Here is a 57,671-nt window from a genome sequence, read left to right as displayed (position 1 = left end):
GCCCTGATCCGCTCGGCCTCCGCCTTGATGCCCTCGGCCTCCGCGACCAGCGAGGCCTTCTTCTGCTCGGCCTCCTTGAGGAGCGCCTCCGCCTTGCGGACCGCGGCGATACGGACCTTGCTCGCCTCCGAACTCGCCTCGGAGACCAGCTCCTTCGCCTTCTCCTCGGCCTCGGCGCGCTGCTCCGTCGCGGCCGCCACCAGCTTGTCGACCCGCTCGCCCGCCGTCTTCATCTGCTCGGCGCTCTCACGGCGTGCCCGCTCGTGCAGCTCCTCGACCTCGCCCTCGACCCGGCTCCGCAGCTCCTCGGCCCGGTCCCTTATGGCCGTCGCGTCGCCGCGCGCCCCGACGAGGAGCTCGTCCGCGTCCGTACGGGCCTTCTCCACCAGGGAGTTGCCCTCGACGGTCGCCTCGGCGACGATCCGCTCGGCCTCCTTGCGGGCCGCGCCGACCATCGTGTCCGCCTGCGACTCGGCCTCGGTGGTGGCGCGCAGCGCCTCCTCCTGGGCCTTCGCGATGAGCTGGTCCGCCTGCTCGGCCGCGTCCGAACGCTTCCGGGCGCCGGCCTCCCGCGCCTCGTCGAGCGTGCGGTCCGCCTCCGCGCGGGCCTCCGACCGCATCTGCTCGGCAGCCGCCTCGGCGTCCGCCCTCAGCCGCTCCGACTCGGCGCGGATCCGCTCGGCGTCCCGCTGCGCGGAACCCACCGTCGACTCCGCCTCGGCGCGCGCGTCCGCCGTGACCGCGTCGGCGAGCTCGCCCGCCTCCCGGGTGACGCGCTCGGCCTCGGCGTTCGCCTCGCGGGTGACCCGGTCCGCCTCCGCGTTCGCCTCGCGCGTGAGCCGCTCGGCCTCCGAGGTCGCCTTCGCCAGGAGCGCGTCGGCCTGCTCCGCGGCGTCCGAGCGGCGCTTGTCGGCCGCCTCGCGGGCCTCGTCGAGGACCCGCTCGCCGTCGGCGAGAGCCGCGGCCCGCAGGGCCTGTGCGTGCGCCTCCCCGTCGATCTTGACCTGCTCGGCCTCCGTACGCAGGCGGTGGGCGTCCTGCTCGGTGCTCTCCATGAGCTCGACCGCCTCGGCGGTGAGCCGCTCCGCCCGGGCGTTCGCCTCGCGCGTGAGCCGCTCGGCCTCCGAGGTCGCCTTCGCGAGGAGCGCGTCGGCCTGCTCGGCGGCGTCCGAGCGGCGCTTGTCCGCGGCCCCGCGGGCCTCGTCGAGCACCTGCTCGGCTTCCGCGAGCGCCGCCGTCCGCAGCGCCTCCGCGTGCGCCTCGCCCTCGGCCCTGACCTGCTCGGCCTCGGAGCGCAGGCGCTGGGCGTCCTGCTCGGCGGTCTCCATGAGCTCGACCGCCTCGGCGGTGAGCAGCTCGGCCTGACCCGTCGCCTCCGCGAGCAGCGCGTCGGCCTGCTCGGCGGCGTCCGAACGGCGCTTGTCCGCGGCCTTGCGGGCCTCGTCCAGGACCCGCTCCGCCTCGGCGGCGATCCGCTCCGCCTCCGTACGCGCCTCACCGACCACCGACTCGGCGCGCTCGGCGGCCTCCGAACGGATCCGGTTCGCGTCCTCCCGGGCGTCCGCCCGGGTCCGGGCCGCGTCCTGCTCGGCCGCGGCGAGCGAATCCGTCACCTCGGTCCGCACCCGCTGCGCGTACTCGGCGGTGTCCGACCGCAGCTTCTCCGACTCGGCGATCGCGTCCGTGACCGTCCGCTCGGCCAACGCCTTCGCGGCCTCCGTCTCCTCGTGGGCCCGCGCCCGGACCCGGCCGGCGTCCTCGGTCGCCCGCTCCCGCTCCTCGTGCGCGTCGGCGCGGACCCGGTCCGCCTCCTCCTGCGCCTCGGTGCGCGTCCGCTCGGCCGCGTGCTCGGCGGCGCTGCGCAGCCCGGCGATCTCCTCCTCGGCCTGCTCGCGCAGACCCGCCACCGAGTCCCGGACCTCCTGCGCGGCTCGCGAGGCCGCGGTGACCATCTCGGTCGCCCGCGCGTCCGCCTCCTCGACCAGGCGCTGCGCCTCGACCTGCGCGTCCTCGACCCGCTTGCGGGCGGCGGCGAGCAGCTCCTCCGACTGCGCGCGGGCGTGCTCGCGCTCCCGGCCCGCCTCGGAACGGGCCGACTCCAGCGTCTCCTCGGCCTCCCGGCGGCGCCGGACGGCCTCCTCCTGCGCGGCGGCGAGGGCTTCGGCGGCCTCGGTCGCGACCCGCTCGGCCGCGGCGGCGGCCTCGGCCCGCACCCGGTCCGCGGTCTCCTGGGCCTCCGACCGCAGTCGCTCGGCCTCCTCGGCGGCCTCCGTGCGCAGCCGTACCGCCGCGCTCTCCGCCTCCGTACGCGTGGTCGAGGCGTCCGACGCGGCCTCGGCGCGCAGCCGCTCGGCCTCCTGCTCGGCCTGTTCCTGGAAGGAACGGATCCGCTCGGCGGCCTCGGCGCGCAGCCGCTCCGTCTCCTCGGCGGCCTCGCGGCGGATCCGCTCGCCCTCGGCCCGCGCGTCGGTCAGCTCCTCGCCCGCGGCCGCCACCTTCGCCTCGGCGTCGGTGTGCAGCCGGGTCAGCTCCTCGGCGGCCTCCGCCCGGCGGGCCTCGGCGGCCCGCTCGGCGTCCGCGCGCAGCGCGGCCGCGGCCTTCTCGGCCGCGTCCTTGACCGACTCGGCCTGCTCCTCGGCCTCGGCGCGCAGCCGCTCGGCCTCCGCGCGGGTGCGCTCCAGGGTCTCCTCGGCCTGGGCCCGGAGCGTCTGGGCGCGCTCCATGGCCTCCGACTTGACCCGCTCGCTCTCGGCACCGGCCTTGGTGCGCAGCCCGTCGGCGTCCGCGCGGGCCTTGGTGAGCAGCTCCTCGGCGGTCCTCGCGGCCTCCTCGATCTGCTGGACGGCCTCACGGCGCGCCTCGCCGCGGATCCGCTCGCCCTCGTCGACGGCCTCGGCGCGCAGCTGCTCGGCCTCGCCGCGCAGCCGGCGCGCCTCCTCCTGGAGCTCGACCGTCTTGGCGCGGTACTCCTTGGTGTCGTCCTTCGCCGAGCCGAGCAGCTCGTCGGCCTGCTCCTCGGCCTGGGCGCGCAGGCGGTCGACCTCGGTCTCGGCCTCGCGGCGGATCCGCTCGGCCGCCTCCGAGGCCTTGCGGGTGGTCTCCCGGGCGTCCTCGGACGCCTTGGTGAGGATCTCCTCGGCGTTGCGCGCGGCCTTGGCGAGCGCGGCGGCGGAGTCCTCGGCCGCGGCCGTACGGGCCTTCTCCGACGCCTCGGCGACGAGCTTCTCCGCCTCGGCGGTGGCCTCGCGCAGCTTCTCCTCGGCCTCGGCCTTGAGGGCTTCGGCGTCCTTGGTGGCCTCGCCGACGAGCCGGGCGATCTCCGTCTTCGCGGTGCGGGTGCGCTGCTCGTTGACCGTCTCGGCGGAGGCGAGCTGCCTGGCCGCGGCCTCCTTGGCCTCCGCGAGGGCCTTCTCGGCCTCGGCGCGGGCCAGGCGGAGCTTCTCCTCGGCCTCCTGCATGCGCTGCTCGGCGGCGCGGGAGAGCTCGGTGGCCTGACGGCGGGCCTGGTCGGTCTCGGCGGTGGTGGTCGAGCGGAGCTGCTCGGCGTGGCTGGTGGCCTCCTGCGCCTGGCTGGAGGCGGCGCTCAGGAGCCGCTCGGCGTCCTTGCGGGCGCGCAGCAGAATGGCTTCGGCTTCGGCACGGGCCGACTCGGCCTCGGCGCCGACCCTGCGGCTGGTCTCCTCGGCGAGCCGGGTGGCCTCGGCGCGGGCGGCGGCGAGCGACTGCTCGGCCTCCGCGCGGGACTCCTCCATCAGCCGGCGGGCCTGGGCCTCCGTACGGGCGCGGAGCTGCTCGGCCCAGGCGACGTTCTCGTTGACGTGCGCCTCGACGGTCTGCCGGCGCTCGTTGAGTTCCTGGTCCAGCTGCTGGCGCCGCTGCACGGCCTCGTTGTGCAGCTCGGCCTGGAGCCGGGCCTGGTGCTCGGCGTGCTCCTGGAGGATCCGCTGCGTCTGGGCCCGGGCCTCGCGCAGCTCGCGCTCGGCGTCCTGGCGCAGCTGCTCGGCCTGGGCCTGCGCGTTCCGCAGCAGCTGCTCGGCCTGGTAGCCGATGTCGGCGCTGTCGTACGCGGGCCTGGACGCGATGGTGCGGCGCGCCTCGTGGAGCTTGGCGCGCAACACCTCGACCTGGTATCCGAGGTCCTCGGCGTGCTGGACGGCCTTCTCGCGCTCGGTCTTCAGCCGGTCCATCTCGGCTTCGAACCTGGCGAGATGGTCGTCTTCAGCTCGGTGGCTCTCCTGGCGTTCGTAGCCCCGCACTGCGCGGTCCATCCGTCCCCTGGTCGCAACACTCCAACGAGCACGCCCTCACGGCCGAGGACGGACCCCCGGGGGATCGTGACAGATCGGACGACCCCGACATCCCGACTTCGGTGCCGCACGGAGCGGCCCCGACCGGCCCCGGCCCGGAGTCGCCCACTCTACCGGGCCAGGAATCCGGAGGTCAGTGCTCCGCTGAGGAGTGGTCAGCGGACGGGGCCGCGGAGGTGACCAGTTCCGTGAGCACCCCGTGGCAGTCCTTGGGGTGGAGGAAGGTGATCCGGGAGCCCATGGAGCCGATCCGCGGCTCGTCGTAGAGGACCCGCACACCCTTGCCCCGGATGGCATCCGCGTCCCCGTCGACGTCCGCGGTCCCGAAGGCGATGTGGTGCACGCCCTCGCCGTTCTTGGCGAGCCACTTGCCCACCGCCGAGTCCTCCCGGGTCGGCTCCAGGAGCTGGAGGTACGAGGCTCCGCCGTCCGAGGTGTCGTTGATCTTCAGCATGGCCTCGCGGACGCCCTGCTCCTCGTTGACCTCGGAGTGGAAGACCTCGAAACCGTACGTCGCACGGTAGAACTCGACAGTCCGGTCCAGGTCGAAACAGGCGATCCCGATGTGGTCGATTCGCGTCAGCATGCCTCCAGTGCAACGCCGGGAAGGTGGTTACGCAACGTGCGCGCCGTCACACCGGCTGCCCGGTGACCGGGTGCGGCGCCGCTCAGTACATTGGCGGTAAACCCTCGTTCACTCCTCATCCCTAGGGGCCGTGCCTCATGTCTGGAACGACCGGTACCACCTCAGTGATCGTCGCGGGAGCCCGCACGCCCATGGGTCGCCTGCTCGGCTCGCTCAAGTCCTTCTCGGGCGCGGAGCTCGGCGGCTTCGCCATCAAGGCCGCCCTCGACCGGGCCGGCATCGGCGGCGACCAGGTCCAGTACGTGATCATGGGCCAGGTGCTCCAGGGCGGCGCCGGGCAGATCCCCGCACGCCAGGCCGCCGTCAAGGCCGGCATCCCCATGAACGTCCCCGCCCTCACCATCAACAAGGTGTGTCTGTCGGGCCTCGACGCCATCGCCCTCGCCGACCAGCTGATCCGCGCCGGCGAGTTCGACGTCGTCGTCGCCGGCGGCCAGGAGTCGATGAGCAACGCCCCGCACCTGCTCCCGAAGTCCCGCGAGGGCTTCAAGTACGGCGCCGTCGAGATGCTCGACTCCATGGCGTACGACGGCCTCACCGACTCCTTCGAGGGCGTCGCCATGGGCGAGTCCACCGAGAAGCACAACACCCGCCTGGGCATCAAGCGCCCCGAGCAGGACGAGATCGCCGCCCTCTCGCACCAGCGCGCCGCCGCCGCCCAGAAGAACGGCATCTTCGAGGCGGAGATCACCCCCGTCGAGATCCCGCAGCGCAAGGGCGACCCGGTGATCTTCGCCAAGGACGAGGGCATCCGCGCGGAGACCACCGCCGACTCGCTCGGCAAGCTCCGCCCCGCCTTCACCAAGGACGGCACGATCACGGCCGGCACCTCCTCGCAGATCTCCGACGGCGCCGCCGCCGTCGTCGTCATGAGCAAGGCCAAGGCCGAGGAGCTCGGTCTCGAGTGGATCGCCGAGATCGGTGCCCACGGCAACGTGGCGGGCCCCGACAACTCGCTCCAGTCGCAGCCGTCCAACGCCATCCGGCACGCCCTGAAGAAGGACGGCCTGACCGTCGACGACCTCGACCTCATCGAGATCAACGAGGCCTTCGCCGCCGTCGCCGTCCAGTCGATGAAGGACCTCGGTGTCACCCCCGAGAAGGTGAACGTCAACGGCGGCGCCATCGCCCTCGGCCACCCCATCGGCATGTCCGGCGCCCGCGTGGTGCTCCACCTGGCCCTGGAGCTCAAGCGGCGCGGCGGCGGCGTCGGCGCGGCCGCCCTGTGCGGTGGCGGCGGCCAGGGCGACGCGCTGATCGTGCGCGTCCCCGGCAACGGCAAGTAAGCACCCGGTCAGGCAAGGAGCAGCGCAGATGGTGGACGTCCCCGAACTCGTCGCCCAGGCACGGGAGGGCCGGCCGCGGGCCGTGGCCCGGCTCATCTCCCTCGTCGAGGGGGCGTCCCCCCAGCTGCGCGAGGTGATGGCGGCCCTCGCGCCGCTCACCGGCGGCGCGTACGTGGTGGGTCTGACGGGCTCGCCCGGTGTCGGCAAGTCCACGTCGACGTCCGCGCTCGTCTCCGCCTACCGGCGGGCCGGCAGGCGGGTCGGCGTCCTGGCCGTCGACCCGTCGTCGCCGTTCAGCGGGGGAGCGCTCCTCGGCGACCGGGTCCGGATGTCGGAGCACGCCTCCGACCCCGGCGTCTACATCCGCTCCATGGCGACCCGGGGCCATCTGGGCGGGCTCGCCTGGTCCGCCCCGCAGGCCATCCGCGTCCTGGACGCGGCCGGCTGCGAGGTGATCCTCGTGGAGACCGTCGGCGTCGGGCAGTCCGAGGTGGAGATCGCCTCCCAGGCCGACACCTCGGTCGTGCTCCTCGCCCCGGGCATGGGCGACGGGATCCAGGCCGCCAAGGCGGGCATCCTGGAGATCGGCGACGTGTACGTGGTCAACAAGGCCGACCGGGACGGCGCGGACGCCACCGCCCGCGAGCTCAACCACATGCTGGGCCTCGGCGAGGCGCGGGGCCCGGGCGACTGGCGGCCGCCGATCGTCAAGACGGTCGCCGCGCGCGGCGAGGGCGTCGACGAGGTCGTGGAGGCCCTGGAGAAGCACCGTGCCTGGATGGAGGAGCACGGCGTCCTCGCGGAGCGCCGTCGCTCCCGTGCCGCGCGCGAGGTCGAGACCATCGCGGTCACGGCCCTGCGGGAGAGGATCGGCGACCTGCACGGCGACCGGCGCCTGGACGCGCTGGCGGAACGGATCGTGGCGGGCGACCTCGACCCGTACGCGGCCTCCGACGAGCTGGTCGCGAGCCTGACGGGCAGCTGAGCACGTACGCGTGAGGGCCTCCCCGGATCGACGGGGAGGCCCTCACGCGTACGCGGCTACGGCTTGCCGCGTCGTCCGCGCAGTTGTTCCGCGACCGGCTTCAGGGACTCGTGGAGGTCGCCGAGGGCCTCTGTGCCGATCTGGTCGATGAAGTGCTTGCGCACCGACTCGACGTGGTGCGGGGCGACCTTGCGCATGGTCTCCATGCCGTCGTCGGTGAGGACGGCGTACAGCCCGCGGCGGTCGGACTCGCAGTTCTCCCGCCGGACGAGCCCGGCGGTCTCCATGCGGGTGATCTGGTGCGAGAGCCGGCTCTTCGACTGGAGGGTGGCCGCGGCCAGATCGCTCATGCGCAGCCGCCGCTCCGCCGACTCCGAGAGGTTCACCAGGATCTCGTAGTCGTTCATCGTCAGACCGAAGGGCTGGAGGTCCTTCTCCAGCTGGTACGTCAGCATTCTCTGGACGTCCAGGAAGGTGCGCCAGGCGCACTGCTCGCCGTCGGTGAGCCACGGGGTGGCGATCTCGGTCTCCATGTATGGATTCTACCTAAGAAGTTGAATGCTTGACGAAATCTGGGAGCGCGCGTTCGATGGCGTCACCCTCCGCAGACTACCGCTCACAGCCCGAAACGACGCTGGAGGTCCCCCAGCTGGCCGGGAAGACGCGGTGCGGAACCCGGCGCCGCCTGGCCGGAACCGTGCCCCCCGTGCCCACCCGGGACGCCCGCCTGCGCCGGCGGCCCGCCGATCGCGCGGTCCGCCATCAGCATCTCCGTCGACTGGAGCAGCACCGTGCCCGCGCCCACGAACTCGAACTGGTGCTCCTCGCCCGAGGTGCCGCCGAGGCCCGTCAGGGCCCGTACGCCGCCCATCACGCCCGTCATGTAGCCGTGGTCGTAGTGGTGGCACGGCGACGGGCAGTCCGCCCAGCCCACCAGGGCCTGCGGGTCCACCCGCATCGGCGGCTCCATGAAGACCACCGGACCGTTCGACGCGGCCACGAACTTGCCCGTGCCGATCAGCGTCACGAAGCCCGGCACGATCGACTGCTTCAGGGCCAGCGTCGGCTGGTAGGCGAGCAGGTTGCCCGAACGGATCGTCAGGTTGCCCTGGTCCAGGTCGAACGAGTTCACGTCGAACGCCCGGTCCGCGAGCAGCATCTTCCCGCTGCCCTCCGCGACCACCCAGTCGCTCGCGTGCAGCGGAGAGTGGAAGGACGTGCGGACCAGCCGGTCGAGCCGCCCGAGCCCGATGCCGTTGAACTCGATCCGCCCGTAGTAGGCGATCATCTTGCCCTTCTGCAGGAACCACTGGGAGCCCTTGAGCTCCACGCAGAAGGTGTACGGGTTCACGTTGTCGTCCGACGGCAGGGTCGCCGGGTCATGGATCACCGGGGTGCTCACAGCTTCTCCTCCGAGGCCTGGACGTACACCGCGCCGCTGCCGCTCAGCTCCAGCTGGAACGCCTCGCCCGAGCCGCGCCCCATCATGTCCCGCCAGCCGAGCGCGGTGGAGAGCTTGTTCCGTACGTCCCCGTGATGGGCCACGTACGCCTGCGGGTCCACGTGGACCGGGCGGCCCGGCGTGATCGGCAGCTGGATGACCCCGCCGTGCGCCATCACGGCCACCGCGCCGTGGCCCTTGAGCGTGGTGGTGAAAAGGCCCTGGCCGGTGACCTGGCCGCGGACCATGCCCATGACCCCGCCCTGCGAGCCCATGAACATCGTGCCCTGCTCCAGGGTGCCGTCGAAGGCGAGCAGCCGGTCGGCCTCCACGTACAGGGTGTCGCCCGTCAGGCCGATCACCTGGATGTGATGGCCGCCGTGCCCGAACATCACCGTGCCGTTGCCCTCGACGGTCATGAGCGGCGTCGCCTCGCCGGCCACCCGGCGGCCGATCATCGACATCAGGCCGCCCTGACCGCCCGCCGTGTTCGGCGTGAAAGTGACGTCACCGCGGTACGCGAGCATCGCGCCGCGCTGGCTGAACATCCGCTGCCCCGGGATGACGGTCGCCTCGACCATCTTGGAGTTGATCTCGCGGAACGGCATCAGTCCTCCTCGTTCTCCCCCGGAGCCTCCGGCCCGGGGGCGCCCCCGTCTCCGCCCGCGCGGCGCAGAGGTGCGTCCATCGTCGTGGTCTGCGGCCCGGCGGCCGCGCGTGCGACGCTCACACGTCCCCCCCGACCGTGTTCCGCTCGCTCGGCTGGACGTACACGAGGCCGTCCCCCTCGAAGCGGATCTGGAAGGCCTCACCGCCGCCCTCGCCCGTGAAGGTGCGGAAGGTCACACCCGACTGGAAGTGCTGCTGGAGGTTGCCCTGGTGCGCGATGTACGCCCCGGGGTCGACCTGGAGCGGGTACTGCGGGGTCACCCGCAGCACCACCGCCGGGCCGTCGGACATGATCGCCGCCTGGCCCGTGCCCTCGACCGTGGTCGTGAACAGGCCGTTGCCGGTGGCCCCGCCGCGCAGGCCGGTGAAGGTCGTGCCCGTGCGGAGCCCCGCGTCGGTGCAGAGCAGATTGCTCGCCTCGACCCAGAGCTTGTCGCCGTGCAGGCCGACGAGGTTGATCTCGGAGGCCCGGTCGGCGAACCAGCAGGTCCCCTGGCCGCGTACCTCCATCACCTCCATCTGCTCTCCGGTGAGCCGGCGGGTCACCATGCCGCGCAGACCCTCACCGCCGCCACTCATCTTCTTGAACGCCATCTGGCCGTCGTAGGCGACCATCGAGCCGTTCTTCGCCTTCACGGCGTCGCCCGTCATGGAGACGGCGAGCACCTTGCTGCCCTGGAGTCGGAACGTTGCCACCCGACGACGGTACTGGGGACCCGGATAAAGAGACAGCAAAGTCGGCGTGCACAATGGACGGGCCCTTGTGCATCCGTTCACAAGATCTAACGAAGGTGACCCCCTCCGTGGACATCAAAACCGCTTCATCCCTCCACCGGCTCCGTCTCGTCTCCGCGCCGGAGGCCGTCTCGTTCCTGCTCCTGCTGGTCTGCTCGGTGCTCAAGCGGACGACGGACTTCAACGCGGTGCCGGTCATGGGCGCGGTCCACGGCGTGCTGTTCGTCCTCTACGTCCTGTTCTGGCTGGACGCCTGGAACCGCACCAAGTGGAGCCTCGGCACGGCGGCCCTGTACTTCGTCCTCTCGGTGCTGCCCTTCGGCGGCTTCTACGCCGAGCGGAAGCTGAAGCGCGAGGCCGAGGCCGCGGTCCTCGCCTCCCGCGCCCGCGCGCAGAGCGCCGAGGGTGCGGTGCAGGCGTGATCGTCGCGTTCTCGGTCACCCCGCTGGGCGTGGGGGAGGAGGTCGGCGAATACGTCGCCGACGCCGTACGGGTCGTCCGCGAGTCCGGCCTGCCGAACCGTACCGACGCGATGTTCACCTCCGTCGAGGGGGAGTGGGACGAGGTCATGGACGTGGTGAAGCGGGCCGTCGCCGCCGTGGAGGCGCGGGCGCCCCGGGTCTCCGTGGTCCTCAAGGCCGACATCCGCCCCGGCGTCACGGACGGTCTGACCTCCAAGGTCGAGACGGTGGAGCGTCACCTCGGCTGACGCCGTCCTCTCCGCGACGCGAAGCCCCCGGTCCTGGTCAAGGTCCGGGGGCTTCTTGTCGCCCTACAGTTGAGCGACTGCTCAAAATCGGCTAACTTCAGCCGCGGGGCAGTCTTGAGCGGTCGCTCAAGATGCCGGATGAGCTGGGAGAACACCCATGGGTCTCTACATCGAGACACGGGTCCACGCGGACCTGGAGACGCTCTGGGAACGCACGCAGGAGCCCGACCGCCACCAGCGGTGGGACCTGCGCTTCACGGAGATCGCCTACCTGCCGCGTGCCGAGGGCGAGCCTCAGCACTTCCGGTACGCGACCCGCGTCCTGCCCTTCCTGGTCGTCGCCGGGACCGGTGTCTCCGCGGGGGAGCGCCACCGGGCCGGCGGCGACCGGGTCTCCGCCCTCCGCTTCTCCTCGGGGCATCCGCTCTCGCTCCTCGCCGAGGGCAGTGGCTACTGGCGGTACGTGCCCACCGACGACGGGGTCCGCTTCCTCACCGGCTACGACTACCGCCCCCGTTGGGGCCACCTCGGACGCGTCGCCGACCGGGCGCTCTTCCGGCCCCTCATGGGATGGGCCACCGCCTGGTCCTTCGACCGGCTGCGGCTCTGGTGCGAGCGGGGCGTCACCCCGGAGCGCTCCCGGGACCGCTGGCTCCTCGAAGCCGCCGCCCGGCTGCTGCTGGTGGCCGTGCCGTCCGCCCTGGCCCTCCTGCCGCTGGGTGCGCCGGCGCTCGCCGCCGTACCCCTCACCGTCCTCGGGCTCGCCGCCGCCGTCCTCGTGCCGCCCTCGTCGCGGACCCCCGCGGCCCGGCGCTGTCTGCGCACCCCGCCCGCCCGCACCCGGGAGCCACGGCTCCTCGCCACCCTGGGGCAGCCGTGACGTCGATCTTCCGCACCGCCATGGGTGACGCCGCCTTCGAGCGGCTGCACCCGGAGCTCCAGCGGCGCTTCTCGGTGGGACTCGCGAGCGGGGAGCTGTGCGTCGGGCGGGGTGTCATGGACCGTGTCTGGCACGGCCGCGCGTTCGTGAAGCCGTTCCTCGCGGTGGGCGGGCTGCGGAACATCCTGCTGCCCCGCGCCGGCCGGGACGTCCCCTTCGTCATCGAGAACGTGCCGTACGCCGACTCGTACGGCCGGGAGACCGTCACCTTCGTCCGGACCTTCGCGCTCCCCGGCGGGCCCCGGCGCTTCGACGCCACCATGGTCCACAGTCCGGAGCGTGGCTGCGTCCTCGACTACCTGGGGACCCACCAGCACCTCGCCAGTGATCTGCACCTCTCCGCGGAGCCCGACGGCTCACTCCTCCTCGTCTCCGGCGAACACCGCTTGCGGGAGGGTCCGTTGGACGTGCGCGTGCCGGAACTGCTGGGAGGCCGGGCCGAGGTGCGTGAGTCCTTCGACGAGCGGACCGGCCGCTTCCGCATCAACGTACGGGTGGTCAACCGCTACTTCGGGCCGCTGTTCGGGTACGAGGGGTCCTTCACCGCCGCATACGCGGACGTACGATCCCACGGGGTGCGCGCGGGGTTGCGCCCGGTGCGCGAGGAGGTACGGGCGTGAGCGGGACGACCGCGGACGGCGCGAACGAGCGGGACGCGAGGGGCCGGGGCGCCCGGAGTCAGGACGGCCGCGGTCAGGACGGCCGGGGCCGGGAGGTCCGAGGTCAGGACGTCCGGAGTCAGGAGACCCGGGAGAAGCTGCTCGAAGGCGCCCTGCGCACGCTCGTCGAGCAGGGCATCGCCAAGGCCTCCGCCCGCACCATCGCGGCGACGGCCGGCGTCAACCAGGCGCTCGTCTTCTACCACTTCGGATCCGTGGACGAGCTGCTCGCCGCCGCCTGCCGGCACGGCGCCGAGCTGCGGGTCGCCCGGCACCGCGAGCGGCTCCGCGCCGTCGGCAGTCTCGGGGAGCTGCTGGCCTTCGGGCGCGAGCTGCACGTGGAGGAGCGGGAGGCCGGACACGTCGACTTCCTCGGGCAGCTCCTCGCCGGTGCGCGGGCGCACCCCCGGCTCGCCCCGGCCACCGCCGCCGGGCTCGACCTGTGGATCGCCGAGATCGAGCAGGTGCTCGCCCGGGTCCTCGTGGGGAGCCCGCTCGCCGGTGTCGCGGACCCCGCCGGGCTCGCCCGCGCGGTCGCCGCCTCGTTCGTCGGGCTCGAACTGTACGAGGGTGTCGACCCGGCCGGTGCGGAGGTGGCTTTCGCCGCCCTCGAACAGCTCGGGGCGCTGATGGCGGCCGTCGAGGAGCTGAACCCGGTCGCCCGGAAGGCCGTCACGTACGCGCTTCGGCGGCAGGGCGCTCGTACCCCGTAAAAACCCTCACTCGGACGACTCCAGTCGACACGCCGATCGATGTCCCCTTTTGTTGGGGTATCGACCCGTTCGACAGCTGGAGGCACCGTGCGGCCGGGAGGCTACGACTACGACACCTACAGCCGACTCGCCGGTCCGCTCACCGAGCCTGATCCGGCGGCGTACACGGTGCAGTACCGCAGTCTGCTCGCGAACGAGCCGCACCGCATACGGGCCGTCCTGCTCATGAGCCTCGCGCCGCTCCTCTCGGCGCTGCTCCTCGCCTACCTCGTCTGGCCCAGTCACTGGACCGTCCGCGAGGGCGGCGCCCGCTGGCTCGTCCACCTCGACACCGTGATGCTCGTGTCGATCGGCCTCATCTGCTTCTTCATGCTGGTGAACGTCACGTCGATCGCCCACGCCACCATGGTCGCCCGTGACCCGATACCCGTGTACGCCGAGCCGGGCACCCGCGTCGCGTTCCTCACCACGTACGTCCCGGGCAAGGAACCGCTCTCCATGGTCCGCGGCACCCTCGAAGGCGCCATGAGGCTGCGGCACGTGGGAAAGCTCGACGTCTGGCTCCTCGACGAGGGCGACGGCGACGAGGCCAAGGCGCTCTGCGCCGAACTGGGCGTACGTCACTTCACCCGCGCCGGCATCCCCGAGTGGAACCGGGAGAAGGGCGTGCACAAGGCGAAGACCAAGCACGGCAACTACAACGCCTGGCTCGCCATGCACGGCGACGAGTACGACTACTTCGCCTCCGTCGACACCGACCACGTCCCGCTCCCCAACTTCCTGGAGCGGATGCTCGGCTACTTCCGCGACCCCGACATCGCCTTCGTCGTCGGACCGCAGGTCTACGGCAACTACACCGGCCTCGTCACCAAGGCCGCCGAGTCGCAGCAGTTCCTCTTCCACGCCCTCATCCAGCGCGCCGGCAACCGCTACCGCGCGCCCATGTTCGTCGGCACGAACAACGTCGTCCGGATCTCCGCCCTCAAGCAGATAGGCGGCCTGTACGACTCGATCACCGAGGACATGGCCACCGGCTTCGAGCTGCACCGCAGGAAGAACCCGCGCACCGGCCGTCACTGGCGCTCCGTCTACACCCCCGACGTCCTCGCGGTCGGTGAGGGCCCCGCCTCCTGGACCGACTTCTTCACCCAGCAGCTGCGCTGGTCCCGAGGCACGTACGAGACGATCGTCAAGCAGTACTGGAAGGCACCCTTCCGCACCCCTCCGGGCCGCTTCCTCAACTACACCCTGATGCTCGTCTACTACCCGATGACGGCCTTCAACTGGCTCCTGGGCATCCTCAGCTGCGCCCTCTACCTCTGGTTCGGTGCCTCCGGCACCCAGGTCTCCACCTCGGTGTGGCTGATGATCTACAGCGACGCCGTCGCCCTCCAGATCGGCCTCTACCTCTGGAACCGGCGGCACAACGTCTCCCCGCACGAACCCGAGGGCTCCGGCGGCCTCGCGGGCATGGCGATGTCCGCGCTCTCCGCGCCCGTCTACCTCATGTCGCTGGGGTCGGCGGTCCTGCGCACCCGGGGCCGCTTCGTCGTCACCCCCAAGGGCGGCGCGGCCAGCCCCGACCGCCTCGTCACCTTCCGCATCCACCTCTTCTGGGCGGTGGTCCTCGCCGCCTCGCTCGCCGCGTCCGTGCACTTCGGCCACACCCACGCCGCCATGCGCACCTGGGCCGCGCTCGCCCTCGTCATCGCCCTGGCCCCGGTCTGCGTCTGGGCCTTCACGACCGTCAGGGAGCGGCGCGTCCTGCGCGTCCGTGAGCGCGCCCGCGCCCGCGCCCGTGCCCGCGGTCTCGCCGACGCCCGCGAAGGGGTCGGGGTCCGCGCCGCCGCCACCATCCCGAGCACCACCCCCGCCGCCCCGGCCCCCACGACGACCGGAGGGAACTGAGCCATGGCCTACCGGCCGTCCCAGAAGTTCAAGAAGACCCTGCTCGGCAGCGGCGCGGTCGTCGTCCTCGCGGCGCTCAACGCCCCCGCCGCCGTCTCCTTCGCCGAGGAGAAGTACCACGCGTACAAGATCGCCCAGCCCGGCTACAAGCGGGTCTTCGGCTCCTGGACGCCGGTGGACGTCCCCGCCCCGTACAGCGTCAACGCCATCCACGCGGCGCTGCTGCACACCGGCAAGGTGCTGCTGATCGCCGGCTCGGGAAACAGCCAGAAGAACTTCGACGCGGGCACGTTCGAGACCGTCCTGTGGGACCCGGTGAAGAACACCTTCAAGAAGATCCCGACCCCCGAGGACTTCTTCTGCGCCGGTCACACCCAGCTCCCCGACGGGCGGCTGCTCGTCGCCGGCGGCACCGCCCGCTACGAGATCCTCAACGGCGAGGTCAAGAAGGCCGGCGGCGGCATGCGGGTCAAGAACGAGAGCCCCGACAAGGCGGTGACCCTGAGGAAGGGCACCGTCTTCCGCTCCCCGTCCGGGGTCGAGTACGTCTCCAAGTTCGACGTCACCGTCCCCAAGGCGAAGCGCGAGTTCGAGATCTCGTACTTCAAGAGCGGCCAGATGAAACCCTGGCAGACGAAGATCACCGCCGCGGAGGCCCGGGTCTTCGTCGAGGCGCGGAAGGAGGGCCCGCAGGCCCTCACCACCGAGGCCGCGCAGTACGAGGTCGTCGGCCTCAAGGGCGAGGCCGCCGACAACGTCTACGGCCTCGCGCAGAAGCTCACCACCGAGAAGCAGGACTTCCAGGGCATCAAGAGCGCCTACGAGTTCGACCCGAAGGCCGAGAAGTACATCCCGGTCGCCCCCATGAAGGACGCCCGCTGGTACCCCACCCTGGTCACCCTCCAGGACGGCAAGGTCCTCGCCGTGTCCGGCCTCAACGACGTCGGCGACGTCGTCCCCGGCGACAACGAGATCTACGACCCCACCACCAAGAAGTGGTCCGAGGGGCCCTTCCGCTACTTCCCCACCTACCCGTCCCTCTTCCTCACCAAGGGCGGCAAGCTGCTCTACAGCGGCTCCAACGCCGGTTACGGCCCGGCGGAGAAGGGCCGCGAACCGGGCCTGTGGGACCTGAAGAAGAACTCCTTCACCAAGCTCGGCGGGCTCACCGACGCCGACCAGCTGGAGACCTCGGCCTCCCTGATGCTGCCCCCCGTCCAGAACCAGAAGGTCATGGTCCTCGGCGGCGGCGGGGTCGGCGAGTCGTCCAAGTCCACCGCCCGCACCTCCATCATCGACCTCTCCAAGGACAGCCCCGTCTTCACCGACGGGCCGGCGCTCCCGCAGGGCACCCGCTACCTCAGCAGCGTCCTGCTGCCCGACGACACGGTCTTCACCACCGGCGGCTCCGAGGACTACCGCGGCCGCAGCGGCAGCGACATCCTCAAGGCGCAGTTCTACGACCCGAGGTCCAACGCCTTCGCCGAGGCCGCCGAACCCACCGTCGGCCGCAACTACCACTCCGAGGCGCTGCTGCTCCCCGACGGCCGGGTCGCGACCTTCGGCTCCGACCCGCTCTTCGACGACAAGGACAACACCAAGCTCGGCACCTTCGAACAGCGCATCGAGGTCTTCACCCCGCCCTACCTCCACAAGGCGGGTGACGACCGGCCCGTCCTCGGCGAGGGCTCGCGGGAACTCGACCAGAACGGCCGCGCCACCTTCAAGACCAAGGACGCGGGCCGGATCACCGAGGCCCGGCTGATGCGGCCCAGTGCCGTCACCCACACCACGGACGTCGAACAGCGCTCCGTCGAACTGGGCCTGACGAAGGGCAGGGACGGGACGACCGTCACCGTCGACGTACCGCGGGACCGGACCCTCGTCCCGCCCGGCTGGTACATGCTCTTCGTCACCGACGCGAACGGCATCCCGTCCGAGGCCAAGTGGATCCAGGTGGACTGAGGACCGGGCGCGAGGCCCCTAGGCCTTCGCCCTGCGTGCCAGGCCCAGGGCGTAGTCCGGCCACCAGGTCCCGGCCGCCGGGCCGCCCCGGCACTGGCCGTCCGAGTCTCCGGGACGCTTGATCCACAGGTACGCGTCGACCAGCGCGTCCCCGGTCCGGTCCGTCGGCGGCACGCCCAGGGACCGGCCCGGCGGATTGCACCAGGCCTCCTCCCGGTCGCCCGGGAGGGGGCCCGCGCCGTTGCGGCTGGTGTCGACGGTGAAGTGGGTGCCGCCGAGCAGCCCCGAGAGCGAGGCACCGAAGTCCCGTACCGTCTCGTTCCGCTGGAAGTTCGAGACGTTGAGCGCGAAACCGTCCGCCCGGGTGACACCCGCCCGGCGCAGCGGCTCCACCAGCTTGCCCGGGTCGTCGATCCAGGCCGGATTGCCCGCGTCCAGGTAGACCCGGGTGCGCGGCTGTCGCTTGAGCCGCTCGACGGCGCCGGCGAGCAGCTCGTACCGCTCGTCGTGGTACTGGGGCGGAGTGCAGCCGTCCACGATGTGCGGCACCGCGTCCGGCTCCAGGACGACGATCGCGGAGGCCTCGCCGATCGCGCCGGCGAAGGAGTCGATCCAGGTCCGGTAGGCCTGCGCGTCGCGCGCGCCGCCCGCCGAGTACATCCCGCAGTCGCGGTGCGGGATGTTGTACGCGACGAAGACGGCGGTACGGTCCTCCGCCGCCGCGCCCCGGACCGCCCGGGTGATCTCCGGTACGGGATCGTCGCCGGCCGGCCAGTCCGCGACCGGCCGGTCCGCGATCCGCTTCAGGATGCGGGCGTCCTCGGTCCTGCCCTGCGCCTCGTACCGGCGGACCTGCTGGGCCGCGTCGCTCTCCGGGTCGACCCAGAACGGTGAGCCGCTCGCGGGGGTCGCGGACCCACCGCGCGGGGACGGCGGGCCGACGGGCCCCTTCCGGGGCTCGTCCTCACCGCACCCGGCCAGGAGCAGCGCGGAGACGAGGGCCAGGGCGGCGGCGGTGACGGTGCGGCGGGACATCCGGCCCCCAGGGTCGGGTACGGAAACGGGAGGGAAGGGTACTTCCTGTGCCATTCCGGGTCATCGTGACACGGGGGTCAGCCGCTTCCGGACTGCGACACCGCGAGGCCCGACCGAAAGGCGAGACGGGGCTGACCGCCATATGACCAGTCGGTAAGGTCGACGCGTGCCGAAGCCGCTCAGTCTCCCCTTCGACCCCATCGCCCGAGCCGACGAGCTCTGGCAGAAGCGCTGGGGCCCGGTCCCCTCGATGGCCGCGATCACCTCGATCATGCGCGCCCACCAGATCCTCCTCGCGGAGGTCGACGCCGTCGTCAAGCCGTACGGGCTGACCTTCGCGCGGTACGAGGCCCTGGTACTGCTCACCTTCTCGAAGGCGGGCGAGCTGCCGATGTCGAAGATCGGCGAGCGGCTGATGGTCCACCCCACCTCGGTGACGAACACGGTGGACCGCCTCGTGAAGTCCGGCCTGGTCGCCAAGCGCCCCAACCCGAACGACGGCCGCGGCACCCTCGCGACCATCACGGAGAAGGGCCGCGAGGTCGTCGAGGCGGCGACCCGGGACCTGATGGGAATGGACTTCGGGCTCGGGGCGTACGACGCGGAGGAGTGCGGCGAGATCTTCGCGATGCTGCGCCCGCTCCGGGTGAGCGCGCGGGATTTCGACGAGAGCTGACCCGGGCGAGGATCGCCCGGAACGTGCCGTTACGCTCGACGGCATGAAATCCAGTGTGCTGACCCGTTACCGCGTCATGGCGTACGTGACCGCCGTCATGCTGCTCGTGCTGTGCGCCTGCATGGTCTTCAAGTACGGGTTCGACATGGGCGAGGACGTGACCTTCGCGGTCTCCCAGGCCCACGGTGTCCTCTACATCATCTATCTGGTCTTCGCCTTCGACCTGGGCTCCAAGGCCAAGTGGTCGTTCGGCAAGCTCCTGTGGGTGCTGGTGAGCGGCACGATCCCGTTCGCCGCGTTCTTCGTCGAACGCCGGATCGCCGCGGAGACGCTTCCGCTGGTCAGCGGCTCGCGACCGGCTCCGGCCAAGGCGTAACCCGACCCCCGCACGGATGTGCGGGGGGTTTGCCATCGACATTTACTAGGACGTCCTAGTAAATTCGAGGTATGGACGCTGACGCCATCGAGGAAGGCCGCCGTCGCTGGCAGGCCCGTTACGACAAGGCCCGCAAGCGGGACGCCGACTTCACCACGCTCTCCGGCGACGCCGTCGAGCCCGTCTACGGGCCCCGCCCCGGCGACACCTACGAGGGGTTCGAGCGCATCGGCTGGCCCGGCGAGTACCCCTTCACCCGAGGACTCCACCCCACCGGCTACCGGGGCCGGACCTGGACCATCCGCCAGTTCGCCGGCTTCGGCAACGCCGAGCAGACCAACGAGCGGTACAAGATGATCCTGGCCGCCGGCGGCGGCGGCCTCTCCGTCGCCTTCGACATGCCCACCCTCATGGGCCGCGACTCCGACGACCCCCGCTCCCTCGGCGAGGTCGGCCACTGCGGGGTCGCCATCGACTCCGCCGCCGACATGGAGGTCCTCTTCCAGGACATCCCGCTCGGCGACGTCACCACCTCGATGACGATCTCCGGCCCCGCCGTGCCCGTCTTCTGCATGTACCTGGTCGCCGCCGAGCGCCAGGGCGTCGACCCGGCCGTGCTCAACGGCACGCTCCAGACCGACATCTTCAAGGAGTACATCGCGCAGAAGGAGTGGCTCTTCGAGCCCGAGCCCCACCTGCGCCTCATCGGCGACCTCATGGAGCACTGCGCGCAGGGCATCCCCGCGTACAAGCCGCTCTCCGTCTCCGGCTACCACATCCGCGAGGCCGGAGCGACGGCCGCGCAGGAGCTCGCGTACACCCTCGCGGACGGCTTCGGCTACGTCGAGCTGGGCCTCAGCCGAGGCCTCGACGTCGACGTCTTCGCCCCCGGCCTCTCCTTCTTCTTCGACGCGCACCTCGACTTCTTCGAGGAGATCGCCAAGTTCCGCGCCGCCCGCCGCATCTGGGCCCGTTGGATGAAGGAGGTCTACGGCGCCAGGACCGACAAGGCGCAGTGGCTCCGCTTCCACACCCAGACCGCCGGCGTCTCCCTCACCGCCCAGCAGCCCTACAACAACGTCGTACGCACCGCCGTCGAGGCCCTCTCCGCCGTCCTCGGCGGCACCAACTCCCTCCACACCAACGCCCTCGACGAGACCCTCGCCCTCCCCAGCGAGCAGGCCGCCGAGATCGCCCTGCGCACCCAGCAGGTACTCATGGAGGAGACCGGCGTCGCCAACGTCGCCGACCCCCTGGGCGGCTCCTGGTACGTCGAGCAGCTCACCGACCGCATCGAGGCCGACGCCGAGAAGATCTTCGACCAGATCAAGGAGCGCGGCCGCCGCGCCCACCCGGACGGGCAGCACCCGATCGGCCCGATCACCTCCGGCATCCTGCGCGGCATCGAGGACGGCTGGTTCACCGGCGAGATCGCCGAGTCCGCCTTCCAGTACCAGCGGTCCCTGGAGAAGGGCGACAAGCGGGTCGTCGGCGTCAACGTCCACCACGGCTCCGTCACCGGCGACCTGGAGATCCTGCGGGTCAGCCACGAGGTCGAGCGGGACCAGGTCCGCGCCCTCGGCGAGCGCAGGGCCCGCCGCGACGACGCCCAGGTCCGTGCCGCGCTCGACGCGATGCTCGCCGCCGCCAAGGACGGCTCGAACATGATCGCCCCCATGCTGGACGCCGTCCGCGCCGAGGCCACGCTCGGCGAGATCTGCGACGCCCTCCGCGACGAGTGGGGCGTCTACACGGAACCGCCGGGCTTCTGACGGTCACACCTGACGGATTCAGGGGCGGTACGGGAACTCCCGTACCGCCCCTGACCCGTACTCCGACCGCCCTCAGTCCGCCACCGCGCCGAGCCCGCCCACGAGGAGCGCGGAGAGGCGCGCCACCCACTCCTCGTCCACCGGCTCCGCGCTCACCAGCGCACGGTGCACCACCGCCCCCGCGATCACGTCGAAGATCAGGTCGTCGAGGGCGTCCACCACGGCGGGATCGCGGTCCGCCGGAAGCTCACCGCGCCGCTGCGCCCGCATCCGGCCCTCCAGGACCAGCCGCTTCTGCCGGTCGACGATCGAGGCGCGTATCCGCTCCCGCAGCGGTTCGTCGCGGGTCGACTCGGCCACCACCGCCATCAGGGCAGTCTTGGTCTCGGGGCGTTCGAGGAGGGCGGCGAACTGCAGGACGACATGCCCGATGTCGGCCCGGAGGGAACCCAGGTCGGGCAGTTCGAGTTCGTCGAAGAGGACGGCGACGGCGTCCACCACCAGCTCGTTCTTGTTGGCCCAGCGGCGGTAGAGGGTCGTCTTCGCGACCTTGGCGCGGCCGGCGACGTCCCCCATCGTGAGCTTGGCCCAGCCCAGCTCCACCAGAGCCGCGCGGGTCGCCTCCAGGATGGCCGTGTCGGCCTCGGGGGAGCGGGGACGCCCCGTACGGCTGCTGCGGGGGCTGGTGCGGCTACACATGGCAGTCGACCATACCCGCCGGTAGGTACGGCGCCAGAGGCCCCGCGTGTGAGGCAGTTCACCGCCCGGATCCGGTCCGCGCCCTCCCCGTCGTCCGGCCAGGACAGTTACGCTACGACCTGTAGCGAAAGGCATCGAGCGGCCTGAGCGACAACCACGGCACCGGGTGGGGACCCGGTGCGAACCGAAGACGAAGGACCGTGCCGCCCCACGGCTCGCACACCGGCGGGAGGCGTGCGGACGGCACGGTTCAGCCATGGCTTAACGGTTACGTGCGCGGAAGGGGGAGGATGTACGCATGCAGCCCCGAAACATGTCCATGAGCGGCGTCGTCGATCTCGCCGCGGTGAAGGCGGCCGGAGAGGCCAAGGCGAAGGCGGAACAGGCGCGCGCCGAAGCCGCCCGGCAGGGCGGATCCGCGGCGGTGTCGCCGTCCGCCCTGGTGATCGACGTCGACGAGGCGGGCTTCGAGCGCGATGTGCTCCAGCGCTCCGCCGAGGTCCCGGTCGTCCTCGACTTCTGGGCCGAGTGGTGCGAGCCGTGCAAGCAGCTCGGCCCCCTCCTCGAGCGGCTCGCCGTCGAGTACAACGGGCGCGTCCTGCTCGCCAAGATCGATGTCGACGCCAACCAGATGCTGATGCAGCAGTTCGGCATCCAGGGAATTCCGGCCGTTTTCGCGGTGGTCGCCGGCCAGGCGTTGCCGCTCTTCCAGGGCGCGGTGCCCGAGGCCCAGATCCGCGAGACCCTCGACCAGCTGATCCAGATCGGTGAGGAGCGCTTCGGCCTCACCGGCATCGCCGTCGACGCGGGCGCCCCCGAGGGCGGTACGGAGGCCGTACTTCCGGTCGGCCCGTACGACTCGCTCCTCGAAGCGGCCCTGTCCGCGCTCGACGCGGGCGACCTGCCCGGCGCGATCCAGGCGTACAAGAACGTGCTGGCCGACGACCCGGCCCACCCGGAGGCCCAGCTCGGTCTGGCCCAGGCCGAGCTGCTCGCACGGGTGCAGGACCTGGACCCGACCGCCGTCCGGAGGAACGCCGCGGAGAACCCGGCGGACGTCACCGCGCAGATCGCCGCCGCCGACCTCGATCTGGTGGGCGGTCACGTGCAGGACGCCTTCGGGCGCCTCGTGGAGACCGTGCGCCGCACGGCGGGCGAGGACCGGGACGCGGCGCGGCTGCGGCTCCTGGAACTGTTCGAGGTGATCGGCGCCGACGACCCGAGGGTCACGGCCGCGCGCCAGGCCTTGGCGCGCGTCCTGTTCTGAGGTCTTTTCGGCCCTCCCCGGGGCGCCGGATCGCCTGACGATTTGGCAACACAGTGACAAAAGGCGGCCGCGCTTTACCAAATCTTGGTAATCGCGGCCGCTGTTACTTGCAGTAAATCGAACCTGGTCTTCTGTCCGCATTCATGCGGTGATCTCCGGATATTCCGGCCCATTCGAACGCACCCTCCGTACCCGTTCGGCCCCGTCCCGACACGGCCCGGTTATCCACCCGTTACTAGCCAGTAATGAACCCCCTTGTGCCACGGCGCGGAATGGACCACGATCGGCGACGCTCGGTCCGAACCGCACCGCCCGGCAACCAACCGGGGTCGCGGCGAGGGTCCCCACCGGGTGGACCGGCGCTCCGGCACCGGTCCTGGACAGGGGGGTTCCCGCTCTCACCGAACGGGGCCTGTCCAATCAGGCCGCGTTCGACAACGCGGCCCATGGTTGTCGCTCGGGGGTGATCGCCGGTGATTCGGACGCGCGTCGCGCCGCCGTATGCCTCGGCGCTCTCCTTCCCGAGGACGTAGCTCTTCTCCCATCCCAGGACGGGCCCCGGGCCCTTCCGGAGATGTACGTCCGAGAAGGAGGAATTCTCATGAAGTCCCAGGTACGTGGCGGAACCAGATGGAAGCGGTTCGCCGTCGTCATGGTCCCGAGCGTGGCCGCGACGGCCGCGATCGGTGTGGGTCTGGCCCAGGGGGCGCTCGCCGCGTCCTTCAGCATCTCCGGCCAGGAGTTCAAGGTTAAGGCGAAGAGCCTCGTCGGCGAAGACTTCGTCCAGTACGGCAGCGTCAACGGCGGCAAGGACCTCGAGGGCAAGGACTTCGCGGCCCCGGTCGCCGTTTCGGGCTTCTCGAAGGCCTGGATCACCGACATGTGCCAGTCGGTCGTGACGCCGAAGGTGCCGTTCGTCGGTGACGTCACGCTCCGGCTCACCGCCGGTACCGGCAAGGAGAAGGTCTACGCGGAGGACATCTACCTCGATGTCTCCCAGCTCAAGACCAACGCCGAGTTCAGGAACATCGACATCGGCGTCGCGGCCGGTGCGCTCAACGCGGGGCCTGACGGCAAGCCCGTCAAGGGCAAGCCGGGCATTCAGCCCAACACCAAGGCGAACCCGTACGGCTTCGGTCAGCGCGCCGAGGAGGCGGTGCTGAACGACGTCGAGCAGAAGGCGTGGGCGACCACCGCCGCCACCTTCAAGCTCCCGAACCTCAACCTGTCCCTCCACAGGGGCACGTCCGAGGAGTGCTTCAAGGACTGACCGGGTCCGGAGGGCGCGGGCCGTCCCAACCGGCCCCGCCCGTCCCGGCCGTCAGCACCATCTTCTTCACCTTTTTCAGCAACACCGCTTCCAGGGAGCTGTTTCCATGAGCGCCGAGATCCCCGCCTCCCGCGAAGTCCTCAAGGAGAACCGGTTCACGGTCTGGCGGCAGACCAGGCCCTTCTGGGCGGGGCTGTTCACCGTCATCGGCGGCGTACCGATCGCCTATCTCCCGTACGGGGACTTTCGGCTCGGCAACGCCACGCTCGCCATGCAGACGACCGCCGGAGCCGGCGCGCTGATCATCGGCGTACTGCTCATCACCCTCGGACTGACGATGTGGTTCCAGCCCATCGTCCGCGTCTTCGCGGGAGTCGCATCGATCATCCTCGCGCTCGTCTCCATCCCCGTGTCCAACTTCGGCGGTCTGGTCATCGGGTTCCTCTTCTCCCTCATCGGCGGCGCCATGTCCGTCGCCTGGGCGCCAGCGGCCCCCGTCGAGGAGACCGCCGACGCACAGCACGACGGTGTGCCGGAGGCGTCCGACGAGACCGAGGCCCCGTGGGCCGCCGGCGTGCCGGAGCAGCGCGAGGCGGAGCACCACGCGACCGAAACGACGATCGACGCCAACGGCGGGAGGAACAGTGCGGGGTGACGAGACTCAGTCGGCGCTCGCGAAGGGTGGCCCGCGGCACGCGGCCCCGCGCAAGTCGCTGCTGAACAGGATCCAGGGCCCCGCGGGCAAGGCGATGGCGCTGGCCGCCATGCCGACCGCGGTGTTCGTGGGCATGGGCCTCACGCCCAAGATCGCCCTCGCCGACGACAAGGACCTCCCCTTCGCGCCCGGCCCCTGCGTGACCCGCTCGGACGAGCCGACGCCGGAGGCCACGGAGACGGCGAAACCGACGGAGAGCGCGAAGCCCACCCCCTCGGCGACCGCGACGGCCACACCGACGGCCACCGCCACCGCCACCCCGAGCGGCACCGCCGGTGCCACCGCCACCCCGACGTCGACCGCGACCGGGCAGGCGACGACCCGGCAGACACAGGAGCGGGCGAAGGCCACCGCCTCGGCGACACCCACCGCGACGCCGACGGCCACGCCCACGCCGACGCCCACGAAGTCGGTGAACCCGCTGGACCCGCTGGGCGTGGGTGACGCGCTCAAGGACCTGTTCGACGGCCCGGACCCGAAGCCGACGGTCACGCCCACGGCTGCGGCCCCGACGACCGAGGCCCCGGCCGAGCCGGCGGCGGACCCCGACGTGCCGGAGGCGACCATCGCGCCGAAGCCGACGGCCACCGCTCCGACGGCGACCACCGACCCGGCCGCCGAGGCGACGAAGGCCGCGATCGAGAAGGCCGCCGAGAAGGCGGGCGTGAAGGTCGAGGAGCTGCCGGAGAGCGCCAAGGGCCTCGACGCCAAGAAGGACGAGGACATACCCGACGGGGCGAAGCCCCGCTTCCCGTGCCCGGAGCGCGACGACGCGGCACTCGCGGCGGCCGACCTGGAGCCGGGGATCCCGCTGCTCCCGGACGAGCCGTGGCGCCTGGAGAGCACGAAGCTCACGCTGAGCGGTCTGAAGTACCACGGCATCGTCGAGGTGAAGACCTACAGCGGCACGATCAAGAAGGTCCTGAAGTTCACCGCGACCTCGATCGGCATCAGGGACCTGCACCAGCTGACGGTCCACTCCGAGGGCCGCACGGGCCACGTCCGCTCCGAGAAGGGCAGGACGTCGACGATCACCGAGGGCACGGTGACCATGTACACGGAGGAGCTGAAGGGCAACCTCATCGGGATCATCCCGATCACCTTCAGCCCGGAGTCCCCGCCCCCGCTGGACCTTCCGGAGGTCTTCTTCACCCACGTGAAGCTCAAGCAGGCGGGCCAGTTCGGCGGCACCCTCAGGGTCCCGGGCCTCCGCAACACGGTCGAGCCCGGCTGACCGCGTATCACTTCCCGCATCCCGGAGGGAGCCGTACGCGACGAAGCCCCCGTCCGCGCCGGACGGGGGCTTCGGCATGCGTCGGCAGGCGCGTCAGGCGCGCTCGCCGCCGCCCAGGTGGTGGACGCGGACCATGTTCGTCGTGCCCGGGACGCCGGGGGGCGAGCCGGCCGTGATGACCATGGTGTCGCCCTCGTTGTAGCGCTGGAGCTTCAGGAGTTCGGCGTCCACGATGTCGACCATCGCGTCCGTGGTCTCCACGAACGGGACGAGGTAGGACTCGACGCCCCAGCTCAGGGTGAGCTGGTTGCGGGTGTTCTCGTCCGTCGTGAAGGCGAGGATCTGCTGCTGCGTCCGGTAGCGGGAGAGGCGGCGGGCCGTGTCGCCGGACTGGGTGAAGGCGACCAGCGCCTTGCCGCCGAGGAAGTCGGCGATCTCGCAGGCCGCGCGGGCGACGGAGCCGCCCTGGGTGCGCGGCTTCTTGCCGGGGACCAGGGGCTGGAGGCCCTTGGAGAGCAGCTCCTCCTCGGCCGCGGTGACGATCTTCGACATCGTCTTGACGGTCTCGATCGGGTACGCGCCGACCGAGGACTCGGCCGACAGCATGACCGCGTCCGCACCGTCGAGGATCGCGTTGGCGACGTCGCTCGCCTCGGCGCGCGTCGGACGCGAGTTGGTGATCATCGACTCCATCATCTGGGTCGCGACGATGACCGGCTTGGCGTTGCGGCGGCAGAGCTCCACGAGGCGCTTCTGCACCATCGGGACCTTCTCCAGCGGGTACTCGACGGCGAGGTCGCCACGGGCCACCATGACCGCGTCGAAGGCGGCGACGACGGCCTCCATGTTCTCGACGGCCTGCGGCTTCTCGACCTTGGCGATGACGGGGACCCGGCGGCCCTCCTCGTCCATGACCTTGTGGACGTCCTTGACGTCGTCGGCGTCGCGGACGAAGGAGAGGGCGACCATGTCGCAGCCCATCCGCAGGGCGAAGCGGAGGTCGTCGACGTCCTTCTCCGACAGCGCGGGGACGTTCACCGCCGCGCCGGGCAGGTTGATGCCCTTGTGGTCGGAGATGACACCGCCCTCGACGACGATGGTCTTGACCCGGGGGCCCTCGACCTCGACGACCCGCAGCTCGACGTTGCCGTCGTTGATGAGGATCTGGTCGCCCTTGGAGACGTCGCCGGGCAGACCCTTGTAGGTGGTGCCGCAGACCGACTTGTCGCCGGGGACGTCCTCGGTGGTGATGGTGAACTCGTCACCGCGCACCAGCTCGACGGGGCCCTCGGCGAAGGTCTCGAGGCGGATCTTGGGGCCCTGGAGGTCGGCGAGGACGCCGACGGCGCGTCCGGTGTCGGCGGAGACCTGCCGGACGCGGTCGTACCGCTCCTGGTGCTCGGCCTGGGATCCGTGGCTGAAGTTGAATCGGGCCACGTTCATGCCAGCCTCGATGAGAGCCTTCAGCTGCTCATACGAGTCGACGGCGGGGCCCAGCGTGCAGACGATTTTGGAACGGCGCATGAGGCGGATCCTATCGGTTTGTTTCACTGCGGAATATTCCGTCTGGCGGAAAGTACAAATGGGCGCGGGGCCGCTCAGGCGTTCACTCGTTCGAGCCCGCCGTGCGCTGAACGAGCGCGTGACTCTGGCGCGCGATCTCCAGCTCCTCGTCCGTCGGTACCACGGCCACCGCCACCCGCGCGTACTCCGGCGAGATCAGCCGTGCCTCGTCGGACCGCACGGAGTTGAGGCCCGTGTCCACCGCGAGACCCAGCTCCTCCAGGCCCGCGATCGCAGCCTCCCGCACCGGGGCCGCGTTCTCGCCCACCCCCGCCGTGAACGCCACCGCGTCCACCCGGCCGAGCACCGCGTAGTACGCGCCGATGTACTTCTTCAGCCGGTGGACGTAGACGTCGAAGGCGAGCGCCGCCCGCTCGTCGCCCTCGTCGATCCGGCGCCGGATCTCCCGCATGTCGTTGTCGCCGCAGAGCCCCACCAGACCGGACCTCTTGTTGAGGAGTACGTCGATCTCGTCCGTCGACATGCCCGCCACCCGCTGCAGGTGGAAGGTGACCGCCGGGTCGATGTCGCCCGAGCGGGTGCCCATGACCAGGCCCTCCAGCGGGGTCAGGCCCATCGAGGTGTCCACGCACCGGCCGCCCCGCACCGCCGACGCCGAGGCGCCGTTGCCCAGGTGCAGCACGATCACGTTCACCTCCTCCGGCTCCCTGCCGAGCAGCCGCGCCGTCTCCCGCGAGACGTACGCGTGCGAGGTGCCGTGGAAGCCGTACCGCCGGATCCGGTACGCGTCGGCGGTCTCCACGTCGATCGCGTACCGCGCCGCCGACTCCGGCATCGTGGTGTGGAAGGCCGTGTCGAAGACCGCGACCTGGGGCAGGTCGGGACGGAGCGCCGTCGCCGTCCTGATGCCCGTGAGGTTCGCCGGGTTGTGCAACGGCGCCACCGGCACGAGCCGCTCGATCTCCGCCAGCACCTCGTCGTCGATCACCGTCGGCTCGGTGAACCGCAGCCCGCCGTGCACCACCCGGTGGCCGATCGCCGCGAGCTCGGGGGAGTCCAGGCCGAGACCGTCCGCCGCCAGCTCCGCCGCGACCGCCTTCAGCGCGGCCGCGTGGTCGGGGATCGGGCCGCTCCTCTCCCGCTTGACGCCCCCGCCGTCCTGGAGCGGGGTGTGCACGAGCCGCGAGGTCTCCTCGCCGATGCGCTCCACCAGCCCCTGGGCGAGCCGGCTGTCGTCGCGCATGTCGAGCAGCTGGTACTTCACCGAGGAGGAGCCCGAGTTCAGGACCAGGACGCGGGTCGGAGCGGACGCCGACGCGTCGGGGGAGCCGGCGGGGACGGGGGTGGGGGCGGTCATGCGGGGAGCTCCTGACCCTGGGCGGGGACCTGGGACTGGATCGCCGTGATGGCGACCGTGTTGACGATGTCGCTGACGAGCGCGCCCCGCGAGAGGTCGTTCACGGGCTTGCGCAGACCCTGGAGCACTGGACCGACGGCCACGGCGCCGGCCGAACGCTGCACGGCCTTGTAGGTGTTGTTGCCGGTGTTGAGGTCCGGGAAGATCAGGACCGTCGCCTGCCCCGCCACCTCCGAGTCCGGAAGCTTCGTCGCCGCCACGGAGGGCTCCACGGCCGCGTCGTACTGGATCGGGCCCTCGATCCGCAGCTCCGGGTGCGCCTCGCGGACCAGCTTCGTCGCCTCCCGCACCTTGTCGACGTCCGCGCCGGAGCCCGACGTGCCCGTCGAGTACGACAGCATCGCGATCCGTGGATCGACGCCGAAGCGGGCCGCCGTGGCCGCCGACTGGACGGCGATGTCCGCGAGCTGCGCCGCGTCCGGGTCCGGGTTCACCGCGCAGTCGCCGTACACCAGGACCTTGTCGGCGAGGCACATGAAGAAGACCGAGGAGACGATCGAGGCTCCCGGCTTCGTCTTGATGATCTCGAAGGCGGGGCGGATCGTCGCGGCCGTCGAGTGCACGGAACCCGAGACCATGCCGTCGGCGAGACCCTCCTGCACCATCAGGGTGCCGAAGTAGTTGACGTCCGAGACGACGTCGTACGCCAGCTCGACGGTGACGCCCTTGTGGGCGCGCAGCGCCGCGTACTTCTCCGCGAAGGAGTCCCGCAGCTCCGAGGTCTGGGGGTCGATCAGCTGGGTGCCGGCCAGGTCCACGCTCAGGTCGGCGGCCTTCTTGCGGATGGTCTCGACGTCGCCGAGCAGCGTCAGATCGCAGACGTCACGGCGCAGCAGCACGTCGGCGGCGCGCAGCACCCGCTCCTCGGTGCCCTCCGGGAGCACCACCCGGCGCCGGTCGGCGCGCGCCTGCTCGATCAGCTCGTGCTCGAACATCATCGGGGTGACCCGGCCGCTGCGGGCGACCGAGATCCGCTTGAGGAGGTCGGCCGTGTCCACGTGCCGCTCGAACAGGCCGATCGCCGTCTCCGCCTTGCGGGGGGTGGCGGCGTTCAGCTTGCCTTCGAGGGCGAAGAGTTCGGCGGCGGTCGGGAAGCTGTTGCCCGGTACGGAGATGACCGGGGTGCCCGGCGCGAGACGGGCCGCCAGCGTCAGGACCTCCTCGCCCGGCCGCTCGTCGAGGGTGAGGAGCACACCGGCGATCGGCGGGGTCCCGGCCGAGTGCGCGGCGAGCGCCCCGACGACCAGGTCGGCCCGGTCCCCGGGGGTGACGACCAGACAGCCGGGCGTCAGCGCGTGGAGGAAGTTCGGCAGCATCGCGCCGCCGAAGACGAAGTCGAGGGCGTCCCGGGCGAGGCCCGCGTCGTCACCGAGGACGACGGAGGCCCCGAGCGCGTGGGTGATCTGGGAGACGGTGGGCGCGGCGAGCGCCGGCTCGTCCGGCAGGACGTAACAGGGCACGGGCACCCGGGCGGTGAGCCGCTCGGCGATGGCCCCGCGGTCCTCGCTCGCCACCCGGTTGACGACCATGGCGAGGACGTCGCAGCCGAGTCCGTCGTACGCCCGGAAGGCGTTGCGGGCCTCGGCCCGTACGGACTCCGCCGGCTGGCCCTTGCCGCCGACGACCGGGATGACGGAGGCGCCGAACTCGTTGGCGAGCCGGGCGTTGAGCGCGAGCTCGTCGGGGAGCTGGGTGGCGGCGAAGTCGGTGCCGAGGACGAGGACGACCTCGTAGGCGCGGGCGACGGCGTGGAAGCGGTCGACGAGCCGGGAGACCAGCTCGTCGGTGCCCCGCTCGGCCTGGAGCGCGGCCGCCTCGTGGTAGTCCATGCCGTAGACCGTCGAGGCGTCCTGCGAGAGCCGGTACCGGGCACGCAGCAGGTCGAAGAGCCGGTCGGGGCCGTCGTGCACCAGCGGCCGGAACACCCCCACCCGGTCCACCTGGCGGGTGAGGAGCTCCATGACTCCCAGCTCGACGACCTGGCGGCCGTCTCCGCGGTCGATCCCGGTCACGTACACGCTGCGCGTCACGCCGTGGTCTCCTGTCCAGTCCTGTGGAACCCGGGGTGCGACCGCCGGTCCCCTGCCTGTCAATCCACTGCCCTCAGAAAGCCCCGATAGGGCCGCATCACCCCCTTGACAATACCCCCGCCAATGGTTACGTCGCCCGCCGGACGAAGGGCCCGGAAGCCCGCGACGAAAGGCCTCCGCGGTGCCCGCCGAAGGGACGCGCGGAACGGCGGCGAGCACGCCCGTCAGGTCCGGCGTGTGAGAATTGTCGTGGCTCACACGGACCGCGACCGAGCAGGAGACACAGCACGATGCGCATCGGAGTCCTCACCGCAGGCGGAGACTGCCCCGGCCTGAACGCAGTGATCCGGTCGGTCGTGCACCGGGCGCTCACCGGTCACGGCGACGAAGTCATCGGCTTCGAGGACGGGTTCAAGGGCCTCCTCGACGGCCACTACCGCCCCCTCGACCTGAACGCCGTCAGCGGCATCCTGGCCCGCGGCGGCACCATCCTCGGCTCGGCCCGCCTGGAGCGCAACCGGCTGGCCGAGGCCGCCGAGTCCGCCCCCGACCTGGCCCGCGAGTACGGCATCGACGTCCTCATCCCGATCGGCGGCGAGGGCACCCTGACCGCCGCCCGGATGCTGTCCGACGCCGGCATGCCCGTCGTCGGCGTCCCGAAGACGATCGACAACGACATCTCCTCCACGGACCGCACCTTCGGCTTCGACACCGCCGTCGGCGTCGCCACCGAGGCCATGGACCGGCTCAAGACCACCGCCGAGTCCCACCAGCGGGTGATGGTCGTCGAGGTGATGGGCCGCCACGCCGGCTGGATCGCCCTGGAGTCCGGCATGGCCGGCGGCGCGCACGGCATCTGCCTCCCCGAGCGGCCCTTCCACATCGACGACCTCGTGAAGATGGTCGAGGAGCGCTTCGCCCGCGGCAAGAAGTTCGCCGTCATCTGCGTCGCCGAGGGCGCCCATCCGACCGAGGGCTCGATGGAGTACCAGAAGGGCGAGATCGACCAGTTCGGTCACGAGCGCTTCCAGGGCATCGGCAACCAGCTCGCCGTCGAGCTGGAGCGGCGCCTCGGCAAGGAGGCCCGTCCGGTCATCCTCGGCCACGTCCAGCGCGGCGGTACGCCGACGCCGTACGACCGGGTGCTCGCCACCCGCTTCGGCTGGCACGCGGTGGAGGCCGCGCACCGCGGCGAGTTCGGCCGGATGACGGCCCTGCGGGGCACGGGCATCGAGATGGTGCCGCTGGCCGAGGCCGTGACCCGCCTGAAGACGGTCCCGGCGGACCGCATCCGCGAGGCGGAGTCGGTCTTCTAGGGCCCTGGCCCCCGGACACGCCCGAGTGGCCCCGACCGTCCCCCGTGGACGGTCGGGGCCACCGCGCTGTGCCCGGCATCACCCCCGTGCATGCCGGGTCTCCACTCTTGAGCCGGAGCGCGAGATCCACAAGGCTGGGGCCCGTCCCGGACATGTCCCCACCCTGTCCGGCGGAAGGGAAGGCGCGCATGGCACCGGGGGAGCACATCCCTGACCCGCGGGGGGCGAGGACCCCCGCCGAGTTCCTCGCGCGCCTCCAGGCACTCAAGGACTGGTCCGGTCTGACCTACCGCGAGCTCACGGCGCGGGCGGAGGCACACGGGGACGTCCTGCCCCGGTCCACCGTGGCGAACATGCTGGCCCGCCCCACCCTGCCCCGCGAGGAGCTGCTGCTCTCCTTCGTCCGCGCCTGCGGGGTCGATCCGGCCGGGGCGGAGGACTGGCGGACGGTACGGCGGGAACTCGCGCGCCGGGGGACGTACGCGCCGGTGGCGGAGGACCCGGCGGCCGACCGGCCGCGCCCGCCCGCCGGCCCCGCGGACGACTCCGCTCCTCCGGACCCGTCCGCCGGCCCCGCGGACGACGCCACCTCGCCCCGCCCACACGACCCGCCCGCGGGCCCTTCGGACGCCTCCGCCCCACCGCCCGCCTGGCCCAGCGCCGCGGCGCCGCCCGCCGCGCGGCCCGGGGCCTCGTCCCGGATACGGCGGGCCCTCGTCGCGACCGTCGCGGTGGCCGGGCTCGTGCTCGCCGGCGCCAGCGTCGTCGCCGTCCTCCGGGACGGCGCCACCGGTCCCGCCGGGCCGCCGCCCCGTACGCCCACGGCTCCCGCCGCCCCGGTCGCCGGGGACGTACGGATCCGGGTGGTCGGCAGCGACTTCTGTCTCGGGGAGCGGCGGGGCGTCCGTACCGGCCAGGTCCATCAGGTGCCGTGCGCCGAGGCGGGCTTCCCGCTGTACTCGCTCGCGCCGGTGGGCGCCGGCCGGTGGAGGATCGTCTCGCACCACCCCGACTTCGGCCCCGGCTGCTCCGGCATACCCTCCGGCGGCCGGATACCCGACGCCGCGTACGAGGACTCCGAGTGCGGGGACCCGAGCCGGGTCGAGGCCTTCGCCCTGGAGCCGTACGGCACTCCCCTACGGGGCCACCGGATCGTCCCGGTCGGCTCGGCGACGCCCGGCAGCTGCGTGACCGTCGTCGGTGACCGCACGGCCGCCTGGGCGCGGCTCGCCCAGGCCCCCTGCGCGCCGGACGCCACGGGCCAGCTCTTCGCTTTCGAACGCCGGCCCTAGGGCGCTTCCACCAGCCGGGCCCTGAGCGTCGCCACCACCGTCGGATCGAGGCCGACGTGGCCGGTGACGTACGCCCCCACCGAGCCGTACCGCGCGCGCAGGTCCGCGAGGAACAGCCGGATGACGTCGGCCGGCGCCCGGCCGTAGCCGGGCCAGCGCAGCTCGCGGCCCGGGTGCGTCGCCCGCCAGTCGGCGACCAGCCGTTCGGTGGCCAGTTCGGTGAGCGCGAAGTCCGCGTGGATGTCCTCGTCGGGGACCCCGACGAGCGCCAGGACGAGGGCCGCGAGCAGTCCCGTACGGTCCTTCCCCGAGGCGCAGTGGAAGACGAGCGGTCCGTCGGCCGCGGCGATGAGTTCCAGGGCCGTACGCAGTTCCGCCGCGCCGTCCTCGGCGACCTCGGCGAACCGGTCGGCGAGGTAGCGCCAGGGGTCGAGGTCCGGGTCGATCTCCGCCTGCTCGTAGGGGCGGTGCTCGATGGACAGGTTGTGCCAGGAGACGTCCTCGGTCTCCGGCAGGCGGCCCTTCGCGGCGATCTCCCACGGGTAGCGCAGGTCGATCACCGTCCGCACGCGCAGTGCGCGGAAACGGGCGAGGTCGGCGGGGTCGGCGTCCGCCAGCTTGGCGAGGGAGTCGGAGCGGTAGAGGGTCTCCCACCGCACGGTTCCGCCGTCGGCGGTCCGATAGCCGCCCAGATCACGGAAGTTGTGGAGTCGTTCGAAGGGCACGTGTCGTCTCACGGGCGCCAATCTACGGCCCCGCGGTCACTGCTCCACGGCCGCCCAGAAGTGCCCGGTGATCCCGTCGAGGTACGCGCGCCCCTCGTCGCCCGTCGCCCCCGACGCGCCCCAGCTGCTGGTCGCCGCCATCCGGGCGTGGTACTCCGCGTGCAGCCGCTGCAGGGCGGACTCCAGGGACCGCTTGGGCAGCGGCAGCATCTTCACCGCCGGTTTCACATACGCCTGCCAGCGGGTCGTGGCGGCGTCGCGGAGCAGCTCGGCGAGGCGTTCGTCGCCTCCGGTCGCGGTGATCAGGGCGCGCGGGCCGAGGCCGAGGACCTCCGCGAGGGCGGCCGTCTGGCGTTCGGTCCCGCGCCAGCGGCCCTCGTCCTCCATCCGCTGGTACGCGTGGGCGGAGACGCCCACCAGCCGGGCCAGCTCCTCGACGGCGAGGCCGCGCGCGAGCCGGTGCTCACGCAGGCTGGTGGCGGTGGCGATCAGGTCGGCGGTGGAGCACCACAGGACGCCGGCGAGGGCTGTGAGCTCCTGTTCGCCGGGGGCGGCCCGCCCGCGTTCCCAGGCGACGACGGTGTCGGGGTCGACGAAGAGTCCGTACTGCGCGCGCAGGCCGTACGCGACATGACCGGGGGCCATGCCGAGGCCCTCGCGCAGTCGGCGGGCGGCCAGGGCGTCGAAGGGTGGTGAGGGTTGGTGCACCAGGCCACGGTAGGTGCGGAGGGTGACGGTTGGATACGGTGCGTTCCCCCAACGTACGAGGTCGTAGGAACGTGGGAACCCGCTGGTAACCCAGCGCGATGATCAAGGGAACGTCAGTGACCGCGCGCCGGGCCGTCCAGCCAGCGGTACTGGAGCTCCGGGCGCCCGATCTGTCCGTACTGCGGGGCGCGGACGGCCCTGCCCGCGGTCACCAGGTGCTCCAGGTAGCGGCGGGCGGTGATCCGCGAGATCCCGACCGCCGTGCCCGCCTCGGCGGCGGTGAGCCCGGCCGGGGTGGCCCGGAGGGTACGGGTGACGGCCTCCAGGGTCGGAGCGCTCAGACCCTTGGGGAGGGTGGCCGGGTGCGGGGCCCGGAGCGTGGCGAGTGCCCGGTCCACCTCGTCCTGCCCGGAGGCCTCGCCGGCCGCCGCCCGGAACTCGGCGTACCGGGCGAGGCGGTCCCGGAGGGTCGCGAAGGCGAAGGGCTTCAGGACGTACTGGACGACTCCCAGGGACACGCCCTCGCGGACGATCGTGAGGTCGCGGGCGGAGGTCACGGCGATGACGTCGGCACAGTGCCCGGCGGCGCGCAGCGCGCGCAGCAGCTGCAGGCCGTGGCCGTCGGGCAGGTAGAGGTCGAGCAGGATCAGGTCGACCGGCGTCCGGTCGAGCACCCGCACGGCGGCGGCCCGCGAGTGGGCGACCCCGACGACGGTGAAGCCCTCGACCCGCCCGGCGTACAGCGCGTGCGCGTCGGCGGCGACGGGATCGTCCTCGACGACGAGCACCCGCAGAGTCGGCGGCGCGGTCACGCGGACACCTCGGTTCCGGGGGCGGTACGGCCCGCCCCGCCGTCCGCCGCCCCGGGGACGGGGCGTGCCGCCCCGCCGTCCGCCGCCCTGGGGCGGGGGGTGGTGGCGGGGCCCGCGAGGAGGGGTGCGCCCAAGAGGTCACGACCTCCGGGGGCCGGCGCAACGGCGTCCGCGGCGATGCCGGGACCGTCCGGACCCGCGCCCCGCCCCCGTCCCGGCAGTGGCAGGCGGATCGTGAACTCCGCGCCGCCCTCCTCCGCGTCCGTGAGGTTCAGCGTGCCCGAGGCGCGGGTGACCGCCTGGCAGACCAGGGCCAGGCCGATGCCCCGCCCGGGGCCGCGGGTGGACCAGCCGCGCCCCAGGACCGCGTCCCGGTCGGCCGGGCGGACGCCGGGTCCGCTGTCGCCGACCCGGAGCAGCAGCTCGCCGTCGCCCGCGCGGGCCGCGACCGTGACCGTCACGCGCGCGTGCGGGGTCCCGCCGGCCGCCTCCACCGCGTTGTCGATGAGGTTGCCCAGGATCGTCACCAGGTCCCGGGCCGGCAGCGCCGCCGGTACGAGTCCGTCGTCGATGCCGCTGTCCTCGGTGAGGACCAGTTCCACACCCCGCTCGTTGGCCTGCGCGGCCTTGCCGAGCAGCAGCGCGGCGAGCACCGGCTCACCGACCGCGTCCACGACCCGGTCGGTGAGCGCCTGGGCCAGCTCCAGCTCCGCCGTCGCGAACTCCACCGCCTCGGCCACCCGCCCCAGTTCGATGAGTGACACGACCGTGTGCAGCCGGTTCGCCGCCTCGTGGGCCTGTGACCTGAGTGCCTCCGTGAAGCCGCGTTCGGAGTCCAACTCTCCCGAGAGCGACTGGAGTTCCGTACGGTCCCGCAGCGTGACGACCGTGCCGCGCCGCTCCCCGCCCACCACCGGCCGGGTGTTGACCACGAGGACCCGGTCCGTCGTCAGGTGCGTCTCGTCGACGCGCGGCTCGGCGGACAGCAGCGCGCCCGTCAGCGGCGCGGGGAGTCCGAGTTCGGCCGCGGGCCGGCCGACGACCCCGTCGTCGAGGCCGAGCAGCTCCCGCGCCCCGTCGTTGATGAGGGCGATCCGCCGCCGCCCGTCGAGCATCACGAGCCCCTCGCGGACCGCGTGCAGCGCGGCCTCGTGGTAGTCGTGCATCCGGCTCAGCTCCGTCGCGTTCATGCCGTGCGTATGGCGGCGCAGCCGCGCGTTGACCACGTACGTCCCGGCCCCGCCGAGCGCGAGCGCCGCGCCCGCCATGCCGAGCAGCGCGGTGACCTGCTCCCGTACCTGTTCGCTGATCTCGTCGATCGTGATGCCCGCGCTGACCAGGGCGACGACCCTGCCGTCGTCGAAGACGGGCGCCACCGTCCGTACGGAGGGGCCGAGCACCCCCAGGTGGGTCTCGGAGTACGTCCGGCCCGCCGCCGCCTCCTCGATGTGACCGAGGTACGTCCGGCCGATCTGCGCGGGCTCGGGGTGGGTCCAGCGGGTGCCGTCCGGGGCCATGATCACCACGAACGCCACGCCCGCGTGACGGCGCAGGGACTCGGCGTACGGCTGGAGCACCGCCGTCGGGTCGGCCGAGCGGACCGCCGTGACCACGGACGGGGAGTCGGCGACGGCCGCGGCGGTCGCGGTGGCCTGGCGCCGGGCGGTCTCCTCGGCCTGCGCCAGGTCCGTCACGTACGCGAAGACCGCGCACCCCGCCACGACGACGGCCACGAGCACGACCTGCATCGCGAAGAGCTGGCCGGCCAGGCTGCGGGGGTGGGGGAGGGGGAGACGCATGCGGGTAAGTGTGCACGGCGGAATGTGCGGCGGCGCGACGCGTTCCCGAATCGTTCCCTTCCCGGCCGGTCCGGCCTTTCACCGCCTGCCGGGGGCCCGGCGTCGTTTCGGTCGTGAACGAAACGTACGCAACCGTGACCCGGGTCACAGGCTGATGGATAGTCGCGGAGGTCCACCGGGACGTGGACATCCATCAGCGCGAGGAGGACCCCGTGGCCGCACGTCGGGACCGGACCCACTATCTGTATCTGGCCGTCATCGGTGCCGTGCTGCTCGGCATCGCGGTCGGCTTCCTGGCGCCCGGCGTCGCCGTCGAGCTCAAGCCGCTGGGCACCGGCTTCGTCAATCTGATCAAGATGATGATCTCGCCGATCATCTTCTGCACGATCGTGCTCGGCGTCGGCTCGGTCCGGAAGGCCGCGAAGGTCGGTGCCGTCGGCGGCCTCGCCCTCGGCTACTTCATGGTCATGTCGACCGTCGCCCTCGCGATCGGCCTGCTCGTCGGCAACCTCCTGGAGCCCGGATCCGGCCTCCACCTCACCAAGGAGCTGGCCGAGGCGGGCGCCAAGCAGGCCGAGGGCGCGAGCGAGTCCACGTCCGACTTCCTGCTCGGCGTCATCCCGACGACCCTGGTCTCCGCCTTCACCGAGGGCGAGGTCCTCCAGACCCTCCTCGTCGCGCTCCTCGCCGGTTTCGCGCTCCAGGCCATGGGTGCGGCCGGAGAACCGGTTCTGCGCGGGATCGGGCACATCCAGCGGCTCGTCTTCCGCATCCTCGGCATGATCATGTGGGTCGCCCCCGTCGGCGCGTTCGGCGCGATCGCGGCCGTCGTCGGCGCGACCGGCGCGGCCGCGCTCAAGTCGCTCGCCGTCATCATGATCGGTTTCTACCTGACCTGCGCGATCTTCGTCTTCGTCGTGCTCGGCGCGCTCCTCAGGCTGGTCGCGGGGATCAACATCTGGTCCCTCCTGAGGTACCTGGGCCGCGAGTTCCTGCTGATCCTCTCGACGTCGTCCTCGGAGTCCGCGCTTCCCCGGCTGATCGCGAAGATGGAGCACCTCGGTGTCAGCAAGCCGGTCGTCGGCATCACCGTGCCGACCGGCTACTCCTTCAACCTCGACGGCACCGCGATCTATCTGACGATGGCCTCGCTGTTCGTCGCCGAGGCGATGGGCGACCCGCTCTCGGTGGGCGAGCAGATCTCCCTTCTCGTCTTCATGATCATCGCTTCGAAGGGGGCCGCGGGTGTCACCGGCGCCGGTCTCGCGACCCTCGCGGGTGGCCTCCAGTCGCACCGGCCCGAGCTGGTCGACGGAGTGGGCCTGATCGTCGGCATCGACCGCTTCATGAGCGAGGCCCGCGCCCTCACCAACTTCGCGGGCAACGCCGTCGCGACGGTGCTGGTCGGCACCTGGACGAAGGAGATCGACCGGGCGCGGGTCTCCGAGGTCCTCGCCGGCCGGGTCCCCTTCGACGAGCAGACCCTCGTCGACGACCACGCCCCGGCCCCCGTCCCGGACCAGCGAGCCGAGGACGGCGAGGAGAAGGCCCGCGCGGGCGTCTGACACCCGGGGCCCTACCGGACCACGAGCCCGAGCCCCCTGGCCCCGCACCACGCACCCCAAACCCCGAGTCCCGGGCCTTGAGCCGGATCCGGGCCTCGGGAGAAGGGCGACCCCCGCAAGGGGGTCGCCCTTCTCGCGTTCGACGACCCCCGGTTGCGGATCGTGATCCGGTGCCCGGATTTCCGCAGAAGGGCGATCAGCGCTTTCCGGCATAGCGGTTCCCGCCGATGACCAGCACGTCCGCCCATTCCCCCTCCCTCGCGCCACGGTTCAAGTGTGACGTTGATCCGCCGCCGTCCGAAGGGGGAGCTTGGGAGTCCCGGGCCGCCGCACCGAAGCGTCCCGCCACCGTCGAAACCTCGGCGGCCGCTTCCGCCCCGTCGAGCCACCGGCCCCCCGGCCCCTTGCCCTGACGTCGGCGTCAAGGCCTACGGTCGGGGACATGCGCATCGGAGAGCTGGCCGAGCGGGCCGGGACCACCACGCGGACTCTGCGGTACTACGAGTCCCGGGGGCTGCTGACCGCCCGCCGCACGGAACAGGGGTACCGCACCTACGACGAGGACGACCTGCGGCTCCTCCAGCAGATCAGGACCCTTCAGGACTTCGGGTTCGAGCTGGAGGAGACACGGCCGTTCGTCGACTGCCTCCGCGCGGGGCACCCGGCGGGGGACTCCTGTCCCGCGTCGATCGCCGTCTACCGGCGGAAGGTCGCCGAGCTCGACGGGCTGATCGCGCAGCTCCGGGCGGTACGCGCCCAGGTGGGCGCCCAGCTGCTGCGGGCCGAGGCGGAGCTGCCGCACGGCCCGGAGCCCCGCTGCGCACACGACGCAGGGACCGAGACGTAGGGGTGACGGAGATGACGACGTCCACACGAGGCGTGACCGAGGTGACGGACGCGGACTTCGCGGCGGAGGTGCTGGGATCGGAGCTGCCGGTCCTGGTGAAGTTCACCGCGCAGTGGTGCGGGCCGTGCCGGCAGCTGAAGCCGGTGCTCGCCGCGATCGCGGCCGAGGAGGCGGGGCGGCTGCGGATCGTCGAGATCGACGTGGACCGCAACCCGGAGACGACGATGCGGTACGGGGTGCTCGCGACCCCGACGATGCTGGTGTTCCGGTCGGGGGAGCCGGTGAAGTCGATCGTCGGCGCCCGCCCGAAGCGCCGCCTCCTGGAGGACCTGGAGGACGTCCTGCCCTAGGTCCTGTCCGGAAAGGCCCGGAAGCGTGTCCGTCCGGCAGGGCATACGGAAATACCCCGACTAGAATTGACAGTCGGGGTATTTCCTCGCGTATATTGATGAATTCCGTGCCCGGAAAGAACACAGGCACAGGGAAGTTCAATAAACGCACTGTATCGCGCCGGGAGTCGAATTGTCAACTGAGGAATTGCGGAACGAGCAGCAATTCATCACCGCTCTCCACACCCGCCTCGACGACCTCAGGGACGAGGCCGAGGCCGCCGTCCAGCGGGCGCTGCGCACCCCCGGGGTCGGCGGTAACCAGGGCCGGCTCGAACGGGACGTCATGGTCGCCGAACAGTCCGGGCTGCTCGCCGCGTTCAATGCGGGGGAGAGCGGGCTCTGCTTCGGACGTCTGGTCTTCAAGGACGGGCGTGACCACCACATCGGCCGGCTCGGCATCCGCGAGGACGACCCGAACCGCACCCCGCTCGTCGTCGACTGGCGCGCCGAGGTCGCCCGCCCCTTCTACCTCGCCACCGGGTACGAGCCGATGGGCCTCTCCCGCCGCCGCCACATCAGCACCCGCGGCCGCACCGTGACCGCCCTCCACGACGAGGTGCTCGACCTCGCGGACACCACCCGCACCGGCTACGAGAGCCGCGACGCCGACGAGGTGCTGCTCGCCTCCCTCGACGCCGCACGCACCGGCCGTATGCACGACATCGTGCAGACCATCCAGGCCGAACAGGACGCCATCATCCGCTCCCCGCACCGGGGGGTCCTCGTCGTCGAGGGCGGCCCCGGCACCGGCAAGACGGCCGTGGCCCTGCACCGAGCCGCGTACCTCCTCTACGCGCACCGCGAGCAGCTGGCCAAGCGGGCGGTCCTCATCGTCGGACCCAACCCGGCCTTCCTCGGCTACATCGGCAACGTCCTGCCCTCCCTCGGGGAGACCGGCGTCCTCCTCGCCACCCCCGCGGAGCTCTTCCCCGGCGTCCGCGCCACCGGCACCGACACCCCCCGCGCCGCCGCCGTCAAGGGCTCCGCCGCCATGGCCGAGGCACTCGCCGCGGCCGTACGCGACCGGCAGCAGGTCCCCGAGCGCGGCGAACCGCTCATCGTCCCGCACGAGGACGGCGACCTGGTCATCGACTGGGACATGGCCCTGGAGGCGCGCCACAAGGCCCGCGAGACCGCCCTCCCGCACAACCTCGCCCGCCCCTACTTCGTCTTCCGGATCCTGGACGCGCTCGCCGAGCAGCTCGCCGACCGCATCGGCGCCGACCCCTACGGCGGCCCCAACTTCCTCGGCCCCGACGACATCGCCCTGCTCGCCAAGGGCATCGCGTCGAACCCGGACGTGTACGCGGCGGTCGACACCCTGTGGCCCGCGCTCACCCCGCAGGAGTTCCTCGCCGACTACCTGACCGGGCCCACCCACCTCCCCGAGGCGGAGGCCGCCGTGATCCGGCGCGACGGCGGGCCCTGGACCCCGGCCGACGTGCCGCTGCTCGACGAGGCCGCCGAACTCCTCGGCGAGGACGACTCGGCGGCCCGCGCCGCCGAGGAGGCGGAGCGGCAGAAGCAGATCCAGTACGCGCAGGGCGTCCTCGACGTCTCCTTCGCCTCGCGCACCTACGAGTTCGAGGACAAGGAGGAGCAGGACAAGGACGCCTCCGAGGTCCTCTCGGCGCACGACATCATCGACGCCGAACGCTTCGCCGAGCGCCACGAGGAGACCGACCACCGCACCGCCGCCGAACGCGCGGCCGCCGACCGCACGTGGGCGTTCGGGCACATCATCGTCGACGAGGCCCAGGAGCTCTCCGCGATGGCCTGGCGGCTCCTCATGCGCCGCAGCCCGAACCGCTCGATGACCTTGGTCGGCGACCCCGCCCAGACCGGCGACCCGGCGGGCGTCGGCACCTGGGAGCGGATCCTCGCGCCGTACGTGGACGACCGCTGGGAGCTCGTCCGGCTGGGCGTCAACTACCGTACGCCCGCCGAGATCATGGCCGTCGCGGCCGAGGTGCGGCGGGCCGACGACCCGGCGTTCGAACCGCCGAGCTCCGTGCGTTCCACGGGCGTGGAGCCCTGGGACCGGACGGTCGACGACCCGGTGAAGGAGGCCGCCGACGCGGTGGCGGCCGAGCTGCGGGCCGAGGGCGGGATCGCCGTGATCGCCCCGCCGGAGCTGCACCCCGGCCTGGTCGCCGCCCTCCCGGGCGTCGCGCACGGCCCGGCCCCCGACCTCACCGGGCCGGTGGTCCTGCTCGATCCCCGGCAGGCGAAGGGTCTGGAGTTCGACACGGTCCTCGTCGTCGATCCGGAGGGCATCGTGGCCGGTTCCGCGCACGGCACCAACGACCTGTACGTGGCGCTGACCCGGGCGACCCAGCGGCTCGGGATCATCCGCACGCGGGCGTGACCCGGGACGCCCCCGGTCCCGCACGGAGCGGGGCCGGGGGCGTCCGAGGGGCCGTGCCCCCGTGTCAGGCGGGCCGCAGCCAGACCGTCGCCAGCGGCGGGAGCGTCATGCGGATGCTCGCCGAGCGCCCGTGGTGCGGCACGGACTCCGACTTCACCGGGTCGCGCCCCACCACGTCCCCGCCGCCGTACCGCCCGGCGTCCGTGTTCAGGACCTCCGTCCAGGCGACCACCGGCTCCGGTACGCCGAGCCGGTAGTCGTGCCGCACCACCGGGGAGAAATTGGAGACGGCGAGCAGCGGCGAGCCGATCGCGTCGAAGCGCAGGAAGGCGAAGACGTTGTCCTCGGCCGCGTCCCCGACCACCCACTCGAAGCCCTCGGGGGCCGTGTCCCGCTCCCAGAGCGAGGGCGTCGCCGTGTACACCGTGTTCAGGTCGCGGACGAGGTCCCGCACCCCCCGGTGGTCGGGCTCCGCCCCGTACGCCGGGTCGAGCAGCCACCAGTCGGGGCCGTGGTCCGCGGACCACTCCGCCCCCTGGGCGAACTCCTGTCCCATGTACAGCAGTTGCTTGCCCGGGTGGGCCCACATGTAGCCGAGGTAGGCGCGGTGGTTGGCGCGCTGCTGCCACCAGTCGCCCGGCATCTTCGACACCAGCGCCCGCTTGCCGTGCACCACCTCGTCGTGCGAGATCGGCAGGATGTAGTTCTCGCTGTACGCGTAGACCATCGAGAAGGTCATCTCGTGGTGGTGGTACTTGCGGTGCACCGGCTCCTTCTGCACGTACTCCAGCGAGTCGTGCATCCAGCCCATGTTCCACTTCATGCCGAAGCCCAGACCGCCGAAGCCGCCGGGCCCCACCTGGTCGGTGGCCCGGGTCACCCCGTCCCAGGCCGTGGACTCCTCGGCGAACGTGATGATCCCCGGGCAGCGCCGGTACACGGTCGCGTTCATCTCCTGGAGGAAGGCCACCGCGTCCAGGTTCTCCCGGCCCCCGAACTCGTTCGGCAGCCAGTCGCCGTGCTCGCGCGAGTAGTCCAGGTAGAGCATCGAGGCGACCGCGTCGACCCGCAGGCCGTCGATGTGGAACTCCTGGCACCAGTACACGGCGTTCGCCACCAGGAAGTTCCGCACCTCCTTGCGGCCGTAGTCGAACTCCAGGGTCCCCCAGTCGGGGTGGTGCGAGCGCCGGGGGTCCTCGTGCTCGTACAGCGGACGCCCGTCGAACTCGGCGAGCGCCCAGTCGTCCTTCGGGAAGTGCGCCGGGACCCAGTCCATCAGGACCCCGATGCCCGCCCGGTGCAGCGAGTCGACCAGGAACCTGAAGTCGTCCGGCGTGCCCATGCGGGCCGTCGGCGCGTAGAACCCGGTCACCTGGTAGCCCCACGAGCCGCCGAAGGGGTGCTCGGTGACCGGCATCAGCTCCACGTGCGTGAACCCGAGGTCGCGGACGTACGCGGGCAGTTGCTCGGCCAGCTGGCGGTAGGTGAGCCCCGGCCGCCAGGACGGCAGGTGCACCTCGTACACCGACAGCGGCGCCTCGTGGTGCGGGCGGGCCCCGCGCCGTTCCATCCACTCCGCGTCGTCCCAGGTGTGGTGCGAGGCGGTGACGATCGACGCGGTGTTCGGCGGGCACTCGGTACGGCGGGCCATCGGGTCCGCGCGGACCGTGTGCGTACCGTCCGGGCGCGTGATGTCGTACTTGTAGACCGCGCCCTCACCGATGCCCGGCACGAACAGCTCCCACACGCCCGTCGAGCCCAGTGAGCGCATCGGAAGCCCCGTGCCGTCCCAGTGCGTGAAGTCACCGGTGACCCGCACACCGCGCGCGTTCGGTGCCCAGACGGCGAAGCGGGTGCCGGGCACGCCGCCGTGGGTCATCGGCTGGGAGCCGAGGGCCGTCCACAGCTCCTCGTGCCGGCCCTCGCCGATGAGGTGCAGGTCCAGCTCGCCGAGGGACGGCAGGAAGCGGTACGGGTCGTGCACGGCCAGCTCGTCGCCGTCGTAGCGGACGCGCAGCTCGTACGGGGGCACCTTGCGCAGCAGCGGCAGGAGCGCCGAGAAGAGACCGTCGCCGTCGTCGTGCAGCGGCACGCGCCTGCCCTTGACGAGGACGGTGACCTCCTTGGCCCACGGGCGCAGCACCCGGACCACCACCCCGCCGCGCACCGGATGCGCGCCGAGCACGCCGTGCGGGTCGTGGTGCTCCCCGGCGAGCAGCCGGGCCCGGTCACCCGGATCGAGCGGTGGCGCCTTCCGGGGCGCGCCGGACGTGGCCTTCGTGGTGGTGGTGGTCGTGCTGCGGGCCGTCTTGCCTGCGGGGCGGGCGGTCACCGGGGTGCCTCCTAAGGGGTACGGGGTACGGATGCGCAACGGCGGGGTACGGGGACGGGACACTCGGCCGAACGGGGGCGGGTGGGGTCGCCGCAGGCGGGACGGCCGGGGACGGCGCCGCCCCTTGCTCCGAACGGGTCGGCGCCGGCGGGGGGCGGACGGACCGGAGGCGGGGGGTCATGAGCCCGCCGACAGACGTTCGATGGCGGACATCGGGACGGGAAGCCAGTCCGGGCGGTGCCGGGCCTCGTACACGACCTCGTAGACCGCCTTGTCCGTCTCGTACGCGCGGAGCAGCGCCGGGTCCTCACGGGGGTCGGCCCCCGCCACCTCCGCGTACCCCGTGCAGTACGCCGCCCGGCAGCGCGCCGCCCACTCCGCGTTCCAGGGGCGGTGGGTGCGGGCCGCGTAGTCGAAGGAGCGGAGCATGCCCGCCACGTCGCGGACCGTGGGCTGGGGGCTGCGCCGCTCGTCCAGGGGCTTCGCCGGCTCGCCCTCGAAGTCGATGACGGCCCAGCCGCCGTCGGACCCGCGCAGGGTCTGCCCGAGGTGCAGGTCGCCGTGGATGCGCTGCACCGCGTCGCCGCCGGCCGCGCCGCCCGCCGCGGCGAAGACGGCCCGCAGTCCCGGCACGTGCGGCAGGAGCGCGGGCACGGCCTGCGCCGCCGTGTGCAGCCGCCGGTCCATCGCGGCCGCCAGCTGCTCGGTCTCGGCCCGCCCGAGCCGGCGGGTCGGCAGGGCCTTGGCGAGGGCGAGGTGCACCTCGGCCGTGGCCCGGCCGAGGTCCCGCGCCTCGGCGGTGAACTCCCGTCCGTCGGCGAGCGCGTCGAGCGCGAGCCGCCAGCCGTCCCGGGAGTCCCGCAGATAGGGCTGGAGGACGCCGAGGGTCGCGGCCCCCGACTCGAACCAGGCGACCGGGGCGGGGACCCGGGCGCAGCCGGCGCCGGCGAGGGCGAGCGGCAGTTCGAGGTCGGGGTTGGCGCCGGGGCTGATCCGGCGGAAGATCTTCAGGATGAACGAATCTCCATAGACGAGGGACGAGTTGGACTGCTCGGCGTCGAGCACGCGGGGCGCGAGCGCGGCCGGCAGCGCGGTCGTGGCGTGGAAGCGCAGGGGGCCGGTCCGGCCCGGGGTGCGCAGCCGCTCGTAGAGGAGGCCGGCGAGCCGCGGGTCGCGCAGCCCTTCGTACACGGCGCGTCCTGCGAGCGGCCCCTGCCGGATCCGCCCGAGGAGGGCGGGGGCGAGTCGGGGCGGGAGCTGGCTCCGTACGCCCAGGAACACCTGGTAGCAGTCGGTGGGTGTGCCGGGCGGGCGGCTCGGCTGTTCGACCCGTACGAGCAGGTGGAGGAGGCCGGGGCCCGGGCCGTCCAGGGGCAGCAGCTCGGTGGCCGCTTCGAGCGTGAATCCGGTGACCCGGCGGCCCTTGCCCGCGAACCAGCGCTGTCTGGGCAGCCATTCGTGGAGCAGGGGGGCGAGGGACGGAAGGAGGGCGTCCGGGGCCCGGGTGGTGGATGCGGTCTCCGGCATGGCGTCGCGTCCTTTCCCCGGGGCGCGCAGTTGACTGTCGTATGCGTTCAAATGCGCAGAGTGTCCCGGATGGCGGCTGTGGCTGTCCGGATGTGCGGGACGTGTCGGAGGGGGAAGATCCGTATGGGCCCGGCAAGAAGGCCCGGATGGACCTGAATCGTGTGTGGGTCAGGGTGCCCAGGGTGGGACGGGGGAAACCGCCCCACACCGGACGGGAGACGAACTGGCCGTCGGTCAGCCCTCCTTCAGACGGAACCAGTAGAAGCCGTGTCCCGCAAGGGTCAGGAGGTACGGCAGCTGGCCGATGGCCGGGAACTGCACGTCGCCGATCAGCTCGACCGGGTGGCTGCCGGCGTAGCGCCGCAGGTCCAGTTCGGTCGGCTGCGCGAACCGCGAGAAGTTGTTCACGCAGAGGACGAGATCGTCGCCGTCCTCGCGCAGGAAGGCGAGCACCGCCGGGTTGGACGAGGGGAGTTCGGTGTACGTGCCCGTCCCGAAGGCCCGGTTCTGCTTACGGATCTCGATCATCCGCTTCGTCCAGTGCAGCAGCGAGGACGGTGAGGCCATCCCCGCCTCGACGTTGGTCACCTGGTAGCCGTGGACCGGGTCCATGATGGCCGGCAGGTACAGCCGCCCGGGGTCGCAGGAGGAGAAGCCCGCGTTCCGGTCGGGAGTCCACTGCATCGGCGTGCGGACGCCGTCCCGGTCACCGAGCCAGATGTTGTCGCCCATGCCGATCTCGTCGCCGTAGTAGAGCACCGGCGAACCGGGCAGCGAGAACAGCAGCGCGGTGAACAGCTCCATCTGGTTGCGGTCGTTGTCGAGGAGCGGGGCGAGCCGGCGCCGGATGCCGATGTTGGCCCGCATGCGCGGGTCCTTGGCGTACTCGGCGTACATGTAGTCGCGTTCCTCGTCCGTGACCATCTCGAGCGTGAGCTCGTCGTGGTTGCGCAGGAAGATGCCCCACTGGCAGCCGGACGGGATGGCCGGCGTCTTCGACAGGATCTCCGAGACCGGGTACCGCGACTCGCGCCGCACCGCCATGAAGATGCGCGGCATGACGGGGAAGTGGAAGGCCATGTGGCACTCGTCGCCACCCGAGCCGAAGTCGCCGAAGTAGTCGACGACGTCCTCCGGCCACTGGTTCGCCTCGGCGAGCAGCACCGTGTCCGGGTAGTGGTCGTCGATCTCCTTGCGGACCCGCTTCAGGAAGGCGTGGGTGGCGGGCAGGTTCTCGCAGTTGGTGCCCTCCTGCTGGTACAGGTACGGCACCGCGTCGAGCCGGAAGCCGTCGATCCCCAGGTCCAGCCAGAACTTCAGTGCGGAGAGGATCTCCTCCTGCACGGCCGGGTTCTCGTAGTTGAGGTCCGGCTGGTGCGAGAAGAAGCGGTGCCAGTAGTACTGCTTGCGGACCGGGTCGAAGGTCCAGTTGGAGGACTCGGTGTCGACGAAGATGATCCGGGCGTCCGCGTACTGCTTGTCGTCGTCCGCCCAGACGTAGTAGTCGCCGTACGGGCCTTCCGGGTCGCGCCGCGACTCCTGGAACCACGGGTGCTGGTCGCTCGTGTGGTTCATGACGAAGTCGATGACCACGCGCATCCCGCGCTGGTGGGCCGAGTCGACGAACTCGACGAAGTCGGCCAGGTCGCCGAACTCCGGGAGCACCGACGTGTAGTCGGCCACGTCGTAGCCGCCGTCCCGCAGGGGGGACTTGAAGAACGGCGGGAGCCAGAGGCAGTCCACGCCCAGCCACTGGAGGTAGTCCAGTTTGGACGTGATGCCCTGCAGGTCTCCGACGCCGTCCCCGTTGCTGTCCTGGAAGGACCGGACGAGGACCTCGTAGAAGACGGCCCGCTTGAACCAGTCGGGATCACGGTCCTTGGCTGGGGTGTCCTCGAAGGTGTCGGGGACGGGCTCGTTGACAGTCATGATGTGGGTGACCCTCCGGTCTGCGGGGACGGTCGCAGGACGAGGACGTGCGCGGGCGTGACACCCGGCTCTAGGCGTACGTAACTGGTCCTGCCCCAGTGGTAGGTGTCGCCGGAGAGCTCGTCGCGCACCGGCACGGTCTCGTGCCAGTCGAGGCCGAGTTCCGGCATGTTCAACGAGACCGTCGCCTCCTGGGTGTGGTGCGGGTCGAGGTTGACGACCACCAGAACGGTGTTCGAACCGGAGCGCTTGCTGTACGCGATCACCTGCGGGTTGTCCGTGTCGTGGAAGCTCAGGTTCCGCAGCCGGCGCAGGGCCGGGTGACGGCGCCTGATCCGGTTCAGGGTGGTGATCAGCGGAGCGATCGTCGCTCCCGACCGCTCCGCCGACTCCCAGTCGCGCGGCCGCAGTTGGTACTTCTCCGAATCCAGGTACTCCTCGCTGCCGTCCCGCAGCGGAGTGTTCTCGCACAGCTCGTACCCGGCGTAGACGCCCCAGGTCGGCGACAGCGTCGCCGCGAGCACCGCCCGCACCTCGAACGCCGGACGCCCGCCCTTCTGGAGGTAGGCGTGCAGGATGTCCGGAGTGTTCACGAACAAGTTCGGCCGCATCTGCGCCGCCGTCTCGCCGGACAGCTCCGTCAGGTACTCCGTGAGCTCCTCCTTGGTGTTCCGCCAGGTGAAGTACGTGTACGACTGCTGGAAACCGATCGCGCCGAGCGTCCGCATCATCGCGGGACGGGTGAAGGCCTCCGCCAGGAAGATCACATCCGGATCGGCCCGGTTGATCTCACCGATCACCCGCTCCCAGAACACCACCGGCTTGGTGTGCGGGTTGTCGACCCGGAAGATCCGGACCCCGTGGTCCATCCAGTGCCGCAGGATCCGCACGGTCTCCGCCACGAGCCCGTCCATGTTGTCGGCGGCTCGGTCGAACGCGATCGGGTAGATGTCCTGGTACTTCTTCGGCGGGTTCTCCGCGTACGCGATCGAACCGTCGGCACGGTGGTGGAACCACTCCGGGTGCTTCTCCACCCACGGGTGGTCCGGGGAGCACTGGAGCGCGAAGTCCAGGGCGATCTCCAGACGCAGCTCCCGGGCCCGCGCCACGAAGGCGTCGAAGTCCTCGAAGGTGCCGAGGTCCGGGTGGAGCGCGTCGTGCCCGCCCTCCGGGGAGCCGATCGCCCACGGCACACCCACGTCGGTCGGCGACGCCGACAGCGAGTTGTTGGGGCCCTTGCGGTGGGTCTCGCCGATCGGATGCACCGGCGGCAGGTACACCACGTCGAAGCCCATCGCCGCGATCGCCGGAAGCCGCTCGGCGGCGGTACGGAAGGAGCCGGGAACCGTACGGCCCTTCACCTTCCGCACGCCCTCCGAGCGCGGGAAGAACTCGTACCAGGAGCCGAACAGGGCGCGCTCCCGTTCGACCCGGAGCGGCAACGCCGGCGAGGAGGACAGGAGTTCGCGCAGCGGGTGGCGGTCGAGGACCTCGACGACCCGGGGCGTGAGCGCCGCCGCGAGCCGGGCGGCGGCCGGCCGGGACGGGTCGCGCAGCGCGTCGGCGGCGGCGAGCACGGCCTCCCGCCCGCCGCCCTTCTTCGGGACGCCCTTCGCGGCCCGCTCGTGCAGCTCCGCGCCCTCGGCGAGGACCAGTTCGGAATCGATCCCGGCCGGGATCTTGATCCTGGCGGTGTGGCGCCAGGTGGCCACCGGGTCGCTCCAGGCCTCGACGGTGTACGTCCAGAGACCCTCGGCGTCCGGGGTGACCTCGGCGCCCCACCGGTCGGTGCCCGGCGCCAGCTCGCGCATCGGGGTCCAGGGGCCGGGGCGACCGGAAGGGCCGCGCAGCACGACATTGGCGGCGACCGCGTCGTGGCCCTCGCGGAAGACGGTCGCCGTCACCTCGAAGGTCTCTCCGGCCACCGCCTTGGCGGGGCGCCGACCGCAGTCGACCAGAGGGCGGACGTCCAGTACGGGAATGCGTCCCATGAGCGGATTCACAGCATCACCTGACGGGTTACGGGGGTGCGGGTGGTGGTGCGCTCTTTCTAGCTCCGACGACGGCCGGCGGGTTGCGGGCATGGCCGCTCCTGTCCGCGTTCACTCGGATGGCGGGTCCAGACGGATGACGAGGGGGCATGGGGAGACGGGTTCGGGGCGGTACCGCAGGAGCCTTCCCCCGGTTCCCGGGTGGGCAATCCAGACCCTTTGTTAACTACTAGGGCGTAGCCACACCGGCAAGCGGACGACCCGGACAAGGAAAAGACTGCGCCCTTGTGGGGTGAGGCCGGAATCCGACGGTCGGACCTCCGTCGACGCCCCGTCGTCGTCCGCTATCAGGAGTGGATCGCCACCATCCGCCCTGGAGTGATGCATACCGGCCACCCCCGCCGTCTCCGGGCCCCGCGGCGGGGCGAGGTCGCACGCGAAAGCGGCCGGATCCAGCTCCTCGTACCGCACCCCGGAATCTCACCGGACAGGGGTGTTCCGAGACCCTTCGATAGGCTGTGACCGCTGCCGTGTCGGCGTCCTCCAGGCCCGCCGGGGCGGCTTCGGCCGTTCAACCGACAGACCGGGGCGGAAGTTGAAGGATCGTCCATGGACACCGTGGGAACCGACCGTCACGCACAGCACGACGCACAGCACGACGAACAGGAAGACCTGCTGAGCGAACTGCTCCAACCCCTCCGGCTCACCGGAGTCTTCGACAGCCGCTGGCACGTCCGCGCACCCTGGGCCATCGAGGGCGACGCCGAACGCAGCTGCGCCGTCCTCCACTACGTCGTCGAGGGCGGCTGCTGGGTCACCACCGACGGCGAGCCCCCCGTCGAACTGCGTGCCGGAGACCTCGTCGTCTTCCCCACCGGCGCCGCGCACCGCCTCTCCGACCGGCCCGGACGCCAGTGCGTCCCGCTCAAGGCCGCCCTGCCCGAACGGCACCCCGGCACCTCCGGCGAGATCGTCGTCGACGGCAGCGGACCCGAGAGCCGGCTGCTCTCCGCCGGGCTCCGCTACGACGCCGACGCCGCCACCGGCCTCTGCACCTCCCTGCCCCGGGCGCTCGTCCTCGACAGCCCCCAGGTCGACCGCGAGCCGCTGCTCCGCGACACCCTGCGGCTCCTCGCCTCCCCCGACCGGCCCGTCGGCCCCGGAGGCCGGCTCATCACCCTGCGGGCCTTCGAGATGGCCCTCGTCCTCGCGCTCCGCCCGCTGCTCCGCGAACTCGCCGGGACCCCGGCCTCCCCGCCCCTGCTCCGGCACCCCGGGATCAGCAGGGCGGTCGTGACGATGGCCACCCGGTTCGCCGAGCCGTGGACGATCGACTGCATCGCCCGCGAGGTCGGCATGTCCCGGTCCGCGTTCACCGCCGCCTTCCGCGACCTGGTCGGCGAGTCGCCGGCCCGGTACCTCGCCGCCCGCCGCATGCGGGAGGCCGGCCGGCTGCTCGCCGAGACCTCCCTCCCGCAGTCGGCGGTGCCCGCGCGCGTCGGCTACCAGAGCGCCGTCGGCTTCCACCTCGCCTTCCGCAAGTGGTTCGGGGTGACCCCGGGGGAGTACCGCGCGGGAGCCGTCGGGGCCGCCTGAACGGCTCCAGGTCAACCGACCTGACATCTTCGGGGCCGTCTGGACGGATCTTAAGGACCCCTGGCCGGACGCTCATTGCCCCGACGGGACGCGCCGGACAGTCTCGGGACCGGCGGAGCCGCGACGCGCCCGCCGCAGCCCACCCGCCGCAGCCCCGAAGAAGGAGGAGCACCGTCGTGTCCGGCGAACCGCTTCACACGACCGAGGACATCCGCGCCGCCGACCCCCTCGGCGCCGACGCCCTGCTCGCCGCGGTGCCCGCGATGAACGCGGACGCCGACGCGGCCGCGCTGACCGTCGCACTGCGCGCCCTGGTGCCGGACCTGGACCGGGCCGCCGAGTGGAGCGTCGGGGCGGCGCTCGCGGCGATGCGGGACCTGGGCATCCTGCTCGGATCGCTGAGGCGGCACGGTGTGCAGCCGCTCGCCGTCGTACCGGAGGCCCTGCCCGTCCTCGAACTCCTGGGCCTGCGCACCGACATGGTGCCCCGGGACACCGTCCACCACTACACGACGTGGAACCCGGCGGGCCCCCGCCGCCGCTCGTACACCGGTCACCCGGCGGAGGTATCGCTCCAGGAAGCCGTACGGACGGTGCTCCCCGGCCTGGGCCGGGCGCTCGACGACTGCGAGCGGCTCGCCCGCCTCGAACCGTACGACCCGTGCTTCCCGGTCGTCCTCGACCGGATCGCCCGCCATCTGCGGGCGATGGTCGACTCGATCGACCTCACCGTGGCGCGGGTGTCGCCGGAGTACTTCGCCGTGACCCTGCGCCCCTACTTCGAGGAGGTCGAGGTCGGCGGCCGCGACTACCCGGGCCCGGCCGCCGCGCAGGTCCCGCTCTGGGCGGTCGACCTGACGCTGTGGCAGTGCGACCGCCAGGACCCCGCCTACGACGCCTTCCTGCGGCAGTCGGTGCCGTACGCGCCGCCCGCCTGGCGCGCGTTCCACGCCCGGCACCGGGGCGGGGTGTCGGCCGTCAGCAAGCTGTCCGCGGCGGTCAGCTGGGAGGGCGCGGACCGGCTGCCGCCCTCGCTCACCGCCTCGGCGGAGGCGCTCGGCCGGGTGCTGCACCTGCTGAAGACCTTCCGCGCCCGCCACCACGGCCTCGCCCGCGAGGCGTACGGCGAGGAGGTGCGCCGGTACGAGGAGGGCAGCGCCGGGGCCCGGGTCGCGCTGCTGCGTTCCGTCCTCGACCTGACCAGGGAGAACGAGACCATGGTGCGCCGCACGATCGGGCGGCGCCGTCCCGCAGGGGCCCCCGTCGGGCCGTCGGCCGCGTAGCGGCGCCGAAGGAGCAAGCGTGATGTCCCTCCCCAACCCCGACCCGTACGGACAGGGCTTCCCGTCCGGCTACGGGCAGAGCCCGCACGTCATGATCGCCGGCGGCGGCGTCGCCGGCCTCACCGCCGCCCTCGCCCTGCACGCCGCCGGTTTCGAGCGGGTGACGGTCGTCGAGGCGGCGCCCGCGATCCGCCCGGTCGGCGCCGGACTCGACCTGATGCCGGAGGCCGTCCGCGAGCTCGACGCCCTCGGTCTGCTCGACGCCCTGGAGGCGGGGGCCCTGCGCACCCGCGAGCTGCGCTACTACCACCGCACGGGCGGCCTCATATCCCGGGAGCCGCGGGGGCTCGGCGCCGGCTACCGCTGGCCGCAGCTGTCCGTCCACCGCGGGCATCTCCAACAGGTCCTCGCGGGGGCGGTACGGGCCAGGCTCGGCCCCGCCGCCCTCGTCACCGGGGTCCGGGTGAGCGGGGTGGAGCTGCTGCCGGACGGGCGGCCGCGGCTGCGCCTGGAGCACCGGGACGGCGCCGTCCGGGGCCGGGCCTCGCTCGAACCGGACGTCCTCGTGGGCGCGGACGGCATCCGTTCGGCGGTGCGGGCGGCGCTGCACCCGGGGGAGGGCGGGCCGCCGTGGAACGGGATGCTGGCGTGGCGGGGCGTGTCGCGGATGCCCGCGCGGGCCGTGGGCGCGTTCACGCTGATCGCGGGCGACGACCGGCAGAAGGCCGTGGTGTACCCGATGGGCCGGCCGACCGGTCAGACCCGCGAGGTCCTGGTGAACTGGGCGCTCACGAGGCCCGCGGAGCCGACCCGCGCCACGCCGGAGGAGCGGCTCAGGGGGGACTGGAACCGGCCCGTGCCCGCGGCGGCGCTCCTCCCGTACTGCGCGGGCTGGGAGTTCGACGGCGTCAGCGTCCCCGACGTCCTGTCCGCCGCCGACTCCGCGTACGAGTACCCGATGGTGGACCGTGAGCCCCTGGACCGCTGGACCCACGGCCGCACCACCCTCATCGGCGACGCCGCCCACGCCATGTACCCCACCGGCCCCCATGGCGCGACCCAGTCGATCGTCGACGCGCGCGCCCTCGCCCACGCCCTCGCCGGGCACCCCGACATCGCCGAGGGCCTCGCCGCGTACGAGCGGGAGCGCAGGCCCGTCACCACCACGCTCCAACGCGCCGGCCGGGAGCGCGGTCCCGAGGCCGTCATCGACCTCGCGCACGCGCGCGCCCCCCAGGGCTTCGCCGACATCCACGAGGTCGTCCCCGCCGAGGAACTCGCCGCCGTCGCGGGCCGGTACGCCGCCACCGGCGCCTCGGACCCGGCGACCGTGAACCAGGGCTCCCCCTACGAGGTGCAGCTCCGCGCCGGGCGCCGGTGACGTCCGGGCGCCACGCCGCCCCCCGTGCGCCGTGGCGCCGGCGGAGCCGCGTGACCTAACGTCGGAGCGGAACCGACGGACGCACAGCGTGGTGCGTCCACTCCGCTCCGTACTCGCCTGCGAAGGTGGAACACGTGAAGGCAATCCGTCGATTCACCGTGCGTCCCGTCCTCCCCGACACCCTTCGACCCCTCGCCGACCTCGCGCACAACCTGCGCTGGTCCTGGCACGAGCCCACCCGCGCCCTCTTCGACTCCCTCGACCCCGAGGGGGTGTCCGGCGCCGACCCCGTGCGGATCCTCGGCGCCCTCGAAGCGTCCCGCCTCACCGGGCTCGCCGCCGACCAGGACTTCCTGGCCCGGCTGCGGGCCGCGGCCGAGGACCTCGACACCTATCTGCGCGGCCCCCGCTGGTACCAGCGGCAGTCCGGCGACCTCCCGGCCGCCGTCGCCTACTTCTCACCCGAGTTCGGCGTCACCGCCGCCCTGCCCCAGTACTCCGGCGGCCTCGGCATCCTCGCCGGCGACCACCTCAAGTCCGCCAGCGACCTCGGCGTCCCCCTGATCGGCGTCGGCCTGCTCTACCGGCACGGCTACTTCCGGCAGTCCCTCGGCCGGGACGGCTGGCAGCAGGAGCAGTACCCCGTCCTCGACCCCGGCGAGCTGCCCCTCACCCTGCTCCGCGAGGCCGACGGCACCCCCGCCCGGATCACCCTCGCCCTGCCCGGCGGTCGCAGTCTCCACGCCCACCTGTGGATCGCCCGGGTCGGCCGCGTCCCGCTCCTCATGCTCGACTCCGACGTCGAGGACAACGCGCCCGGCGAACGGAGCGTCACCGACCGTCTCTACGGCGGCGGCAGCGAGCACCGGCTCCTCCAGGAGATGCTGCTCGGCATCGGCGGCGTCCGCGCCGTCCGTACGTACACCCGGCTCACCGGCACCCCCGACCCCGAGGTCTTCCACACCAACGAGGGCCACGCCGGCTTCCTCGGTCTCGAACGCATCCGCGAACTCCAGGGCGAGGGGCTCGACTTCACCGCCGCCCTGGAGACCGTCAGGGCCGGCACCGTCTTCACCACCCACACCCCCGTCCCGGCCGGCATCGACCGCTTCGACCGGGGCCTGGTCGCCCGCCACCTCGGCCAGGACGGCGCGCTCCCGGGCGTCGACACCGCCCGGATCCTCGCCCTCGGCGACGAGACCCCGCTCGGCGGCGAACCCGGCGTCTTCAACATGGCCGCCATGGGCCTGCGTCTCGCCCAGCGCGCCAACGGCGTCTCCACCCTCCACGGGGCCGTCAGCCGCGCCATGTTCGCCGGGCTCTGGCCGGGCTTCGACGCCGACGAGGTGCCCATCACCTCCATCACCAACGGCGTCCACGCCCCCACCTGGGTCGCCCCCGAGGTCGGCCGCCTCGGCCCCGACGCGGCCGACCGGGAGCTGTGGGAGCTGCGCCGGACCCTCCGCGCACGGCTCGTCACCGACGTACGGGAGCGGCTGCGGGCGTCCTGGCGGCAGCGCGGGGCCGCCGACGCGGAACTCGGCTGGACCGAATCCGTCCTCGACCCCGACGTCCTCACCATCGGCTTCGCCCGCCGGGTCCCCTCGTACAAGCGGCTCACCCTGATGCTGCGGGACAAGGACCGGCTGCGGGCGCTGCTCCTCCACCCCGAGCGGCCCGTGCAGCTCGTCGTCGCCGGCAAGGCCCACCCCGCCGACGACGGCGGGAAGCGGCTCGTGCGGGAACTCGTCCGGTTCGCCGACGACCCCCGGGTCCGGCACCGGATCGTCTTCCTGCCCGACTACGGCATGGCGATGGCCCGTGGCCTCTACCCCGGCTGCGACGTCTGGCTCAACAACCCGCTGCGTCCGCTGGAGGCCTGCGGCACCAGCGGCATGAAGGCGGCCCTCAACGGCTGCCTCAACCTGTCCGTGCTCGACGGCTGGTGGGACGAGTGGTTCGAGCCCGACTTCGGCTGGGCCATCCCCACCGCCGACGGCGCGGCCGCGGCCGACGAGGACCGCCGCGACGACCTGGAGGCCGCCGCCCTCTACGAGCTGATCGAACGCCGGGTCGCACCCCGCTTCTACGACCGGGGCCCCGACGGGGTACCGGCCGGCTGGACGGCGATGGTCCGGCGCACCCTCACCGACCTCGGCCCGAAGGTGCTCGCCGACCGGATGGTCCGCGAGTACGTCGAGCGGTTGTACGTGCCGGCCGCCACCGCCCGCCGGGCGCTCACCCCGGCCCGCGCCCGGGACCTCGCCGACTGGAAGGCCCGGGTCCGGGAGTCCTGGCCGACGGTGACCGTCGACCACGTGGAGGTCGGTGACGACCTCGTGGACGACCTGGCGGACGCGGAGCTGGGCGCGACCCCGGTGGTCCGGGTCCGGGTGGCGCTCGGCGCGCTCGGCCCGGACGACGTCGAGGTGCAGGCCGTCACCGGCCGGGTCGACGCCGACGACACCCTCACCGACTCCCGGACCGTCCCGCTGAAACCGGTGGGCGGCCCGGACCTGGAGGGCAGGCTGGCCTACGCGGGCACCCTGGAACTCGACCGGACCGGCTCCTTCGGCTGCACGGTCCGCGTCCGCCCCACCCACCCGCTGCTTGCCCACCCGGGCGAACTCGGCCTGGTGACCCTGCCGGAGGAGACGACGGGGGAGGGGGCCGGGGTGCTCCTCAGGTAGCGGCGGACCGGACCCCGGACGCGGGGGGGGCGCGAGGGGACGTTAGCACCGCCCCGCCCCCCCCGGGTCGCGGGCCCCGAAACGGCAGGCAACGAGTAGGACAGGTAGGCAGCCCCCAGACCCCGCACCGGCTCCGGGGC

The 57,671-nt window shown here is 72.4% G+C and carries 46 protein-coding genes (1 of these 46 running past the window's edge); 26 read left to right on the top strand and 20 right to left on the bottom strand.

Annotated features, from left to right (window positions below; translation table 11 throughout):
* Positions 1–4,256, bottom strand: the 5' portion of a protein-coding gene (gene scy / locus ACFWV2_RS11135; RefSeq protein ID WP_384404891.1) for a polarized growth protein Scy. The gene continues 223 nt to the left of window position 1, outside the view; only the first 4,256 of its 4,479 coding nucleotides appear in the window; the start codon lies at positions 4,254–4,256; its stop codon lies off the left edge, out of view.
* Between the two features lie 184 nt (positions 4,257–4,440).
* Positions 4,441–4,893, bottom strand: coding sequence for a methylmalonyl-CoA epimerase (gene mce / locus ACFWV2_RS11130; protein WP_360786237.1), 453 nt, complete (start codon positions 4,891–4,893; stop codon positions 4,441–4,443).
* 137 nt (positions 4,894–5,030) lie between these two features.
* On the opposite strand from mce, the gene ACFWV2_RS11125 reads away from it, so the two are divergent.
* A complete protein-coding gene (locus tag ACFWV2_RS11125; protein WP_384404752.1) occupies positions 5,031–6,239 on the top strand; it encodes an acetyl-CoA C-acetyltransferase in 1,209 nt (402 codons plus the stop codon).
* A 28-nt stretch (positions 6,240–6,267) separates the two neighbouring features.
* A complete protein-coding gene (gene meaB / locus ACFWV2_RS11120; RefSeq protein ID WP_384404751.1) occupies positions 6,268–7,224 on the top strand; it encodes a methylmalonyl Co-A mutase-associated GTPase MeaB in 957 nt (318 codons plus the stop codon).
* A 56-nt stretch (positions 7,225–7,280) separates the two neighbouring features.
* Here the strand turns inward: meaB and ACFWV2_RS11115 are convergent, their stop codons facing one another.
* From ACFWV2_RS11115 to ACFWV2_RS11095, 5 genes are all read right to left on the bottom strand, one after another.
* Complete coding sequence (locus ACFWV2_RS11115) at positions 7,281–7,757, bottom strand: MarR family winged helix-turn-helix transcriptional regulator (RefSeq protein ID WP_384404750.1); 477 nt, start codon at positions 7,755–7,757, stop codon at positions 7,281–7,283.
* An 83-nt stretch (positions 7,758–7,840) separates the two neighbouring features.
* Positions 7,841–8,626 carry an AIM24 family protein gene (locus tag ACFWV2_RS11110; protein WP_384404749.1) on the bottom strand — a complete coding sequence of 262 codons (786 nt, stop codon included), beginning with the start codon at positions 8,624–8,626 and terminating at the stop codon, positions 7,841–7,843.
* Entirely contained in the window at positions 8,623–9,273 is a 651-nt protein-coding gene (locus ACFWV2_RS11105; protein WP_384404748.1) for an AIM24 family protein, read from the bottom strand. Before ACFWV2_RS11105 ends, ACFWV2_RS11110 begins: the two co-directional genes overlap by 4 nt.
* A complete protein-coding gene (locus ACFWV2_RS11100; protein WP_384404747.1) occupies positions 9,273–9,395 on the bottom strand; it encodes a hypothetical protein in 123 nt (40 codons plus the stop codon). Before ACFWV2_RS11100 ends, ACFWV2_RS11105 begins: the two co-directional genes overlap by 1 nt.
* Positions 9,392–10,030, bottom strand: a complete 639-nt coding sequence (locus ACFWV2_RS11095; protein WP_384404746.1) for an AIM24 family protein — start codon at positions 10,028–10,030, stop codon at positions 9,392–9,394. Before ACFWV2_RS11095 ends, ACFWV2_RS11100 begins: the two co-directional genes overlap by 4 nt.
* A 107-nt stretch (positions 10,031–10,137) precedes the next feature.
* Here ACFWV2_RS11095 and ACFWV2_RS11090 point away from each other — a divergent pair, with 107 nt between their 5' ends.
* The 7 genes from ACFWV2_RS11090 to ACFWV2_RS11060 all read left to right on the top strand — a co-directional run bounded on the left by ACFWV2_RS11090 (position 10,138) and on the right by ACFWV2_RS11060 (position 16,963).
* Positions 10,138–10,491 carry a DUF3817 domain-containing protein gene (locus ACFWV2_RS11090; protein WP_384404745.1) on the top strand — a complete coding sequence of 118 codons (354 nt, stop codon included), beginning with the start codon at positions 10,138–10,140 and terminating at the stop codon, positions 10,489–10,491.
* Positions 10,488–10,778: an MTH1187 family thiamine-binding protein gene (locus tag ACFWV2_RS11085; protein WP_384404744.1), complete on the top strand. Its 291-nt coding sequence runs from the start codon at positions 10,488–10,490 to the stop codon at positions 10,776–10,778. The genes ACFWV2_RS11090 and ACFWV2_RS11085 overlap by 4 nt, the downstream gene beginning before the upstream one ends.
* Before the next feature lie 157 nt (positions 10,779–10,935).
* Entirely contained in the window at positions 10,936–11,658 is a 723-nt protein-coding gene (locus tag ACFWV2_RS11080) for a hypothetical protein (protein ID WP_384404743.1), read from the top strand.
* Entirely contained in the window at positions 11,655–12,338 is a 684-nt protein-coding gene (locus ACFWV2_RS11075; protein WP_384404742.1) for a DUF4166 domain-containing protein, read from the top strand. The genes ACFWV2_RS11080 and ACFWV2_RS11075 overlap by 4 nt, the downstream gene beginning before the upstream one ends.
* Before the next feature lie 137 nt (positions 12,339–12,475).
* A complete protein-coding gene (locus ACFWV2_RS11070) occupies positions 12,476–13,090 on the top strand; it encodes a TetR/AcrR family transcriptional regulator (protein WP_384404890.1) in 615 nt (204 codons plus the stop codon).
* 87 nt (positions 13,091–13,177) lie between these two features.
* On the top strand, positions 13,178–14,998 hold the full coding sequence (locus tag ACFWV2_RS11065) for a glycosyltransferase family 2 protein (protein WP_384404741.1): 1,821 nt from the start codon (positions 13,178–13,180) through the stop codon (positions 14,996–14,998).
* 3 nt (positions 14,999–15,001) lie between these two features.
* Positions 15,002–16,963 (top strand): galactose oxidase-like domain-containing protein, encoded by a 1,962-nt coding sequence (locus ACFWV2_RS11060; RefSeq protein ID WP_384404740.1) that lies wholly within the window; start codon positions 15,002–15,004, stop codon positions 16,961–16,963.
* A gap of 18 nt (positions 16,964–16,981) precedes the next feature.
* Here the strand turns inward: ACFWV2_RS11060 and ACFWV2_RS11055 are convergent, their stop codons facing one another.
* Positions 16,982–17,998 (bottom strand): glycoside hydrolase family 6 protein, encoded by a 1,017-nt coding sequence (locus tag ACFWV2_RS11055; RefSeq protein ID WP_384404739.1) that lies wholly within the window; start codon positions 17,996–17,998, stop codon positions 16,982–16,984.
* Positions 17,999–18,164: 166 nt separating this feature from the next.
* On the opposite strand from ACFWV2_RS11055, the gene ACFWV2_RS11050 reads away from it, so the two are divergent.
* From ACFWV2_RS11050 to ACFWV2_RS11040, 3 genes are all read left to right on the top strand, one after another.
* Positions 18,165–18,674: a MarR family winged helix-turn-helix transcriptional regulator gene (locus ACFWV2_RS11050; protein WP_384404738.1), complete on the top strand. Its 510-nt coding sequence runs from the start codon at positions 18,165–18,167 to the stop codon at positions 18,672–18,674.
* A 43-nt stretch (positions 18,675–18,717) separates the two neighbouring features.
* The gene (locus ACFWV2_RS11045; RefSeq protein WP_384404737.1) at positions 18,718–19,050 is read left to right on the top strand and encodes a DUF3817 domain-containing protein; all 333 of its coding nucleotides are present in this window, start codon (positions 18,718–18,720) and stop codon (positions 19,048–19,050) included.
* Positions 19,051–19,121: 71 nt separating this feature from the next.
* Complete coding sequence (locus ACFWV2_RS11040) at positions 19,122–20,822, top strand: methylmalonyl-CoA mutase (protein WP_384404736.1); 1,701 nt, start codon at positions 19,122–19,124, stop codon at positions 20,820–20,822.
* A gap of 72 nt (positions 20,823–20,894) precedes the next feature.
* Here ACFWV2_RS11040 and ACFWV2_RS11035 read toward each other — a convergent pair whose 3' ends face one another.
* Positions 20,895–21,521 (bottom strand): TetR/AcrR family transcriptional regulator, encoded by a 627-nt coding sequence (locus ACFWV2_RS11035; protein WP_384404735.1) that lies wholly within the window; start codon positions 21,519–21,521, stop codon positions 20,895–20,897.
* A 298-nt stretch (positions 21,522–21,819) separates the two neighbouring features.
* Between ACFWV2_RS11035 and ACFWV2_RS11030 the strand changes: the two genes are divergently transcribed.
* From ACFWV2_RS11030 to ACFWV2_RS11015, 4 genes are all read left to right on the top strand, one after another.
* Entirely contained in the window at positions 21,820–22,788 is a 969-nt protein-coding gene (locus tag ACFWV2_RS11030) for a tetratricopeptide repeat protein (protein WP_384404734.1), read from the top strand.
* Between the two features lie 601 nt (positions 22,789–23,389).
* Positions 23,390–24,058, top strand: a complete 669-nt coding sequence (locus ACFWV2_RS11025; RefSeq protein WP_384404733.1) for a DUF6230 family protein — start codon at positions 23,390–23,392, stop codon at positions 24,056–24,058.
* A 106-nt stretch (positions 24,059–24,164) separates the two neighbouring features.
* The gene (locus ACFWV2_RS11020; protein ID WP_384404732.1) at positions 24,165–24,713 is read left to right on the top strand and encodes a DUF6114 domain-containing protein; all 549 of its coding nucleotides are present in this window, start codon (positions 24,165–24,167) and stop codon (positions 24,711–24,713) included.
* Positions 24,703–26,007: a hypothetical protein gene (locus ACFWV2_RS11015; protein ID WP_384404731.1), complete on the top strand. Its 1,305-nt coding sequence runs from the start codon at positions 24,703–24,705 to the stop codon at positions 26,005–26,007. The genes ACFWV2_RS11020 and ACFWV2_RS11015 overlap by 11 nt, the downstream gene beginning before the upstream one ends.
* Before the next feature lie 93 nt (positions 26,008–26,100).
* On the opposite strand, the gene pyk is transcribed toward ACFWV2_RS11015, so the two are convergent.
* The 3 genes from pyk to pta all read right to left on the bottom strand — a co-directional run bounded on the left by pyk (position 26,101) and on the right by pta (position 30,978).
* The gene (pyk, locus tag ACFWV2_RS11010) at positions 26,101–27,531 is read right to left on the bottom strand and encodes a pyruvate kinase (RefSeq protein WP_384404730.1); all 1,431 of its coding nucleotides are present in this window, start codon (positions 27,529–27,531) and stop codon (positions 26,101–26,103) included.
* 82 nt (positions 27,532–27,613) lie between these two features.
* On the bottom strand, positions 27,614–28,888 hold the full coding sequence (locus ACFWV2_RS11005; protein WP_384404729.1) for an acetate kinase: 1,275 nt from the start codon (positions 28,886–28,888) through the stop codon (positions 27,614–27,616).
* Positions 28,885–30,978, bottom strand: coding sequence for a phosphate acetyltransferase (gene pta, locus ACFWV2_RS11000; protein ID WP_384404728.1), 2,094 nt, complete (start codon positions 30,976–30,978; stop codon positions 28,885–28,887). The genes ACFWV2_RS11005 and pta overlap by 4 nt, the downstream gene beginning before the upstream one ends.
* 290 nt (positions 30,979–31,268) lie before the next feature.
* Here pta and ACFWV2_RS10995 point away from each other — a divergent pair, with 290 nt between their 5' ends.
* Positions 31,269–32,294, top strand: coding sequence for an ATP-dependent 6-phosphofructokinase (locus ACFWV2_RS10995; protein ID WP_384404727.1), 1,026 nt, complete (start codon positions 31,269–31,271; stop codon positions 32,292–32,294).
* Positions 32,295–32,482: 188 nt separating this feature from the next.
* Entirely contained in the window at positions 32,483–33,586 is a 1,104-nt protein-coding gene (locus ACFWV2_RS10990; RefSeq protein ID WP_384404726.1) for a hypothetical protein, read from the top strand.
* On the opposite strand, the gene ACFWV2_RS10985 is transcribed toward ACFWV2_RS10990, so the two are convergent.
* From ACFWV2_RS10985 to ACFWV2_RS10970, 4 genes are all read right to left on the bottom strand, one after another.
* Positions 33,583–34,323 carry a tyrosine-protein phosphatase gene (locus ACFWV2_RS10985; RefSeq protein ID WP_384404725.1) on the bottom strand — a complete coding sequence of 247 codons (741 nt, stop codon included), beginning with the start codon at positions 34,321–34,323 and terminating at the stop codon, positions 33,583–33,585. The genes ACFWV2_RS10990 and ACFWV2_RS10985 overlap by 4 nt on opposite strands.
* Positions 34,324–34,347: 24 nt before the next feature.
* Entirely contained in the window at positions 34,348–34,956 is a 609-nt protein-coding gene (locus ACFWV2_RS10980) for a helix-turn-helix domain-containing protein (protein ID WP_384404889.1), read from the bottom strand.
* A 176-nt stretch (positions 34,957–35,132) separates the two neighbouring features.
* Positions 35,133–35,831: a response regulator gene (locus ACFWV2_RS10975; RefSeq protein ID WP_384404724.1), complete on the bottom strand. Its 699-nt coding sequence runs from the start codon at positions 35,829–35,831 to the stop codon at positions 35,133–35,135.
* A complete protein-coding gene (locus tag ACFWV2_RS10970; RefSeq protein ID WP_384404723.1) occupies positions 35,828–37,630 on the bottom strand; it encodes an ATP-binding protein in 1,803 nt (600 codons plus the stop codon). The genes ACFWV2_RS10975 and ACFWV2_RS10970 overlap by 4 nt, the downstream gene beginning before the upstream one ends.
* Before the next feature lie 212 nt (positions 37,631–37,842).
* Between ACFWV2_RS10970 and ACFWV2_RS10965 the strand changes: the two genes are divergently transcribed.
* From ACFWV2_RS10965 to ACFWV2_RS10950, 4 genes are all read left to right on the top strand, one after another.
* Positions 37,843–39,195 carry a cation:dicarboxylate symporter family transporter gene (locus ACFWV2_RS10965; RefSeq protein ID WP_384404722.1) on the top strand — a complete coding sequence of 451 codons (1,353 nt, stop codon included), beginning with the start codon at positions 37,843–37,845 and terminating at the stop codon, positions 39,193–39,195.
* Positions 39,196–39,637: 442 nt separating this feature from the next.
* Positions 39,638–40,042, top strand: a complete 405-nt coding sequence (locus tag ACFWV2_RS10960; RefSeq protein ID WP_384404721.1) for a MerR family transcriptional regulator — start codon at positions 39,638–39,640, stop codon at positions 40,040–40,042.
* Between the two features lie 11 nt (positions 40,043–40,053).
* Entirely contained in the window at positions 40,054–40,392 is a 339-nt protein-coding gene (locus ACFWV2_RS10955) for a thioredoxin family protein (protein ID WP_384404720.1), read from the top strand.
* 172 nt (positions 40,393–40,564) lie between these two features.
* Positions 40,565–42,802, top strand: a complete 2,238-nt coding sequence (locus ACFWV2_RS10950) for a HelD family protein (RefSeq protein ID WP_384404719.1) — start codon at positions 40,565–40,567, stop codon at positions 42,800–42,802.
* A gap of 64 nt (positions 42,803–42,866) precedes the next feature.
* Here ACFWV2_RS10950 and glgB read toward each other — a convergent pair whose 3' ends face one another.
* From glgB to ACFWV2_RS10930, 4 genes are all read right to left on the bottom strand, one after another.
* A complete protein-coding gene (gene glgB, locus ACFWV2_RS10945) occupies positions 42,867–45,020 on the bottom strand; it encodes a 1,4-alpha-glucan branching enzyme (protein WP_384404888.1) in 2,154 nt (717 codons plus the stop codon).
* Positions 45,021–45,311: 291 nt separating this feature from the next.
* Positions 45,312–46,661 (bottom strand): maltokinase, encoded by a 1,350-nt coding sequence (locus tag ACFWV2_RS10940; RefSeq protein WP_384404718.1) that lies wholly within the window; start codon positions 46,659–46,661, stop codon positions 45,312–45,314.
* 234 nt (positions 46,662–46,895) lie between these two features.
* Positions 46,896–48,590, bottom strand: a complete 1,695-nt coding sequence (gene treS, locus ACFWV2_RS10935; RefSeq protein WP_384404717.1) for a maltose alpha-D-glucosyltransferase — start codon at positions 48,588–48,590, stop codon at positions 46,896–46,898.
* On the bottom strand, positions 48,587–50,581 hold the full coding sequence (locus ACFWV2_RS10930; protein WP_384404716.1) for an alpha-1,4-glucan--maltose-1-phosphate maltosyltransferase: 1,995 nt from the start codon (positions 50,579–50,581) through the stop codon (positions 48,587–48,589). The genes treS and ACFWV2_RS10930 overlap by 4 nt, the downstream gene beginning before the upstream one ends.
* A gap of 609 nt (positions 50,582–51,190) precedes the next feature.
* On the opposite strand from ACFWV2_RS10930, the gene ACFWV2_RS10925 reads away from it, so the two are divergent.
* The 4 genes from ACFWV2_RS10925 to glgP all read left to right on the top strand — a co-directional run bounded on the left by ACFWV2_RS10925 (position 51,191) and on the right by glgP (position 57,531).
* On the top strand, positions 51,191–52,177 hold the full coding sequence (locus ACFWV2_RS10925; RefSeq protein WP_384404715.1) for an AraC family transcriptional regulator: 987 nt from the start codon (positions 51,191–51,193) through the stop codon (positions 52,175–52,177).
* 176 nt (positions 52,178–52,353) lie between these two features.
* Positions 52,354–53,460, top strand: a complete 1,107-nt coding sequence (locus ACFWV2_RS10920) for a monodechloroaminopyrrolnitrin synthase PrnB family protein (protein ID WP_384404714.1) — start codon at positions 52,354–52,356, stop codon at positions 53,458–53,460.
* Between the two features lie 22 nt (positions 53,461–53,482).
* Positions 53,483–54,841: an FAD-dependent monooxygenase gene (locus ACFWV2_RS10915; RefSeq protein WP_384404713.1), complete on the top strand. Its 1,359-nt coding sequence runs from the start codon at positions 53,483–53,485 to the stop codon at positions 54,839–54,841.
* Positions 54,842–54,975: 134 nt separating this feature from the next.
* Positions 54,976–57,531, top strand: coding sequence for an alpha-glucan family phosphorylase (gene glgP, locus ACFWV2_RS10910; protein ID WP_384404712.1), 2,556 nt, complete (start codon positions 54,976–54,978; stop codon positions 57,529–57,531).
* Positions 57,532–57,671 lie beyond the last annotated feature (140 nt).

Source organism: Streptomyces sp. NPDC058671 (genome assembly GCF_042716475.1).
Classification (GTDB): domain Bacteria; phylum Actinomycetota; class Actinomycetes; order Streptomycetales; family Streptomycetaceae; genus Streptomyces.
This window is presented reverse-complemented; position numbering and strand designations above follow the sequence as displayed.

What these genes read in the sequence shown, in the direction of transcription:
- ACFWV2_RS10970 (WP_384404723.1), bottom strand. Translation starts at nt 37,630, where the DNA reads ATGCGTCTCCCCCTCCCCCACCCCCGCAGCCTGGCCGGCCAGCTCTTC.
- treS (WP_384404717.1), bottom strand. Translation starts at nt 48,590, where the DNA reads ATGACTGTCAACGAGCCCGTCCCCGACACCTTCGAGGACACCCCAGCC.
- ACFWV2_RS11060 (WP_384404740.1), top strand. Translation starts at nt 15,002, where the DNA reads ATGGCCTACCGGCCGTCCCAGAAGTTCAAGAAGACCCTGCTCGGCAGC.
- ACFWV2_RS11020 (WP_384404732.1), top strand. Translation starts at nt 24,165, where the DNA reads ATGAGCGCCGAGATCCCCGCCTCCCGCGAAGTCCTCAAGGAGAACCGG.
- ACFWV2_RS11005 (WP_384404729.1), bottom strand. Translation starts at nt 28,888, where the DNA reads ATGACCGCCCCCACCCCCGTCCCCGCCGGCTCCCCCGACGCGTCGGCG.
- pyk (WP_384404730.1), bottom strand. Translation starts at nt 27,531, where the DNA reads ATGCGCCGTTCCAAAATCGTCTGCACGCTGGGCCCCGCCGTCGACTCG.
- ACFWV2_RS11105 (WP_384404748.1), bottom strand. Translation starts at nt 9,273, where the DNA reads ATGCCGTTCCGCGAGATCAACTCCAAGATGGTCGAGGCGACCGTCATC.
- ACFWV2_RS11030 (WP_384404734.1), top strand. Translation starts at nt 21,820, where the DNA reads ATGCAGCCCCGAAACATGTCCATGAGCGGCGTCGTCGATCTCGCCGCG.
- ACFWV2_RS11125 (WP_384404752.1), top strand. Translation starts at nt 5,031, where the DNA reads ATGTCTGGAACGACCGGTACCACCTCAGTGATCGTCGCGGGAGCCCGC.
- ACFWV2_RS11045 (WP_384404737.1), top strand. Translation starts at nt 18,718, where the DNA reads ATGAAATCCAGTGTGCTGACCCGTTACCGCGTCATGGCGTACGTGACC.
- ACFWV2_RS11080 (WP_384404743.1), top strand. Translation starts at nt 10,936, where the DNA reads ATGGGTCTCTACATCGAGACACGGGTCCACGCGGACCTGGAGACGCTC.
- ACFWV2_RS11115 (WP_384404750.1), bottom strand. Translation starts at nt 7,757, where the DNA reads ATGGAGACCGAGATCGCCACCCCGTGGCTCACCGACGGCGAGCAGTGC.
- ACFWV2_RS10930 (WP_384404716.1), bottom strand. Translation starts at nt 50,581, where the DNA reads ATGGGACGCATTCCCGTACTGGACGTCCGCCCTCTGGTCGACTGCGGT.
- meaB (WP_384404751.1), top strand. Translation starts at nt 6,268, where the DNA reads ATGGTGGACGTCCCCGAACTCGTCGCCCAGGCACGGGAGGGCCGGCCG.
- ACFWV2_RS10925 (WP_384404715.1), top strand. Translation starts at nt 51,191, where the DNA reads ATGGACACCGTGGGAACCGACCGTCACGCACAGCACGACGCACAGCAC.
- ACFWV2_RS10940 (WP_384404718.1), bottom strand. Translation starts at nt 46,661, where the DNA reads ATGCCGGAGACCGCATCCACCACCCGGGCCCCGGACGCCCTCCTTCCG.
- ACFWV2_RS11040 (WP_384404736.1), top strand. Translation starts at nt 19,122, where the DNA reads ATGGACGCTGACGCCATCGAGGAAGGCCGCCGTCGCTGGCAGGCCCGT.
- ACFWV2_RS10955 (WP_384404720.1), top strand. Translation starts at nt 40,054, where the DNA reads ATGACGACGTCCACACGAGGCGTGACCGAGGTGACGGACGCGGACTTC.
- ACFWV2_RS10995 (WP_384404727.1), top strand. Translation starts at nt 31,269, where the DNA reads ATGCGCATCGGAGTCCTCACCGCAGGCGGAGACTGCCCCGGCCTGAAC.
- ACFWV2_RS10915 (WP_384404713.1), top strand. Translation starts at nt 53,483, where the DNA reads ATGTCCCTCCCCAACCCCGACCCGTACGGACAGGGCTTCCCGTCCGGC.
- ACFWV2_RS10980 (WP_384404889.1), bottom strand. Translation starts at nt 34,956, where the DNA reads ATGGCCCCCGGTCATGTCGCGTACGGCCTGCGCGCGCAGTACGGACTC.
- ACFWV2_RS10990 (WP_384404726.1), top strand. Translation starts at nt 32,483, where the DNA reads ATGGCACCGGGGGAGCACATCCCTGACCCGCGGGGGGCGAGGACCCCC.
- ACFWV2_RS11035 (WP_384404735.1), bottom strand. Translation starts at nt 21,521, where the DNA reads ATGTGTAGCCGCACCAGCCCCCGCAGCAGCCGTACGGGGCGTCCCCGC.
- ACFWV2_RS10960 (WP_384404721.1), top strand. Translation starts at nt 39,638, where the DNA reads ATGCGCATCGGAGAGCTGGCCGAGCGGGCCGGGACCACCACGCGGACT.
- ACFWV2_RS11025 (WP_384404733.1), top strand. Translation starts at nt 23,390, where the DNA reads ATGAAGTCCCAGGTACGTGGCGGAACCAGATGGAAGCGGTTCGCCGTC.
- ACFWV2_RS11055 (WP_384404739.1), bottom strand. Translation starts at nt 17,998, where the DNA reads ATGTCCCGCCGCACCGTCACCGCCGCCGCCCTGGCCCTCGTCTCCGCG.
- mce (WP_360786237.1), bottom strand. Translation starts at nt 4,893, where the DNA reads ATGCTGACGCGAATCGACCACATCGGGATCGCCTGTTTCGACCTGGAC.